Annotated in this window: 45 protein-coding genes and 5 pseudogenes; 23 read left to right on the top strand and 27 right to left on the bottom strand. The window is 73.3% G+C overall.

Annotation, left to right across the window (positions count from 1 at the left end; all coding sequences use genetic code 11):
• Positions 1 to 169 precede the first annotated feature (169 nt).
• Together ACFXDE_RS33595 and ACFXDE_RS33590 are read left to right on the top strand one after the other, a co-directional pair.
• Positions 170 to 1,594: a S1 RNA-binding domain-containing protein gene (locus ACFXDE_RS33595; protein WP_380498299.1), complete on the top strand. Its 1,425-nt coding sequence runs from the start codon at positions 170 to 172 to the stop codon at positions 1,592 to 1,594.
• A complete protein-coding gene (locus ACFXDE_RS33590) occupies positions 1,591 to 2,274 on the top strand; it encodes an HAD family hydrolase (RefSeq protein ID WP_380498298.1) in 684 nt (227 codons plus the stop codon). Before ACFXDE_RS33595 ends, ACFXDE_RS33590 begins: the two co-directional genes overlap by 4 nt.
• Here the strand turns inward: ACFXDE_RS33590 and ACFXDE_RS33585 are convergent.
• Positions 2,243 to 2,974 carry an SDR family oxidoreductase gene (locus ACFXDE_RS33585; protein ID WP_380498297.1) on the bottom strand — a complete coding sequence of 244 codons (732 nt, stop codon included), beginning with the start codon at positions 2,972 to 2,974 and terminating at the stop codon, positions 2,243 to 2,245. The genes ACFXDE_RS33590 and ACFXDE_RS33585 overlap by 32 nt on opposite strands.
• A gap of 104 nt (positions 2,975 to 3,078) precedes the next feature.
• On the opposite strand from ACFXDE_RS33585, the gene ACFXDE_RS33580 reads away from it, so the two are divergent.
• Positions 3,079 to 3,930 carry a helix-turn-helix transcriptional regulator gene (locus tag ACFXDE_RS33580; RefSeq protein ID WP_380498295.1) on the top strand — a complete coding sequence of 284 codons (852 nt, stop codon included), beginning with the start codon at positions 3,079 to 3,081 and terminating at the stop codon, positions 3,928 to 3,930.
• 125 nt (positions 3,931 to 4,055) lie between these two features.
• Here the strand turns inward: ACFXDE_RS33580 and ACFXDE_RS33575 are convergent, their stop codons facing one another.
• Positions 4,056 to 4,898 (bottom strand): hypothetical protein, encoded by an 843-nt coding sequence (locus tag ACFXDE_RS33575; RefSeq protein ID WP_380498294.1) that lies wholly within the window; start codon positions 4,896 to 4,898, stop codon positions 4,056 to 4,058.
• Between the two features lie 138 nt (positions 4,899 to 5,036).
• Here ACFXDE_RS33575 and ACFXDE_RS33570 point away from each other — a divergent pair, with 138 nt between their 5' ends.
• The gene (locus tag ACFXDE_RS33570; protein ID WP_380498293.1) at positions 5,037 to 5,357 is read left to right on the top strand and encodes a cupin domain-containing protein; all 321 of its coding nucleotides are present in this window, start codon (positions 5,037 to 5,039) and stop codon (positions 5,355 to 5,357) included.
• A gap of 257 nt (positions 5,358 to 5,614) precedes the next feature.
• Here ACFXDE_RS33570 and ACFXDE_RS33565 read toward each other — a convergent pair whose 3' ends face one another.
• The 6 genes from ACFXDE_RS33565 to ACFXDE_RS33540 form a co-directional block, all read right to left on the bottom strand.
• Complete coding sequence (locus ACFXDE_RS33565) at positions 5,615 to 6,196, bottom strand: RICIN domain-containing protein (protein WP_380498292.1); 582 nt, start codon at positions 6,194 to 6,196, stop codon at positions 5,615 to 5,617.
• A gap of 282 nt (positions 6,197 to 6,478) precedes the next feature.
• Complete coding sequence (locus ACFXDE_RS33560) at positions 6,479 to 6,670, bottom strand: DUF397 domain-containing protein (protein WP_380498291.1); 192 nt, start codon at positions 6,668 to 6,670, stop codon at positions 6,479 to 6,481.
• Between the two features lie 17 nt (positions 6,671 to 6,687).
• Positions 6,688 to 7,614 carry a DUF5753 domain-containing protein gene (locus ACFXDE_RS33555; protein ID WP_380498290.1) on the bottom strand — a complete coding sequence of 309 codons (927 nt, stop codon included), beginning with the start codon at positions 7,612 to 7,614 and terminating at the stop codon, positions 6,688 to 6,690.
• A gap of 105 nt (positions 7,615 to 7,719) precedes the next feature.
• A complete protein-coding gene (locus ACFXDE_RS33550) occupies positions 7,720 to 8,322 on the bottom strand; it encodes a class I SAM-dependent methyltransferase (protein ID WP_380498289.1) in 603 nt (200 codons plus the stop codon).
• A gap of 80 nt (positions 8,323 to 8,402) precedes the next feature.
• Positions 8,403 to 9,095, bottom strand: a complete 693-nt coding sequence (locus tag ACFXDE_RS33545) for an aspartate/glutamate racemase family protein (RefSeq protein WP_380498288.1) — start codon at positions 9,093 to 9,095, stop codon at positions 8,403 to 8,405.
• A 47-nt stretch (positions 9,096 to 9,142) separates the two neighbouring features.
• Positions 9,143 to 11,005 (bottom strand): CocE/NonD family hydrolase, encoded by a 1,863-nt coding sequence (locus ACFXDE_RS33540; protein ID WP_380498287.1) that lies wholly within the window; start codon positions 11,003 to 11,005, stop codon positions 9,143 to 9,145.
• A gap of 269 nt (positions 11,006 to 11,274) precedes the next feature.
• On the opposite strand from ACFXDE_RS33540, the gene ACFXDE_RS33535 reads away from it, so the two are divergent.
• Positions 11,275 to 12,396 (top strand): HoxN/HupN/NixA family nickel/cobalt transporter, encoded by a 1,122-nt coding sequence (locus ACFXDE_RS33535; protein ID WP_380443503.1) that lies wholly within the window; start codon positions 11,275 to 11,277, stop codon positions 12,394 to 12,396.
• A gap of 66 nt (positions 12,397 to 12,462) precedes the next feature.
• Here the strand turns inward: ACFXDE_RS33535 and ACFXDE_RS33530 are convergent, their stop codons facing one another.
• Complete coding sequence (locus ACFXDE_RS33530; protein WP_380498286.1) at positions 12,463 to 13,413, bottom strand: SGNH/GDSL hydrolase family protein; 951 nt, start codon at positions 13,411 to 13,413, stop codon at positions 12,463 to 12,465.
• Positions 13,414 to 13,536: 123 nt separating this feature from the next.
• Here ACFXDE_RS33530 and ACFXDE_RS33525 point away from each other — a divergent pair, with 123 nt between their 5' ends.
• Positions 13,537 to 15,405, top strand: coding sequence for an FAD-binding dehydrogenase (locus ACFXDE_RS33525; RefSeq protein WP_380498285.1), 1,869 nt, complete (start codon positions 13,537 to 13,539; stop codon positions 15,403 to 15,405).
• A gap of 7 nt (positions 15,406 to 15,412) precedes the next feature.
• Here the strand turns inward: ACFXDE_RS33525 and ACFXDE_RS33520 are convergent, their stop codons facing one another.
• Both ACFXDE_RS33520 and ACFXDE_RS33515 read right to left on the bottom strand, forming a co-directional pair.
• A complete protein-coding gene (locus tag ACFXDE_RS33520) occupies positions 15,413 to 15,976 on the bottom strand; it encodes a S26 family signal peptidase (RefSeq protein ID WP_380498284.1) in 564 nt (187 codons plus the stop codon).
• Positions 15,973 to 16,320: a metalloregulator ArsR/SmtB family transcription factor gene (locus ACFXDE_RS33515; RefSeq protein WP_359968280.1), complete on the bottom strand. Its 348-nt coding sequence runs from the start codon at positions 16,318 to 16,320 to the stop codon at positions 15,973 to 15,975. The genes ACFXDE_RS33520 and ACFXDE_RS33515 overlap by 4 nt, the downstream gene beginning before the upstream one ends.
• A 112-nt stretch (positions 16,321 to 16,432) precedes the next feature.
• On the opposite strand from ACFXDE_RS33515, the gene ACFXDE_RS33510 reads away from it, so the two are divergent.
• The 3 genes from ACFXDE_RS33510 (at position 16,433) to ACFXDE_RS33500 (ending at position 19,060) form a co-directional block, all read left to right on the top strand.
• Entirely contained in the window at positions 16,433 to 16,837 is a 405-nt protein-coding gene (locus tag ACFXDE_RS33510) for a (2Fe-2S) ferredoxin domain-containing protein (protein WP_359968283.1), read from the top strand.
• 115 nt (positions 16,838 to 16,952) lie between these two features.
• Positions 16,953 to 17,207, top strand: coding sequence for a hypothetical protein (locus ACFXDE_RS33505; RefSeq protein WP_380443493.1), 255 nt, complete (start codon positions 16,953 to 16,955; stop codon positions 17,205 to 17,207).
• Positions 17,208 to 17,392: 185 nt separating this feature from the next.
• Positions 17,393 to 19,060, top strand: coding sequence for a fibronectin type III domain-containing protein (locus ACFXDE_RS33500; RefSeq protein WP_380498283.1), 1,668 nt, complete (start codon positions 17,393 to 17,395; stop codon positions 19,058 to 19,060).
• Between the two features lie 58 nt (positions 19,061 to 19,118).
• On the opposite strand, the gene ACFXDE_RS33495 is transcribed toward ACFXDE_RS33500, so the two are convergent.
• Together ACFXDE_RS33495 and ACFXDE_RS33490 are read right to left on the bottom strand one after the other, a co-directional pair.
• Positions 19,119 to 19,451: a YnfA family protein gene (locus tag ACFXDE_RS33495; protein ID WP_380498282.1), complete on the bottom strand. Its 333-nt coding sequence runs from the start codon at positions 19,449 to 19,451 to the stop codon at positions 19,119 to 19,121.
• A 41-nt stretch (positions 19,452 to 19,492) separates the two neighbouring features.
• Positions 19,493 to 20,707 (bottom strand): pyridoxal phosphate-dependent aminotransferase, encoded by a 1,215-nt coding sequence (locus ACFXDE_RS33490; protein ID WP_380443487.1) that lies wholly within the window; start codon positions 20,705 to 20,707, stop codon positions 19,493 to 19,495.
• A gap of 103 nt (positions 20,708 to 20,810) precedes the next feature.
• Between ACFXDE_RS33490 and ACFXDE_RS33485 the strand changes: the two are divergent.
• Both ACFXDE_RS33485 and ACFXDE_RS33480 read left to right on the top strand, forming a co-directional pair.
• A pseudogene (locus tag ACFXDE_RS33485) lies at positions 20,811 to 21,161 on the top strand (winged helix-turn-helix transcriptional regulator); the annotation flags it as partial.
• 134 nt (positions 21,162 to 21,295) lie between these two features.
• A complete protein-coding gene (locus ACFXDE_RS33480; protein ID WP_380498281.1) occupies positions 21,296 to 22,084 on the top strand; it encodes an SGNH/GDSL hydrolase family protein in 789 nt (262 codons plus the stop codon).
• A 26-nt stretch (positions 22,085 to 22,110) separates the two neighbouring features.
• Here ACFXDE_RS33480 and ACFXDE_RS33475 read toward each other — a convergent pair whose 3' ends face one another.
• A complete protein-coding gene (locus tag ACFXDE_RS33475; protein WP_380498280.1) occupies positions 22,111 to 22,788 on the bottom strand; it encodes a GNAT family N-acetyltransferase in 678 nt (225 codons plus the stop codon).
• Between the two features lie 220 nt (positions 22,789 to 23,008).
• Here ACFXDE_RS33475 and ACFXDE_RS33470 point away from each other — a divergent pair, with 220 nt between their 5' ends.
• Positions 23,009 to 23,935, top strand: coding sequence for a pentapeptide repeat-containing protein (locus tag ACFXDE_RS33470; RefSeq protein ID WP_380498279.1), 927 nt, complete (start codon positions 23,009 to 23,011; stop codon positions 23,933 to 23,935).
• Here the strand turns inward: ACFXDE_RS33470 and ACFXDE_RS33465 are convergent.
• Positions 23,932 to 24,441, bottom strand: coding sequence for a DUF4240 domain-containing protein (locus tag ACFXDE_RS33465; protein WP_380498278.1), 510 nt, complete (start codon positions 24,439 to 24,441; stop codon positions 23,932 to 23,934). The genes ACFXDE_RS33470 and ACFXDE_RS33465 overlap by 4 nt on opposite strands.
• A gap of 142 nt (positions 24,442 to 24,583) precedes the next feature.
• Here ACFXDE_RS33465 and ACFXDE_RS33460 point away from each other — a divergent pair, with 142 nt between their 5' ends.
• Positions 24,584 to 26,638 carry a HelD family protein gene (locus tag ACFXDE_RS33460; protein ID WP_380498277.1) on the top strand — a complete coding sequence of 685 codons (2,055 nt, stop codon included), beginning with the start codon at positions 24,584 to 24,586 and terminating at the stop codon, positions 26,636 to 26,638.
• Here ACFXDE_RS33460 and ACFXDE_RS33455 read toward each other — a convergent pair.
• Together ACFXDE_RS33455 and ACFXDE_RS33450 are read right to left on the bottom strand one after the other, a co-directional pair.
• On the bottom strand, positions 26,635 to 27,291 hold the full coding sequence (locus ACFXDE_RS33455) for a TetR/AcrR family transcriptional regulator (protein ID WP_380498276.1): 657 nt from the start codon (positions 27,289 to 27,291) through the stop codon (positions 26,635 to 26,637). The two genes, ACFXDE_RS33460 and ACFXDE_RS33455, sit on opposite strands and share 4 nt — an antisense overlap.
• Positions 27,292 to 27,730: 439 nt before the next feature.
• On the bottom strand, positions 27,731 to 28,630 hold the full coding sequence (locus ACFXDE_RS33450; protein ID WP_380498275.1) for an aminoglycoside phosphotransferase family protein: 900 nt from the start codon (positions 28,628 to 28,630) through the stop codon (positions 27,731 to 27,733).
• 93 nt (positions 28,631 to 28,723) lie between these two features.
• Here ACFXDE_RS33450 and ACFXDE_RS33445 point away from each other — a divergent pair, with 93 nt between their 5' ends.
• Complete coding sequence (locus ACFXDE_RS33445; RefSeq protein WP_380498274.1) at positions 28,724 to 29,359, top strand: hypothetical protein; 636 nt, start codon at positions 28,724 to 28,726, stop codon at positions 29,357 to 29,359.
• A 26-nt stretch (positions 29,360 to 29,385) separates the two neighbouring features.
• Here ACFXDE_RS33445 and ACFXDE_RS33440 read toward each other — a convergent pair whose 3' ends face one another.
• A complete protein-coding gene (locus ACFXDE_RS33440; protein WP_380443469.1) occupies positions 29,386 to 29,793 on the bottom strand; it encodes a PPOX class F420-dependent oxidoreductase in 408 nt (135 codons plus the stop codon).
• A gap of 167 nt (positions 29,794 to 29,960) precedes the next feature.
• On the opposite strand from ACFXDE_RS33440, the gene ACFXDE_RS33435 reads away from it, so the two are divergent.
• Positions 29,961 to 32,459: a Tex family protein gene (locus ACFXDE_RS33435; RefSeq protein ID WP_380443467.1), complete on the top strand. Its 2,499-nt coding sequence runs from the start codon at positions 29,961 to 29,963 to the stop codon at positions 32,457 to 32,459.
• 128 nt (positions 32,460 to 32,587) lie between these two features.
• Here the strand turns inward: ACFXDE_RS33435 and ACFXDE_RS33430 are convergent, their stop codons facing one another.
• The 6 genes and pseudogenes from ACFXDE_RS33430 to ACFXDE_RS33405 form a co-directional block, all read right to left on the bottom strand.
• Positions 32,588 to 33,031: an SHOCT domain-containing protein gene (locus ACFXDE_RS33430; protein WP_380498273.1), complete on the bottom strand. Its 444-nt coding sequence runs from the start codon at positions 33,029 to 33,031 to the stop codon at positions 32,588 to 32,590.
• A gap of 98 nt (positions 33,032 to 33,129) precedes the next feature.
• Positions 33,130 to 33,720, bottom strand: coding sequence for an NUDIX domain-containing protein (locus tag ACFXDE_RS33425; protein WP_380498272.1), 591 nt, complete (start codon positions 33,718 to 33,720; stop codon positions 33,130 to 33,132).
• Positions 33,717 to 34,877 (bottom strand): type III polyketide synthase, encoded by a 1,161-nt coding sequence (locus tag ACFXDE_RS33420; protein WP_380437538.1) that lies wholly within the window; start codon positions 34,875 to 34,877, stop codon positions 33,717 to 33,719. The genes ACFXDE_RS33425 and ACFXDE_RS33420 overlap by 4 nt, the downstream gene beginning before the upstream one ends.
• A gap of 125 nt (positions 34,878 to 35,002) precedes the next feature.
• On the bottom strand, positions 35,003 to 36,208 hold the full coding sequence (locus tag ACFXDE_RS33415) for a cytochrome P450 (protein WP_380498271.1): 1,206 nt from the start codon (positions 36,206 to 36,208) through the stop codon (positions 35,003 to 35,005).
• A gap of 188 nt (positions 36,209 to 36,396) precedes the next feature.
• Positions 36,397 to 36,513, bottom strand: a pseudogene (locus tag ACFXDE_RS33410) (LuxR C-terminal-related transcriptional regulator); the annotation flags it as partial.
• A 1,078-nt stretch (positions 36,514 to 37,591) separates the two neighbouring features.
• A pseudogene (locus ACFXDE_RS33405) lies at positions 37,592 to 37,720 on the bottom strand (transposase); the annotation flags it as partial.
• Positions 37,721 to 38,439: 719 nt separating this feature from the next.
• On the opposite strand from ACFXDE_RS33405, the pseudogene ACFXDE_RS33400 reads away from it, so the two are divergent.
• From ACFXDE_RS33400 to ACFXDE_RS33370, 7 genes and pseudogenes are all read left to right on the top strand, one after another.
• Positions 38,440 to 38,733 (top strand): annotated as a pseudogene (locus ACFXDE_RS33400) (ATP-binding cassette domain-containing protein); the annotation flags it as partial.
• A pseudogene (locus ACFXDE_RS33395) lies at positions 38,730 to 39,776 on the top strand (ABC transporter permease); the annotation flags it as partial. The pseudogenes ACFXDE_RS33400 and ACFXDE_RS33395, both read left to right, overlap by 4 nt.
• Before the next feature lie 670 nt (positions 39,777 to 40,446).
• Positions 40,447 to 41,031, top strand: a complete 585-nt coding sequence (locus ACFXDE_RS33390; RefSeq protein WP_380498301.1) for an ABC transporter permease — start codon at positions 40,447 to 40,449, stop codon at positions 41,029 to 41,031.
• 122 nt (positions 41,032 to 41,153) lie between these two features.
• On the top strand, positions 41,154 to 42,089 hold the full coding sequence (hemC, locus tag ACFXDE_RS33385) for a hydroxymethylbilane synthase (RefSeq protein ID WP_380498300.1): 936 nt from the start codon (positions 41,154 to 41,156) through the stop codon (positions 42,087 to 42,089).
• Between the two features lie 148 nt (positions 42,090 to 42,237).
• Positions 42,238 to 44,085, top strand: coding sequence for a protein kinase (locus ACFXDE_RS33380; RefSeq protein WP_380437527.1), 1,848 nt, complete (start codon positions 42,238 to 42,240; stop codon positions 44,083 to 44,085).
• A gap of 102 nt (positions 44,086 to 44,187) precedes the next feature.
• Positions 44,188 to 44,832 (top strand): methyltransferase domain-containing protein, encoded by a 645-nt coding sequence (locus tag ACFXDE_RS33375; protein WP_380498270.1) that lies wholly within the window; start codon positions 44,188 to 44,190, stop codon positions 44,830 to 44,832.
• 79 nt (positions 44,833 to 44,911) lie between these two features.
• Entirely contained in the window at positions 44,912 to 45,442 is a 531-nt protein-coding gene (locus ACFXDE_RS33370; RefSeq protein ID WP_380498269.1) for a hypothetical protein, read from the top strand.
• Between the two features lie 114 nt (positions 45,443 to 45,556).
• Here ACFXDE_RS33370 and ACFXDE_RS33365 read toward each other — a convergent pair whose 3' ends face one another.
• On the bottom strand, positions 45,557 to 46,162 hold the full coding sequence (locus ACFXDE_RS33365; protein WP_380498268.1) for a TetR/AcrR family transcriptional regulator: 606 nt from the start codon (positions 46,160 to 46,162) through the stop codon (positions 45,557 to 45,559).
• A 128-nt stretch (positions 46,163 to 46,290) separates the two neighbouring features.
• On the opposite strand from ACFXDE_RS33365, the gene ACFXDE_RS33360 reads away from it, so the two are divergent.
• Positions 46,291 to 47,034, top strand: a complete 744-nt coding sequence (locus ACFXDE_RS33360; RefSeq protein WP_380498267.1) for an SDR family oxidoreductase — start codon at positions 46,291 to 46,293, stop codon at positions 47,032 to 47,034.
• Between the two features lie 139 nt (positions 47,035 to 47,173).
• Here ACFXDE_RS33360 and ACFXDE_RS33355 read toward each other — a convergent pair whose 3' ends face one another.
• A complete protein-coding gene (locus ACFXDE_RS33355; protein ID WP_380498266.1) occupies positions 47,174 to 47,806 on the bottom strand; it encodes a GNAT family N-acetyltransferase in 633 nt (210 codons plus the stop codon).
• Positions 47,807 to 47,854: 48 nt separating this feature from the next.
• Positions 47,855 to 49,324, bottom strand: a complete 1,470-nt coding sequence (locus tag ACFXDE_RS33350) for an SDR family oxidoreductase (RefSeq protein WP_380498265.1) — start codon at positions 49,322 to 49,324, stop codon at positions 47,855 to 47,857.
• Between the last annotated feature and the right edge of the window lie 175 nt (positions 49,325 to 49,499).

Here is a 49,499-nt window from a genome sequence, read left to right as displayed (position 1 = left end):
GCGTACGCGGGCAAGAGCGTCACGCTGAAGTTCACCGGCACCGAGGACGCCTCGCTGCAGACGAGCTTCGTGATCGACGACACCTCCATCCAGACGAGCTGACGGAGCGCTGACCGGCGGTGGCTCCTGCCGCGCGGTCCGGCCGGCCCGGCTGGCTAGACTGCGCGGCATGCCTCCCGTCCTCCGCCTGAAAGGCCCCCACGACCACCACTCCCGCGAGAGCCACGCGCAGGCCTGCACGGCCGCCGTCGCCGGCCTCGCGCTCGACGCCGGGGTGACCCGGCTGACGCTCGACAACCCGGCGCTGACCGGGTTCTTCTCGTTCTCCCAGCGCCGCGTGGGCATCAACGGTGACGGGCTGCACGGCCTCTTCGACTACCGACAGCGGGGCTACCACGACGGCGCCGAGGTGCCGTTGGCCACCGGACTGGCGCTGGTGCGCGCGATGGTGCTGCGGCACGGGGCGTGGTGCCGCCTCGACGACGACGGCGGGTTCTTCGTCCACGTCGACGACGAGGGGGAGATCTACGTCGGCGGGGTGCCGTGCTCCGGTGCCTCCGTGGAACGGGCGCGGGCGCTCGGACTCGACGTCGATGAGGTCGAACGGTCGCCGTACGCACGGGAGTTGGACGAGACGACCGATGCACGCCCGGCCGACGACGCGTTCTGGGCGGAGGCCGGCGCACTCGCCGCGGCCCGGGGAGCGGTGCTGCTGGAGGAGCAGTACGTCCGCAACGGCCGCCGCTGGCACGAGATTTCCTGCGCCGCTGACGCCGAGGCCGTGCGGGCGAAGCTGACGCCCCGCGCGCGGCTCGCCGTCTGGCCGGCCCTCTCGCCCGACACGGACGCCGTCCGGGCCGCGATCAAGCGGCGGAGGCCGGTCGCCCTGCTCGTCGAGGAACCGCAGCTCGCCGACTCCTTCCCGGCGCGCGTCGCCGAGCGGCACACGGACGTGCGCAAGGGCCGCGCCGCGCTGATCCCCGTCGATCCGGCCGACCGCCACCCGCTGCTCTCCGCCGAACTCCCGGACCCTGACGGCGTGTTGCGCACCCGTTGGCGTCTCCAGCCGACCCGTGCCGAGCGGCTGCGGACCTACCTCGGGACACTGTGGGTCGGTGACCGGGTGCGCGGTGTGGTGTCGACGGGCCTGCTCGACGTCGGCGTGCGCGTCCACCTGGAGGGCGATGTCGGGCGGCACGTCGGCTTCTTGCGCATCCCGGAGATGTCCTGGAGCCACTTCGACTCCGTGGACGACGTCGCGCCGCTCGGCCGGGAGTTCGAGGCGCTCGTGCTGAACGTCGAGTTCGAGCAGGAGCAGGTCAACTTGTCGATGAAGGGCCTCCTGCCGGACCCGTGGCGGCTGTTCGCCGATACCGAGCCGGTCGGGCGCACGTTCACCGGAGTGGTCAGCAAGCTCTTCGTGCCCGGCGCGCTCGTGGATTTCCGCACCGACGCCGGCGTGGAGCTGGGCGGCCTGATACCCGCCGAGGACGTTCCGTCCTGGGTCGAGGAGGGCTCAGAAATCGCCGTCGTCCTGGAGGAGTTGGACCTCGCCCGGCGTCGCATCCGGCTCCGGCCTATGCTGGCCGGATGATCAAGCCGATTGAGCTGGTGATATTCGACTGCGACGGCGTCCTCGTGGACAGCGAGGTCATCGCCGCCCGCGTCCAGCTGCGCCTCGGCGCGGAGCTGGGGTGGCCGCTGACCCTGCCCGACGTGGTCGAGCACTTCATCGGCCGCTCCGAGGCCGCCAACCACGCGGTGGTCGCCGAGCGGCTCGGCACGGTGACCGCCGACCGCTGGCGCGAGCGCTTCGTCGAGCTCCACGCCGAGGCCGTGGAGGCCGAGTTGGAGCCGGTGGCCGGGATCCCCGAGGCGCTCGCCGAGCTCACCCTGCCGACCTGCGTCGCGTCCAGCGGCTCGCATGACAAGATGCGCCACACCCTCGGCCGCACCGGCCTGTACGACCACTTCGCCGGGCGCATCTTCAGCGCCACCGAGGTCGGGCGCGGGAAGCCCGCGCCCGACCTCTTCCTGCACGCTGCGCGGAGCATGGGCGTGGACCCGGCCGCGTGCGTCGTCGTCGAGGACAGCCTGCCCGGCGTCCGGGCGGCCCGCGCCGCCGGGATGCGCGCCCTCGGCTACGCGGGCGGGCTCACCCAGGCGGAGCGGCTGGCGGGGCCGGACACGGTCGTCTTCGACGACATGCGGAAGCTGCCCGAGCTGATCCGGTCCTCGGCGTCTACCAGGGGAGGGTGGTGCCGTACTCGCTGAGGAAGCGGCCCGTCGGCCCCTCGGTGGCCGCCGCCACCTGGGCGGCGATCCGCCGGCCGCCCTCCTCGGCGGTGAGCGAGCCGGTGTGGTGGTTCAAGTCTGTTGCGCAGTAGCCGGGTTCGACAGAGCTGAACTTCACCCCGGCGTCCCGCAGGGCGCGGGCGTAGACGAGCGTGACGGCGTTGAGCGCGGCCTTGGAGGTGTTGTACGCCAGCAGGGTCGCGTGCTCCCACACCGGGGAGTCCGGGTCGGCGAGGAACGACGTGCTGGCGAGGCCGCTGGAGACGTTGCACACGCAGCCGGCGGACGACTTCCGCAGCAGCGGGAGCAGCGCGTTGGTGACGGCGACGACGCCGAACACGTTCGTCTCGTACACCTCCCGCATCGCGGCGACGGGCAGCCGGTCGGGCGTGTGCTGCCAGTCCCGGGTGATGCCGGCGTTGTTGACGAGGGTGTCGAGCCGGCCGTGCTCGGCCTCGACCTGCTCGACGGCGGCGCCGATCGACGCCTCGTCGGTCACGTCGAGCCGCACGAAGTGGGCGTCGAGCCCCTCGGCGGTGAGTTCGGCGGTGGCCGCGGTGCCGCGCTCGTGGTCGCGGGCGCCGATCAGCACGGTGTTGCCCGCCCGGCCCAGTTCGCGGGCGGCGGCGAATCCGACACCCTTGTTGGCGCCGGTGATGAGGATGATGCGCTCGGTCATGGCATCGAGCCTGGCCCGCCGCGGGCGGCGCCGGGAGGGCACTGCCGAGGGTGGTATCGCCAGTGCCATGGTCGCCGGGCGAGCGGACGGGCCACACTGGAGGCGTGGAACACGTCGACCGGGCGGAGCTCGCCGCCTTCCTGCGCCGCTGGCGGGCGCGCGTGCAGCCGTCGGACGTCGGCCTGCCGGCCGGCGGGCGCCGCCGCACCCCGGGCCTGCGCCGCCAGGAGGTCGCCCAGCTCGCGGGCATGTCGGTGGAGTACTACATCCGCCTCGAACAGGGCCGCGGCCCGCGGCCGTCCCGCCAGATGCTCGGGGCGATCGGCCGGGCCCTGCGCCTGTCCGACGACGAGCGCGCCCACCTCCACCACCTCGTCGGCGAGCAGCCCGGCCCGCCGCCGGGCCTCGACCGGGAGGTCAGGGCGGGCGTCCTGCACCTGCTCGACCGGCTCGACGACACCCCGGCGGTGGTGTGCAGCGCGGTCCGCGACCTGCTCGCCTGGAACGCCATGGCCGCCGCCCTGCTCGGCGACTACTCCGCCCTGCCGCCCGCCGAGCGCAACCTGATCTGGCGCTTCTTCACCGATCCGGAGAGCCGCTCCCGCCACGACCCGGCGGGCGTCGAGCAGTTCAGCCGCGGCGCGGTCGCCGACCTGCGGGCGGCGACGGCCCGCTACCCCACCGACGCGGGCGTGCGCGGCCTGGTCGACCGCCTGCTGTCGGCCAGCGCCGATTTCCGTGAGCTCTGGGCGCAGAAGGACGTCTCGGTCAGCCGCTCGAACCGCAAGCGCATCCTGCACCCGGTGGTGGGCCCGCTCGACCTCGACTGCGAGGCGCTGCACGACCCGAAGCGCGACCAGTGGATCATCCTGTACACGGCGGCGCCCGGCACGCCCTCGCACGAGGCGCTGCGGCTGCTCAAGGTGGTCGGGAACCAGGACCTGGCGGTGCGGTAACCGCTTGCGGGCCGCCCCGGGGCTCCGGCCCGGTGGTGCGTCGTGTTCACGTTCCCCGCCGGCCGTCCTGGGCTCGACGGCGTTCCGGTGGTCGGCGAGGTCGGTGACCGGACTCGGTCCGGACCTCAGTGTTCGCCGGCCGGGAGCCGCCACACGAACGGGAAGAAATCCCGCTTCCACTGCTCGGACCTCGCCAGGGCGTCGGCGGCCGCAGGGGCGCGCAGGAAGGTGCGGTGGCGCAGCAGTTCGCGGCGCTCGGCGGGGGTGAGCAGGCGGTCGTCCTCGTCGAGGTTCTCCGGGTGGTCGGCGGGCAGGTCCGGGTGGCCGTCGATCGGCACGCACTCGGTGACGTTGAGGTGGTCGCCGTCGGCCGTCCGGTAGTCGAGGCGCAGCTCGGTGCGCCACTGGGAGTTGCTACCCCAGCCCTGCGAGAGGTCGACGGTCGGGCGGTGGCGCCGGCGGAAGGTCCAGTAGATCGGCCAGGCGTCGGCGACCCCGCGCTCCGCGTGCGCGGCACCCGCCCGGACCCGTACGCCGGCGCGGCTGAACAGCAGCTCGCCGAGCATCAGTCCGGGCCAGCGCAGGCCGAGCACCTCGACGGGCGCGTCCCGGTCGTCGGCCTGGTCGACCTCGGCGATCTCGTGGTGGAAGGGGTCGAAGGCGCCGTCGTCGTCGATCGGGGTCATGCCGAGGGCGGCGAAGAAGCCGAGGTACTCCTGCCACGTTCGGGTGTCGTCCAGCAGGAGGTAGTCGCTCACGCGGCTCAACGCGTAGAGCTCCCAGTTGAGTTCGCGTCCGTCCGGATCCTCCCACCAGGGCTGGTGCCGGGCCGCGGTGGCGAGCTCCTCGCGGTAGCCGGCGTGCAGGGCCCGGTCGAGCCAGAGGGCGATGACCTCCTCGTACTGGCTCGCGCCCTCGTAGTCCAGCAGTGCCTCGTAGAGCGCCCGCGCGCCGACCTCGTCCGTCATGCCGGGAGCCTACTCGCAGGTTTTACCGAACGGTCGACCAATTATTCGAGCCGGTCGCGTAGCGTCCAGGGCATCCACCGAAACGCGACAGTGCGGGCGCTTGCCTTGATGGCCGGGCGTGCCGCCGGGAGGCATGCCATGAACCTGGTCCACACTGCGTCGTTGCTGCCCGAGGCCTGGCAGTCGGCAGTAGTCGCCGATGTCGGGACGGCGGCGGTGAAGCTGCTACGGATGGACGGCCGGCCGCTGCCACCCGAGGTCCATGCGACGGCCGAGGTGCTGGTAGTGGTCGAGGGGCGGCTGGAACTGCTGGTGGACGGCGTGGAGTTGAGTGTCGGGGCGGGCGAGCTGTACCGAGTGCCGGCCGGTGCGGTGCACGCGGTGCGGCAGGGTAGCTGCGGGACGCTTCTGATCGTCGAGGTACCGGAGCGGCCCTCGTCTGGGACGATCGATTCATGATCTCGGACGAACGTTTGGACCAAGCCGCGCGGCTCTACGATCGTGCCGTATTCGGCGCCGACGCCGACGCCATCCCCGCCGCCTGGCGGCGGAGACCGAGTCTCATGGAGTCCTGCGCTGGGTTGCGGACGCGAAGCTCAAGCTTCGCTCAACTTCCGTGTAAGACACGGGAGTTTGGCTAATCTCAGAGTCGGGGGGAGAGAGCCCCGGCAGGCCGAGCCTGCCGGGCGCTCCCGTGTCGACGGTACCGGAGCCCCTCAGTGCTGGAGGTCGATCAGCCACGTTTGATTGCCGTGTGCGGGGCTATTCGGATCGGTGAAGCAGGACCAAATCTGCAGGAGCGCGCCCACCGGCGGTGGATTCGGGAAGGCTGGGTTCCGGGCGTCGAGGCACTTGGTCCCGGTGCCCCTGTTCACCAAGGCGAATTCGTGGGACGAGGCAGGGGTCAGCGGGTTGAACCGGACTCCGATCCAGTTCTGGCTCGGGCTTCCGTTGCAGTCGTTGAGCACCACGGGGGTGCCGTTGGTCGTGTCGTGGCCAAGGAGGTCAAGGCACTTGCTCAGAGTCCAGTGGATCTGGAACACCCCGTCGTTCCCCCACGCCGCGAAGAAGACCGAGGAGTCAATCGGGGCCGCCAGGCGTAGGGGGGATCCGTTGAGACAGCCGAAGTCGTGGCATCCGGGCGGTGCTGCAACGAACGCAGCCAGGCCGGACTGTTCGTTCACTATGCGTGTCGAGACGCTGGTTGATTGTGCGCTGGCGACTTCCGGGAAGAGCGCGCTGGATGCCGTGAAGGACATGCTCAGGGCAGCCAGGAGAATGGTGCGTTTTCTGCTCATCGTATTACTCCCCCTGAAGGGAGGCGTCGTCCGAGTGTGACCGGGTAGGGCTCACCGAACCACCGGTCGTCCGCTGCTACCTGGGTAACTACTCTCATCCTGACACCGTGCCCACCGGGTGGCGAGCCGGCCGCAGGGGCCATGCTCTGTGACATGCAAGGAGGCAGTTGAGGCGGCGCAGCAGTAGGGATGCGTATCCGAAATCCCGAGATGGTGACTCATCGCGACGAGACGGGGGGAGAGAGCCCCGGCAGGCCCAGCCTGCCGGGCGCTCCCGTGGGTTCAGAGAAGCCCGAAGTCGAACTCGCCAGAGGCGACGGCGTTGACGAACGCGGAGTGCCCCTCCCGGTCGAAGACCAGCGCCGGGCCGGAAGGATTCTTCGAGTCGCGGATGTAGGTGACCGGCTCGCCCGTGACGCCGATCTCGACGCAGTTGTCGTCCCCTCCGCTGTAGCTGGACCTCCTGAAGGTCACCTCGGAATGGAAGCGGCTCACTTGATCTTGTCTCTCTGTGCGGTGATGAAATCGAGCGAGGAGTCGACGGGCAGGGCCTCCGCCGTGATCTCCTGAAACTTGGCCCGATAGAGCTCCACATCGGCGGGGTCTTCGACCCACAGGCTGCTGAGAAGCCCTTCGGCCAGTACGACGTCGAGGTCGTGCCGCTGCGGGAACCCCATCAGTGCGAACGCCCCGCTCATCCCGGGGTGGACTGCGGCGCCGATCGGCATCACCTGGATATTGACGTTGGACAGACGGCTGAGCGTCAACAGCCGGTCCAGCTGCGGCACCATGATGTCCGGGCGATTCGCGTTCGAGCAGAGGGCGGCCTCGTGGATGACGGCCCAGAGCTGCACGGGGTTCTGGCGCGTGAGGATGGATTGACGTGCCATCCGGACCTGGACGAGGTCCTCGACGGTTCCGCCTGATCGGATCCGGAGCCGGTCGATGACGATCCGGGCGTATTCGGGAGTCTGGAACAGCCCTGGGATGAAGGACGGTTCGTAGGTCTTGTAGGTGGATGCGTCGGCTTCCAGGAGGATCAGGTCGTTGGCGGTGGCATTGATGACATCGCGGTAGCTCAGCCACCAGCCACGCTTGCTTCCGTCCTTGGTGATGGCGATCAGGCCGGCGCGGAAGTCCTCGTCCTCGCACCCGTAGTAGTCGAGGAGCCTGTCAAAGATCTCCGGGGTGGCGAACGGCAGTTGGTGCCGCGCGATGTCCGCATAGACCTGGCGGGTCAGCGCGAGACCGGCCGGCGGCCGACCGCTCCACACCTTGGCGACCCGGCCATCGCCCAGCCCGTAGACGACGCCCTCGACACCGGCGCCGATACGGCGGGCACTTGGGAGTCCACGGTCGGCGAAGTACGCAGGCCACGGGTCGACGGCGAGTGGGTCCGCACTCGGGGTGATCTCCATCCATGTAGTGGACCAGCAAGCGCACTCGCCCGACCAGGCATAACTGAACGAGGAATTCTCCTACCCGCATGACCTGCCGCCCTGTTCGCCGTCGGTGCCTCGTGGCTAGTGAAGGGGCTTCGTCCACGTGAGCGAGTAGCGGCGCAGTACGTGTCGGCGCCACCGCACTCCTGGCAGGAGGCGCCGTGCAGCGGACCGTACCTCCGCGTAGGTCAGTGAGGCTTCCGCCACCGGCATGCCCTCCGGTGCGCTCGCCCGGCGCAGGAGCTTGATCGCTCGGACAAGCGGCGCCACCGCGAGGAGGCTGGCCCAGTCGGCCGGGCTCTTCTCCCTCGCCATGCCGACCACCACCAGGACGCCGCCGGGGCGCAGCAGTTCGCGCATCCTCGTGAGTGCCGCCTCGAAGTCCATGTGGTGGATCGTCGTCACCGTGCAGATGAAGTCGTAGTCGGTGTCGGGGAGTTCGAGGTCGAGGAAGTCCCCGGTGAGGAATTCGAGATCGGCCCGCGCTCGGGCGGCGGCGATCATCTCCGGCGACTTGTCGACACCGACGACCCGTTGCGCCCGCTCGGCGAGCTTCACCGCCAGCATGCCGTCCCCGCAGCCGACGTCCAGCGCCGTCCGGCATGCGGCGGGGACGGCGCGGAGGATGTCCGGGTGGCGGGCGACGTTCGTGTTCCAGTACGACTTCGGTTCAGGGCGTTCCACCGGGCCATTCTTGCGTTCTCGGGCCGAGGTCGGGCACCCCGGTGTCTGGATCTTCCTGACGCCCCTCACGGCTTGAGTCGTTACGCCAGCGCCGCCGCGATCGCCGCCTCGGCGTGGAGGCGGGCGGTGGGGAAGACGGGGACGGGGCTGTCCTCGGCGGCGACGAGGAGTTCGATCTCGGTGCAGCCGAGGATGATGCCCTCGGCGCCCGCGGCGACCAGCTCGGCGATCACCCGGCGGTACGCGGCGCGCGACTCCTCGCGGACGACGCCGACGCACAGCTCCTCGTAGATGACCCGGTGCACGAGTGCGCGGCCCTCCGGGTCCGGGACGAGGACGTCCAGGCCGCCGCTCGATGCGAGCCGGCCGCGGTAGAAGTCCTGTTCCATCGTGAATGCCGTGCCGAGCAGTCCGACCCGGCGCAGGCCGGCGGTGCGGACGGCGGCCGCGGTGGCGTCGGCGAGGTGGAGGAGGGGGATGGTGACGGCGGAGGCGACCTGGTCGGCGACCTTGTGCATGGTGTTGGTGCAGATCAGCAGCAGGTCGGCCCCGGCCGCCTCCAGGGAGCGTGCGGCGTCGGCGAGGAGTTCGCCGGCCTCGGTCCAGCGGCCTTCGGCCTGGAGGCGTTCGACGGTGGCGAAGTCGACCGAGTAGAGCACGAGTCGGGCGGAGTGCAGTCCGCCGAGCCGCTCCCGGGCGAGTTCGTTGAGGAGGCGGTAGTACTCGGCGGTGGATTCCCAGCTCATGCCGCCGATCAGGCCGAGAGTCTTCATGGGGCCAAATATAAAGACAGGGGCGAATTTCATGCAAATATATAAGGCTAGCTTTGAGGGGTGTCCCGCGGTACGCGGTGCTGCCATTCCCTCGTGAAGACGACCGAGCCGGCCTCCAGGGCGCGGAGCTGGACGATGCTGATGAAGTGGGTGGCGTCGCAGCGGAGTTGGGCGCGGGTCTGGAGGGTGACGTCCCAGCCGAGGTCGGGGCGTTCCAGGCGGGTGGTGTGGTCGGTGCGGGCCTGGGCGCTGAGGGGGGCGTCGGTGAGGACGCGGTAGGCGGTCACGGTGTGCTCGTCGCGGACGAGGCCGTCGGGCTGGGTGCGGGTGCCGTCGGCGGCGGGGGAGAGTTCGGTGCGCCACTCGTGGCGGCCGAGGTCGTGGACGGTGACGCGTTCGGGGCGGGCGGTGAGCGGCTCGGTGAGGTGGACGGCGAGCGGGTCGGGCAGCACCGGGGACTCCAGGACGACGGCTGTCGCGCCCACGTCGGCGGCGAGGTGGCGGACGGGCAGGGTGAGGGTGCTGTGCGACGGGTCGACGGCGTACCCGGAGCCATCGGGGGCGGGCCACACCCATGGCCAGTACACGGACGAGAGCGCGAGCCGCAGCCGGTGCCCGGCCGGGAGGGAGAACGCGCAGGCGGCCAGTTCGACGGTGACGTCGGTCGTGCCCGACGTCACCAGTACGCCCCGGGTGATCAGTTCCGACGTCCCGTCCGGCCGGACCGCGCACAGCCGCGCGACGATCAGGGCCGGCCGCCCGTCCTCGCGCAGCCGCAGCCGGACGGACGGGATGCCGAGGATCTCGACGGGCTCGGGCTGCGGCCGGGAGTCGAAGCAGACCGAGCGCCCGTCCTCCTCGCGCTGGTCCGGCGCCCGGTCGGCGGGCCGGCCGAGCGGGACGTAGGCGCCCGCGTTGAGGCCGGTGTGCTGGGGCGAGCGGACGTGGACGTAGCGGTCGTCGGAGGTGGTGCCGGCGGTCTGCAGCTGGCCGTCGAGGCCGTAGTGGATCTCGCGGACGTCGGGGGAGGGCCAGACCTCGTCGCCGACCCACCGGGTGCCGAGCAGGCTGCGCAGGGCCGGTTCCCTGCGGACGCCGGTGTCGATGTCGCGCAGCCAGTGGTCCCACCAGCGGAGGGTCTCGGGGAGGGTGTCCTCGGGCAGGCCGTGCGGCCAGGGGCCGACCAGGGCGCGGGCCTCGGGCGAGGTGGCGAGCAGGCGCAGGACGAACGAGCAGGACGGGTCGCCCCACCCGGCGATCGCGAGTGCGGGGACGGAGACCGGGACGGACGTCTCTCCGGCGGCGAGCCAGCGTTCGGCCGGCGGTTCCAGGGATTCGAGCCGGGCCAGCCACTGCGGGCGCCAGGCGTCGCCGACGTGGCGGGGGTCCGGCGGCCGGGCGGCGGAGGCGACGAGGGCGGTGAGCCGGGTGTGGAGGTCGGCGGCGAGGACGGCGCCGCCGAGCCGGTGGCCGCCCTCGGGGCAGGCGGTGACGACGGCGCGGACGGTCCCGGGGGAGCGCGCGGCGAGTTGCAGGGCCGTGGTGCCGGCCGCGCCGACGCCGAGCAGCCCGACCCGGCCGCTGCACCAGGGGCGGGCGGCGAGCCAGGCGATCACGGCGGTGCCGTCGGCGAGCTCCCGGTCGTCGCCGGGGGTGACGGGCAGGCCGCCGGAGTTGCCGTGACCGCGGGTGTCGACCCGGACGGCGGCGTAGCCGTGGCCGGCGTACCAGGGGTGGCGGCGGGCGTCGTCGGCGGCGGACCAGTCGGTGAGCCGTCCGGCGGAGTACTCCAGGAGGGCGGGGACGGGCTCGTCGCTGACCGGCCGCCACACCCGGGCGGACAGCTCGGTGCCGTCGGGCAGGGGGATGCGGACGTCCTCGCGGGTGGTGTGGAAGGGGTACGACGGCATTGCCGCTCCCATCGGGTCCCGGGCCGGTGAACGCCGACGGGGGGTGTGCGTGCCGGCATTCCGACCCTAGGGGAGGAGTCGGCCGATTTCCTGATGAATCGGGCGCGGTGGTGAAGGCCCGGATTTGCACCGCCTTCACCCGGCGCGTTCGGGGCTCACCAGCGCGTGTTTGTGTCCGCAGTGCTTCAGTATTTGCGAACGGCTTGCAACTGCCTCCCGGTCGAGGGAAGGATGTCCCCGCACTCCGCTCCCCCGAAAGGACCACAGCAATGGCCAGCCCCGCCGCAGGTGCCCCGTCCGTCAGATGGTGGCACCGGCTCACCCGCGAGGAGTGGATCCGCCTGGCCGGCATGGGCGGCTTCATCCTCGCGCTGCACGTGATCGGCTGGTTCACGCTGCTGGCGCTCGTCGCGCCCGAGCACTACGACGTCGGCGGCCAGGTCTTCGGGGCCGGCATGGGCCTCACCGCCTACACCCTCGGCATGCGGCACGCCTTCGACGCGGACCACATCGCGGCGATCGACAACACCACCCGCAAGCTGATGGGCCAGGGCAAGCGGCCGCTGTCGGTCGGCTTCTGGTTCTCGCTCGGCCACTCCTCGATCGTCTTCGGCCTCTGCGCCCTGCTGGCCTTCGGCATCCGCTCGCTCGCGGACCAGGTCGAGGCGGACGACTCGACGCTGCACCGGATGACGGGCCTGATCGGCACCACCGTCTCGGGGACGTTCCTGCTGCTGCTCGGCCTGATCAACCTGGGCGCCTTCAACGGCATCCTCAAGGTCTTCCGCAAGATGCGCGTCGGCGAGTACGACGAGGAGGAGCTGGAGCGCCAGCTGGAGAAGCGCGGGCTGATGAACCGCATCCTCGGCAAGGTCACCCGGGCGGTCACCAAGCCCTGGCACATGTACCCGGTGGGCCTGCTGTTCGGGCTCGGCTTCGACACCGCGACCGAGGTCTCGCTGCTGGTGCTGGCGGGCGGCGCGGCGGCCTTCTCGCTGCCCTGGTACGCGCTGCTGACGCTGCCGATCCTGTTCGCGGCCGGGATGAGCCTGCTGGACACGATCGACGGTTCGTTCATGAACTTCGCCTACGAGTGGGCGTTCTCCCGCCCGGTCCGCAAGATCTACTACAACCTGACCGTCACCGGCCTGTCGGTCCTGGTCGCGCTGGTGATCGGCCTGATCGAGCTGATCGGTCTGCTCGGGGAGAAGCTGGACATCACCAGCGGCCCGATCGGCTGGATCGGCTCCCTGGACCTCAACTTCGTCGGCTACGCGATCGTCGGCCTGTTCGTGGTCACCTGGGCCGGGGCGATCCTGTTCTGGAAGTTCGGCAAGGTCGAGGAGAAGTGGTCGGCGGGCCTGGTCTCGGCCGGCAGCGAGGCGGAGTAGTCCCCGGAGCGGTACGAAGGGGCGGCGGACCGGAGTGCGGTCCGCCGCCCCTTCGGCGTTCCGGGGTCAGCGCAGCGCGGCCAGCACGGCGTCGGCCATCACCTTCTCGCCCGTCGCGTTCGGGTGGAACGGCACGGCGGGCGAGCCGGGCAGCGCGCCCTCGACCCAGCGGTCGTCCGAGCAGGCGTCGTGCCCGGCGGTCGGCGTCTGCGTGTCGACGTAGACCGCGCCGCTGCTCGCGGCGGTGGCCTTGAGCATGGCGTTGAGGCTGCTCAGCGTCCGGTACAGGTACGGGATGTCGCGCGGCGCGATGGGCTGGCGCAGCACGCAGGACGAGCCGTCGGCGGGCAGCACGGACGGGTAGCCGACCAGCAGGAGCTTGGCCTTGGGGGCCTTGGCGCGGATCGTGGCGATCGCGGCGGCGAGCCTGGGCTGCGCCGCGGCGATGCGGTCGGCGAGGTCGTCCTCGCCGTACTGCCAGCTCCAGCTGCTCCAGTCCCAGTGGCCGTGGTTGTAGACGTCCTGGCAGGGCGTGCCGAGCGGGTTGACGACGGCGCCGGCGATGCAGGTGGCGATGACGTCGCCGATGCCGATGTCGCTGGTGCCGAGGTCGTTGCCGCCGATGCCGAGGGTGACGAGGTCGGCGTCGGGGGTCACGGCGTCCAGCTGCGGGTCGTTGACCTTCAGGAACAGGTCGTACTGGGACTCGGTGACGTTCTTGACCTTGGCCGCGGCGCAGGTGACGTCGGTGTAGGCGCCCGCGTGGAGGGCGGCGGCGACGAGGTGGCCGTAGTTGTGGTCGGAGCGCAGGCACAGGCCGGCGGACTGGCCGGGCACGCCCGCGCCGGCGGCGTAGGAGTCGCCGAGCGCCACGTAGTGCTTCGGGGCGGGGGTGGCCGCCTGGGCGGTCGTCGTGGTGAGCGCGAGCGCGGCGCCGAGGGCGACGGCGGCGAGCGCGGAATTGCGGGCGCGGCGGACGCGCGAGCGGTGGGGCTGATTCCGGGCAGGGCGGAACACGGTTCCTCCTGGGGGAGAGAAACGACGAGGTGGGGGTCGTGCCAGCCGGGCGCCACAGCTACTCACAGGTAAGTTACTGCCAGGTTTCGTGCCCGTCCATCCTCGGCGGGGAATTTCTCGAAAATGCGTCAGATGGGGCCGCAGGTTATTTCGAATTACGCTCCGGTGTGTATCGAAGGTATTTCCGAAACGCCCCGGAGCGGAATTGGTGCCACTGCTTGTCACCTGCGGCCGCCGCCGGTTGACCGGACGTCACCGCAGGCCGCAGTATCGGGCGCACAGCGACGGCGCCCGTCCCCCCGCGCCGTCCGCACCCCCGCGACGGAGGACTGCGCAATGGCCCTGGACGCCGACGTCATCGTCATCGGAGCGGGACTCGCCGGTCTCACCGCCACCGCCGAACTCGCCGACGCCGGACGGAAGGTGATCCTGCTCGACCAGGAGCCCGCGGCCTCCTTCGGCGGCCAGGCGCACTGGTCCTTCGGCGGCCTCTTCCTCGTCGACTCCCCCGAGCAGCGCCGGATGCGGATCCGCGACTCGCACGCCCTCGCCGTGCAGGACTGGTTCGGCACGGCGGGCTTCGACCGGCCCGAGGACACCTGGCCGCGCCGCTGGGCCGAGGCCTACGTCGACTTCGCGGCCGGCGAGAAGCGGGCCTGGCTGCACGGGATGGGCGTGCGGTTCTTCCCCGTGGTGGGCTGGGCCGAGCGCGGCGGCTTCCTCGCCGACGGGCCGGGCAACTCGGTGCCCCGTTTCCACATCACCTGGGGCACCGGGCCGGGGCTGCTCGAACCCTTCGTCCGCCGGGTGCGCGCCGCGGCCGCCCGCGGGCTCGTCGACCTCCGGTTCCGCCACCGCGTCACCGGGCTCGCGGCCACCGCGGGCGTCACCGACACCGTCACCGGGGAGGTGCTGGAGCCCAGCGCGGCCGCCCGCGGCGAGGCCAGCTCACGGGACGTCGCCGGACGGTTCGAACTGCGCGCCCAGGCCGTGATCGTGACCTCCGGCGGCATCGGCGGCAACCACGAACTCGTCCGCAGGGCCTGGCCCGCCCGGCTCGGCACCCCGCCCGCGCGGCTGCTCTCCGGCGTGCCCGCGCACGTCGACGGCCTGATGCTCGGCATCGCCGGCGCGGCCGGCGGGAACCTGATCAACGGCGACCGGATGTGGCACTACACCGAGGGCATCGAGAACTGGGACCCGGTCTGGGCCCGGCACGGCATCCGGATCCTGCCCGGCCCGTCCTCGCTCTGGCTCGACGCGACCGGCCGCCGGCTGCCCGTGCCGCTGTTCCCCGGCTTCGACACCCTCGGGACGCTCGAACACATCATGGCCACCGGGCACGAGCACACCTGGTTCGTGCTCAACCAGCGCATCATCGAGAAGGAGTTCACCCTCTCCGGCTCCGAGCAGAACCCGGACCTGACCGGGCGGTCGGTGCGCGGCGTGCTCGGCCGCGCCCTGCCCGGCGCCCCCGGCCCGGTCAAGGGCCACCTGCGGCACGGGCCCGACTTCGTCGTCGCGGGCAACCTCCCCGACCTCGCCCGCGGCATGAACGCCAGGACCCGCCGGCCGCTGATCGACCCGGACGAGCTGCGCCGCACCGTCGAGGACCGCGACCGGCAGCTGGCCAACCCCTTCGCCAAGGACCTCCAGGTCACCGCGATCCACGGCGCCCGCCGCTACCTCGGCGACCGCCTGGTGCGCACCGCCGCCCCGCACCGCATCCTCGACCCGTCCGCGGCCCCGCTGATCGCCGTGCGCCTCACCGTCCTGACCCGCAAGTCCCTCGGGGGCCTGGAGACCGACCTCGCCTCGCGCGTCCTGCGCCCGGACGGCGAGGTGCTCCCGGGCCTGTACGCGGCGGGCGAGGCGGCGGGCTTCGGCGGCGGAGGCGTGCACGGCTACCGCTCGCTGGAGGGGACGTTCCTCGGGGGCTGCCTGTTCTCGGGCCGCGCCGCAGGCCGCGCGGCGGCCGAGGCGACGGTCTGACGATCCGTCAGTTCGCGCCGATCGGAGCCTTCCCGGCCCGGCCGGAGCCGACGGCGGCGACGAGGGCGGCGATCCCGTCGGCGAAGAACAGGAGCGGGCCGAGGACGAGCAGGACGATCGCGCCGGTCAACTTGCCCGGCAGGGGAGGCGGTTCGACATCGGTGCCGGTGTGCCAGACCACCCGCTCGCCGAGCTGCGCCAGGTCCACCGTCGCCGTGCCCTGCCGGTCCTGGACGAAGGCCTGGCCCGGCAGGACGGTGACGTCGACGTCGCGCGGGCACGAGCCGTCCACCGGCTTCCCGTTGAGCGTGAACCGCCCGGCCCGGCAGGTGATCCGGTCGCCGGCGAGGGCCATGACCCGTTCGAGGAAGGCGTGGTCCGTGGCCGGCGGGGTGCCGAGGTAGTGGACCTCGCCGCGCTGCACGTCTTCGGCCCGGACCCGGTCGGTGAGCAGCAGGTCGTCGTCCAGGGTCTTCGTCGCGTAGCCGGTGAGGAGCACGGCGAAGCCGAGGCCCACCGCGAGCAGTCCCGCCGCCCGGAGCGCGATCCTCCGCAGCCGCCTCCCGTTCACCGGTCGGCCAGGCCCAGGCGCAGGTGGTCGACGTGGTAGACGGCCTGGTCGAGCAGCGCGGCCACGTGGTCGTCGTGCAGCGAGTAGACGACCGAGCGGCCGCGGCGCTCGCCGACGACCAGGCCGAGGTTGCGCAGCAGCCGCAGCTGGTGCGAGCACGCGGACTGTTCCAGGCCGACGGCCTCGGCGAGTTCGGTGGCGGCCATCGGGCCCTCCCGCAGCCGGCCGAGGATCAGCAGGCGGGACGGGGTGGCCAGGGCCTGGAGGGTGGTGGCCACCTTGGCCGCGTTGGACGCGTCCAGGCGCATCCGCGGTACGGCGCTGTCGGCGGTCGCATGTCCCATGGGGGCATCCTACGGACCGCCCGCGGGCGGACGGCACCCGCCGGTGGGCCGGAACCGTGCGGGTACGCTGCGGAGGCCGAACGGGCCGCCGACCAGAGGAGAAGCCGAACCCATGAGCCGCCGAGACCGCGACCGCCCGCGTGCCGCCGCCTCCCCGGTGACCGTCACGGTCTGCCGCGGGTGCTGCTGCGGCACCGAGCAGAAGCACCCGGGTGTGGACCACGCCGGGCAGTACGAGCGGCTGCGGGCGGCGGTCGGGTCGGCGGGCCGGGTGCGGGCGGTCAAGTGCCTGGACGCCTGCACGCATTCGAACGTGGTCGTGGTGGGCCCCTCCGGCGAGGGGCGCGCGGCCGGGGGCCGGCCGGTCTGGCTGGGCTGGGTGCTGGCCGACGACATGATCGACGAGATCGCCGCGTGGGTGCACGCGGGCGGCCCCGGCCTGGCCGATCCGCCGGGCCTGCTCGACCTGCAGGAGGTCGCGGTCTCGCGCCGGATCCGCGAGGGCCTGCCGGAGTGAGGCCCCCGTCGTGACGGGGTCGCCCCGGTCATGCGTACACAAGTCTCACGCGGGGTCAACTGGCCCGACTAGCATGACCGGTGGCTCCGAGCGGATCCGCCCAGGGAGGAAGACGATGACCACGGTCTGCCGCATCTGCGCGGGCACCGGCCGCACCGCCGGCCTCAACTGCCGCACCTGCCAGGGCACCGGGACGACGGAGGTCGGCGGCGGGGGCGGCAACTGCTTCCTGTGCGACGGCACCGGGGTGTACGTCCGCTACCGGGTGGACGCGACCGGCGCCAAGCACGCCTACCGCGACGAGATCTGCCGCACCTGCGACGGCACGGGCAACCGCGCCACCACGAGCTGGGACGAGCCGTCCGGCTGAGGCCCGACGTCCGACGGCCGGTCATGTCCGCCACCACGGGGAGGCCATGATCCGGTGTCGGAATGGTCGTGGACATGATCTTTACCTGGACTTGACCGGGTATTGGCGTCCGAGTGGTGTTCGCGCACCTGTCCGTTCACCGCGCGTCCGTGCACGGGCCACGCGCCGCTGGAAGAGTCCCGCGCATGGATATCCCTCACATGGGCGTACCGGCCAAGCTCGCCGACCGCATGAGCATGGCCGAGCAGCACGAGTACCTGCGGGCCCGCTTCTCCCGTCGCCGGATGCTCCGCGCCGGTGCCGTCACGGTCGGTGCGGTCGCGGTGGGCGGTGCCCTGGGCAGCGGCACCGCCTTCGCGGCGCCGGCCACCCCGCAGCTGCTGACGGGCGGCACGGCGGACGGGATCGACGGTGCGGTGGTCGCGCCGACCGGCCGTCACCTCCAGTTCGGCGCCGAGCCGGACACCCAGTTCCGCATCTCGTGGCAGGTGCCGGTGCCGGTCAAGAAGCCGTTCCTGCGCTTCGGCAAGCACCCGTGGGACCTCGGCCACAAGGTCGAGGCCGAGGTCCGTGCCCTGCACACCCCGGCGCTGACCCCGACCGGCCAGCCGGTGGACCAGTACTACCTGCACGTGGCGCTGGAGGACCTGGAGCCGGACACCACGTACTACTACGGCGTCGGCCACCAGGGCTTCGACCCGGCCTCGCAGCAGCAGATCTCCACGCTGCACACCTTCCGCACCGCGCCCTCCCGCGACCACCGCTGGGGCAGGGTGTACGAGCCGTTCACCTTCACCGCGTTCGGCGACCAGGGCGTCAGCGCGCACGCGGCGGGCAACGACAACATCATCAAGGCCCAGAAGCCGGCCTTCCACCTGCACGCCGGCGACATCTGCTACGCCGACCCGGCCGGCTCCGGCACCGACCCGGACAAGGCCGTCTACAACGCGAAGACCTGGGACGCCTTCCTGGTCCAGACCGAGACGGTCGCCGCCGACATCCCGTGGATGGTCGCCTACGGCAACCACGACATCGAGGCCTGGTACTCGCCCAACGGCTACGGCGGCGAGAACACCCGCTTCTTCCTGCCGGACAACGGGCCGGACCCGCGCAACGTCCCCGGCGTCTACACCTTCCGCTACAAGAACGTCGGCGTCATCTCCCTGGACGCCAACGACGTCTCCTACGAGATCCCGGCCAACCTCGGCCTCTCCGCGGGCAAGCAGACCCGGTGGCTGGAGCGCACCCTCAAGGACCTGCGCGGCGACGAGACCGTCGACTTCATTGTGGTCTTCTTCCACCACTGCGCCTTCTCCACCACGGTCGCGCACGCCTCCGAGGGCGGCGTCCGCGAGGCCTGGGTGCCGCTGTTCGAGAAGTACCGGGTGGACCTGGTCATCAACGGCCACAACCACATCTACGAGCGCACCGACGCCATCCTGGGCAACAAGGTCTCCAAGCAGGTGCCGAGCGGCGCCACCATCGAGCCCGAGAAGGACGGCGTGGTCTACGTGACCGCCGGTGCCGCCGGGCGCAGCCTGTACAACTTCGCGACCCCGGACACCTACGAGGGCCACGAGAACCACCAGGACGAGGTCCAGAGCTACTACTGGAGCAAGGGGCGGGTGAAGACCCCCGAGACCATCCAGTGGTCGCGGGTGCGCTACACCGGCTACTCCTTCATCAAGGTCGACGTGACCCCGGCCCACCTGGGCCAGAAGTCGGTCATGAAGGTCACCGCGCTGGCCGAGAACGGCACGCAGATCGACAACTACACGATCCTGCGCAAGGTCGGCGAGGGCTGGGACTCCGGCCGCGACGACGACGGCGAGGGCGGCGGCTGGGGCTGGTAGTCCCGTGCGGTCGTGACGGTGCCCCGGTGTCGAGGACCGACACCGGGGCACCGGTGCGTCAGCGCCGGGGCCCGTACATGATCACGCCGACCCCGGCGAGGCAGACCAGAGCGCCGATCACGTCGTAACGGGTCGGCCGGAAGCCGTCCACGGCCACGCCCCACAGCAGGGAGCCGGCCACGAACACCCCGCCGTACGCGGCCAGGACGCGGCCGAAGGTGCCGTCCGGCTGGAGCGCGGCGACGAACCCGTACGCGCCGAGCGCCACGACGCCCACGCCCGCCAGCCACCACGGCCGTTGCTCCCGGACGCTCTGCCACACGAGCCAGCAGCCGCCGATCTCGGCGAGCGCGGCGAGGGCGAACAGGGCGACGGAGCGCAGGACGGTCATGACGTGCCAGGGTATGCGTTCCGACGTGCCGGGGTGTGCGCTCAGACCTGCCGGTACGTCGCCAGGAAGCGCCCGATGCGGTTGATCGCCGTCTCCAGGTCGTCGGCCCGGGGGAGGGTGACGAAGCGGAAGTGGTCCGGGCGGGGCCAGTTGAAGCCGGTGCCCTGGACGACGTGGATCTTCTCGCGGAGCAGCAGGTCCAGCACGAACTGCTCGTCGTCGACGATCTTGTGCACCGCCGGGTCCAGCCGGGCGAACGCGTACAGCGCGCCCTTGGGCTTGACGCAGCTGACGCCCGGGATCTCGTTGAGCGCCTTGAACGCGACGTCCCGCTGCTCGGTGAGCCGGCCGCCGGGCAGCACGAGGTCGTTGATGGACTGGTGGCCGCCGAGCGCGGCCTGGACGGCGAACTGCGCGGGCACGTTGGGGCACAGCCGCATGCCGGAGAGCATCGTCAGGCCCTCCAGGTAGTCCGTGGCGTGCTGCTTGGGCCCGGAGACGACCAGCCAGCCGCTGCGGAAGCCGGCCACCCGGTAGGCCTTGGACAGGCCGTTGAACGTCAGGGTGAGGACGTCGTCGGCGAGCGCGGCCAGGCAGTGGTGCTCGGTGTCGTCGTAGAGGATCTTGTCGTAGATCTCGTCGGCCAGGACCATCAGCTGGTGGCGCCGGGCGAGGTCGAGGATGCCCTCCAGGAGCTCCTTCGGGTACACCGCGCCGGTCGGGTTGTTGGGGTTGATGACCACGATGGCCTTGGTGCGGGCGGTGATCTTGGCGGCGATGTCCTCCAGGCTCGGGTACCAGTCGGCCCCCTCGTCGCACAGGTAGTGGACGGCCTTGCCGCCGGCCAGCCGCACCACGGCCGTCCACAGCGGGTAGTCCGGCATCGGGACGAGCACCTCGTCGCCGTCGTCGACGAGCGCCGTGACGGCCATCTGGATCAGCTCGGAGACGCCGTTGCCGAGGTAGACGTCGTTGACGTCGACGCCCTGCACCCCGCGCTGCTGGTAGTACTGCACCACCGCGCGGCGGGCGGGCAGGATGCCGCGCGAGTCGCTGTACCCGTGCGCCTTCGGGAGGTTGCGGATGATGTCCTGGATGATCTCCTCGGGCGCCTCGAAGCCGAACGGCGCCGGGTTGCCGGTGTTCAGCCGCAGGACGCTGTGTCCGGCCTCCTCCAGCGCGTTGGCCTGGTCGACCACCGGACCGCGGATCTCGTAACACACGTCATTCAGCTTGCTGGACTGCCGAAACTCCACTGCGGCCTCCCGACCGTTACGGTCACACCCCGTTCGCGCTCTGCAGCTTTGTTCTACCAAGTAAGCACTTGGAAAGTCCAACCTTTTGGCTATGCTGATCCACATGTCACGCCGAAGCTACGACCAGTACTGCGCCGTCGCCCGCGCCCTGGACGCGGTGGGGGAGCGCTGGAGTCTCCTGATCGTCCGTGAACTCCTCCGCGGCCCGCGTCGCTACACCGACCTGCACGCCGACCTGCCCGGCGTCTCCACCGACATCCTCGCCGCCCGGCTCAAGCAACTGGAGGGCGAGGGCCTCGTGCTGCGCCGCCGGCTCGAACCGCCCGCCAGCGCCACGGTCTACGAGCTCACCGGGCGCGGCCGCGAACTGCGCCGCGTCATCGAGGCGTTGGGCGAGTGGGGCCTGCCGGCCCTCGGCGAGCAGCGGCCGACGGACGCGGTGCGGGAGCACTGGGTCACGGGGGCGCCGGAGGCCGTCGACGCGGTCGCGGACGGCGCCGGCTGACGGGGGGCGGCGGACGGCGCCGCTCCGGTCCATGCGTACGATCGTCGGACCACGGAGCAGTCGGAGGAGAGCGGAGAGCGCCCGTGCCCACCACGTACCGCAGTTACGTCGCCGTCGGGGACTCCTTCACCGAAGGCATGTGCGACGACCTCATGCCCGACGGCCACTACCGCGGCTGGGCCGACCGGGTCGCCGCCGCGCTCGCGGACGAACTGGCCGAAGCGCCCGGCGCCGACGCCTTCCGCTACGCCAACCTCGCCGTCCGCGGCAAGCTCATCGGCCAGATCCACGACGAACAGCTCGCCGTCGCGGCCGGGATGGGCGCCGACCTCGTCACCCTCGCCGGCGGCCTCAACGACGTGCTGCGCCCCGGCTGCGACATCGCCGAGGTCGAGCGGCTGCTCGGCCGCTGCGCCGCCGGGCTGCGGGCCGGCGGCGCCACCGTCGTCATGTTCACCAGCACCGACCCCAGCCGCAGGATGGCCGGCGGCGCCCGGCTGCTGCCCGCGATCCTGCGGATGAAGGCCTTCGTGCACGAGCTCGGCCAGGACGACGGCATCGCCGTGGTCGACCTCTTCTCCGCGCCCTGCTTCGACGACCGCCGGCTCTGGGCCGAGGACCGCCTGCACCTCTCGCCCGAGGGGCACCGCCGGGTCGCCGCCGCCGTCCTGGAGGCGCTCGGCCGCCCCGCCGGCTTCGACTGGCGCGCCCCGCTGCCGCCCGCCGCCCCGCGCGGCCGTGCCGAGAAGCTCGGCGCCGACGCCCGCTGGATCGGCTCCCACCTCGGCCCGTGGATCGGCCGCCGCCTCACCGGCCGCTCCTCCGGCGACGGCCGCCCGCCGAAGCGGCCGGAGCTGCTGCCCTACCGCTGAGTGCCGCCCTACTGCTGACCGCTGCCCTACCGCTGCGCGCCGCCATCCCGTGCCTCCGGCTCCAGGACGAGGCTCGCCATCGGGGAGTGGACCGTCCAGCCGAGCGCCGAGTACAGCGCGCGGCCGTCGGTGGTGCCGACCAGGACGGCCTGTTCGGCACCGGCCTCGCGGGCGGCGTGCTGGAGCGTGCCCATCACGACGCTGCCGAGGCCCCGGCGGCGGTGGTCGGGGGACGTGACGATCTGGTCCGGCACGGCGACCGGGCCCGCCAGGCCCGCCTGCCCCCGGGCGGCGAGGTGGCCGGCCGAGGTGCGGACCAGTGTGCGGACGACGCCGCCGCGGATCCACGTGGTGACGGTGTAGCCGGCCGGCGGCGCGGGGCGCCCGGCGCCGCCGAGCGGCAGGCTCATCAGGAAGCCCGGCACGTCCAGCCGCCACTCGGGCCCCAGCCAGGGGCGGACGGTGTCGTCCTCCGCGAACAGCTTGAGCCAGGTGCCCGGGGCCGTCGTCGCCCCGGCGATCTCGCGGACGTCGTCCTCGGCGGGGTGCGGCAGCACGCGCCGCGCGACCTCTCCGGTCGGGGCCCCGACGTCGATGCTCCAGCCCCACGGCGCGGGGGCGGGTTCGGCGGCGCCCCGGGAGACGACCCAGCCGGAGATCCAGCGGCGGACGAGTTCCGTGGTGTCCGGGTCCTGGTTCCGCATCGGTGTACCCCCGTTGGTAATAGGTGAATGTATGCTGCATACCTTACGCCTGGGGGGAGGGGTGAGGCCAGGGGCGCAGTAGGCTTGGCGGGTTCGACGCACCGGAACGATTCGGTGCGCCCAGGCCGGAAGGACGACGACACGTGAGCGAGCGCAGCGAGCGAACCATTGAGAGGTGCGTGTTGCGCGAAGCGGCTGCCGAGCGCAGCGAGGTGGGCGCATGAGCGAGCTCAGTGAGGTGGGCGGCAACGGCGGATCGCTGCCGGTCGAACTCCGGTCCGACTGCACCAGCTGCTTCGGGCTCTGCTGCGTCGCCCTCCCGTTCGCCGCGGGCGCCGACTTCGCGGTCGACAAGGCCGCCGGCACCCCGTGCCGCAACCTCCAGACCGACTTCACCTGCGGGATCCACGCGCGCCTGCGCGACACCGGTTTCCAGGGCTGCACCGTCTACGACTGCTTCGGCGCCGGCCAGCGCGTCTCGCAGGTCACGTACGGCGGGCGCAGCTGGCGGGAGGAGCCGGCGAGCGCGCGGGAGATGTTCGACGTCTTCCCGGTCGTGCGGCAGATGCACGAGCTCATGGCGTACCTCGGCGAGGCGCTCGGCTTCGACGCCGCCCGCGCCGTCCACCCCGAGCTGCGGGAGGCACTGGAGGCCACCGACCGGCTCGCCGGCGGCACTCCGCAGGAGGTCCTCGCCGTCGACGTGAACGCGCACCGGCAGCGCGTCAGCGAACTGCTGCTGCGGGCGAGCGAGCACGTCCGCGCCGCCGTCCCGCGCCGCCGCGAGCACCGCGGCGCCGACCTCTTCGGCGCCCGGCTGCGCGGCGCCGACCTGCGCGGCGCGAACCTCCGCGGGGCGCTGCTGGTCGCCGCCGACCTGGGCGGGGCCGACCTGCGGCTCGCCGACCTGATCGGCGCCGACCTGCGCGACGCCAACCTGGCGGGCGCCGACCTCACCGAGGCCCTCTTCCTCACCCAGGCCCAGCTCAATGCCGCCCGCGGCGACGCGACCACCCGCCTCCCCACCGGCCTGACCCGCCCGGCCCACTGGCCCGACACGGCCCCGGCGGAGGCCGCCCGGCAGGGTGCCCCGCGCAAGCCGCGCAGCGGCGGCCGGGCCGGTGGCGGCCGCCCGCGTCGGCGCTAGCTTCGGAGGTCCGGCCAGCCCTCGGCGTTGGAGCACGACTCGTAGTCGTAGCGGGTCGGGAAGTCCCACTCCTCGCCGGTGGCCGCCTCGTACGCCTCCTCGTGGACGTACAGCAGCTCCTCCGCCTGGAGCGCGGTGTACGGCGCGAACCGCTCGGGGTGGCCGAAGACTCCCTCGTAGACCTCTCGCCCGGCCGTCACCACGGCGGCGCGGGTGTAGAGGAAGTGGTCGTCGGTCTGCCAGTCGTGCGGCGCCTCGGCGTCCTGGACCGGCAGCCGCCCGAACTCCGCGCGGTCCAAGCGGTACAGCGCCTCGGCCAGCCGCTCCCCGAAGCCGGTGATCTCCTCGACCGGCCCGAGCGCGAGCCGCTGCGCAAGGCCCTCGCACGCCTCCTCCAGGTGGTCGCACCTCTCCAGGACGGCCGGCCCGCCCAGCGTGCCGACCAGCTCCCAGAACCGGTCCCAGGTCATGACCGGCAGTTCGTCGTGCGCGTTCTCGTTCCGCATGCGACCCACCTTGTCGCATGCCACTGACACGCGATTCCCTCACAGTGCAACCGGGGCATGATTCTTACCCGAGTAGATTCTTTACCGAGTTCAGTTATGCTGGTGGTCCAGTGTGCGGGAACGACGGTCGGGAGGTCGCGGCATGGTGGCGGGAATCGACGGCGAGCTGGCGCGGGAGCGGGCCCACGTCGCCCGGTGCCGGGAGGCGCTCGCGCGGCAGGTGGACGACGCCGGGTACCAGGTGATCGCGGGCGAGGACGTGTCCGGCGACGGCGCGAGCGCCGAAGCGCTCGGCCGCTACCTGCGCACCCGGGCCCGGCGGATGGCGGACCTGCCGGACAGCCTGGCGTTCTTCGGCCGGCTGGACTTCGGCGACACCCCCGAGGCCGGTGAGCACCGGCGGCAGCGCTACTACGTGGGCCGCCGCCGGATCTCCGAGGACCCGACCGTGCCGCCCCTGGTGGTCGACTGGCGGGCCCCGGTCTCCCGGGTCTTCTACCAGGCCGGCCCGCACGACCCGCTCGGCCTGGCCGGGCGCCGCCGGTTCGGCTGGGCGCCGACGAGCCCCGGGGCGCCGGAGGACCTGACCGGCCTGGAGGACGAGCGGCTCGGCGGGCCGCCCGCCGATGCCCCCGGCGGCATCCTGGCCGCGGAGATCGAGCGCCCCCGGACCGGGCCGATGCGGGACATCGTCGCAACCATCCAGCCCGAGCAGGACGCACTGGTGCGCGGCGGGCTGGCCGAGTCGGTGTGCGTGCAGGGTGCGCCCGGCAGCGGCAAGACCGCCGTCGGCCTGCACCGCGCCGCGTACCTGCTCTACACCCACCCGCAGCGCATCCGGCGCTCGGGCCTGCTGGTGATCGGGCCCAACCGGGCGTTCCTGCGCTACATCGCCGAAGTCCTGCCCGCGCTCGGCGAGATCGACGTCGCCCAGTGCACCGCGGAGGACCTGGTCGCCACCCACCCGGTGCGCGGCGAGGACGACTCGCGCGCCGCGGCCGTCAAGCAGGACGCCCGGATGGCCGCCGTCCTGGAGCGCGCCCTGTACGCCAGGGTCCGGGCGGCGGGCGCCGAGCCGGTGGTCGTCACGGAGGGCTCGTACCGCTGGCGGATCCCGGGGGAGGCGCTGGAATCGATGGTCGCGGAGGTGCGCGGGCAGGGCGTGCCGTACGCGATCGGGCGCGAGCACCTGCGCACCCGGGTGGTGGCGGCGCTGCGGGACCGGGCCGAGCGGCGCACGGGCGTCCGCAGCGGGACGTGGGAGGCGCGGATCGGGCGCTGTCGTCCGGTGAAGGAGTTCCTGGACGCGGCGTGGCCGGCCGTCCGCCCGGAGCTCGTGGTGGCCGAACTGCTCGGCGATCCGGTGGTGTTGGCGGCGGCCGCGGCGGGCCTGCTGGACGCGGACGAGCAGGCGGCGATCCGGTGGCGGCGCCCGCCGCGTTCGGAGCGGAGTGCGGCCTGGTCGGTGCAGGACCTGTTCCTGCTGGACGAGGTCGCGGGCCTGATCGAGCGGCCGGACGGGTTCGGGCACGTCGTCGTCGACGAGGCGCAGGACCTCTCGCCCATGCAGTGCAGGGCGATCGCCCGGCGCAGCGGCTTCGGCTCGCTCACCGTGCTCGGCGACCTCGCGCAGTCCACCACGCCCGGGGCGGCGCGGAGTTGGCCCGAGCAGCTGGCCCACCTCGGCAAGCCGCGGGCGGCGGTGGTGCCGCTGACGACGGGATTCCGCGTTCCGGCGGCGGTGATGGAACTCGCCAACCGGGTCCTGGGTGCGCTCGGCGTGGACGTGCCGCCGGCGGTTTCGCTGCGGGCGGGTGGAGAAGTGACTGTCCGTCACGTGGGTGACGTGGAAGAGGAAGTGGCCGACATCGTCCGCGAGGCGCTCGGTCGCGAGGGCTCGGTGGCAGTGATCGCGGCGGATGCCGCAGTGGCACGGACGGCGGAGGCGCTGGCGGCGGCCGGGCTGCCGGCGGCGACCGCGGACGGGGTCGGCGGGGCGGCCCGGCTCACCGTACTGCCGGCCTCGCTGGCCAAGGGACTCGAGTACGACCACGTGATCGTCCTGGAGCCCGCCGCGATCGTCGACGCCGAACCGCGCGGCCTGCACCGCCTCTACGTGGCGCTCACCCGGGCCGTCTCCCGCCTCGACGTGCTGCACGCCCGCCCGCTGCCGGAGGCCATGCGGGCGGGCGGTTAGCGGGTCGGGCGCCCGGGGCCGGCGGCCCGGGCCCAGCCGTGTTCCAGGAGTTCGAAGGCGCGGTCGGCGTCGCCGACGGCCTCGAAGTGGAGCTCGTCGGCGCTCTGGCCGTCCACGGCGATGCGGTGGTGGTTGTGCTCGGCGAGGACGCGCCGGGTCGCGGTGAGCTGGGCGGCCAGGAGCCGGGCCGAGAGCACGCGGGGCGGGGTGGCGTCCGAGTCCTCGCGCAGGGCCTCGGCCAGGGACTCCTCGGCCCGCGCGAGGTACTGGGCGCCGCGGGCCACCAGGCCCGGGGTCGAGCGGACGAGCCGGTTGAACGCCAGCACGGCGGGGTGGTCGTTGAGTCCGGTGATCGGGTCGCGCCGGTCCAGCCCGGCCACGAAGTCCCGGTGCAGCGCACCGATCGCCGTCTCGCCCGGAGCCCGGCCGCGGACCACGTCGGCGGCCTGGTCCTGGTGGTCGGCGAAGCGGTGGACGACCAGGTCCTCCTTGGACGGGAAGTAGCTGAACAGCGTCGGCTTCGACACCTCGGCCGCCGCGGCCACGTCGGCCACCGACACCCGGTCGAACCCGTGCTCCAGGAACAGTGCGATCGCCGCCTCCGAGATCGCCCGCCGCGTCCGTTCCTTCTTCAGCTCCCGCAGTCCGCTCATGCGCCCACCTCGCTGCGCTCGGCGGTCGCTTCGCGGAACACGCACCTCTTGACTGTTCGCTCGCATCGCTCGCTCATGCCAACCAGGCTAGCAGCCAAGCTTGACCGGGGAAGGTTTCTGACCCGGTCTGGAGTGTCAGGAGCTCTGGGACTCCAGGATCCGGCGCGCGGACTCGACTTCCACCGCTGGCGCCGGGTCTCGATCCGCCGGGCGCCGGCGATGTTGTGCAGGGGGTAGGCGTCCGCGTCCACCCACAGCACGCGCTTGCCGACTCTGACCTGGATGACGTCCCTGAACAGCGCCACGGTGCGCTCCCCCCTACGGCAGGCAGGCGCCAACTCCGCTTTCCGTAAAGCGGGTTGGCGGCAGCACGCCATGGCAACGGCGTCCTGTGCGGGCAGTAGGAGCGACAGAACCGCTACCGCGTGGAGGGGCCGGATCAGGCGGTGCGGTCGGCGAGGACCTCGCGGACGACGTGGCGGGCGGCGGCGGTCAGGGTGGGGTTGGTGTGCCGGTAGTACGGGATCGCGATGAGGGCGATGGACAGGGCCCAGGCGCGGGCGCGGGCCCACATGGCGTCGTCGGCGCCGAGGGCGGTGCGGAAGGTGCCGCGGGCCTGGGCGGGCAGGACGGTCCACGCGGCGATGACGTCGACGGTCGGGTCGCCGACGCCCATCAGGCCGAAGTCGATGACCGCGCCGAGCCCTCCGGCGGGGGCGAGCAGGAGGTTGCCGGGGGAGAGGTCGCCGTGCATCCAGGTGGCCGGGCCGGTGTGGTCGGGCAGGCGCAGGGCCTTGTCCCACAGGGCCGTCGCGCTCGCGGTGTCGATCGTGCCGGTGAGCCGGGCGAGCGCCGCGCGGGTCGCGCCGTCACGGGCGGCGAGCGGGACCCCGCGGGCCGCGGGCGGTCCGCCGGCCGGGTCGGCGGATCTCAGGCCGGTGATGAACGCGGCCAGGTCGCGGGCGAGTCGGAGCGGTGCGGCGAGGGCGCCGACGGCCGGGTTCACGCCGTCGAGCCAGCGGACCACCGACCACTCCCACGGGTAGCCGGCGGCGGGCCGGCCGAGGGCTATCGGCGCGGGGATCGGCTGCGGCAGGTGCGGGGCGAGCCGCGGCAGCCAGTACTGTTCGCGGCCGACGCCGTCGGCGGCCCAGCCGACCCGGGGGAGGCGGACGGCGAGGTCCGGGCCGAGCCGGAACATCGCGTTGTCCGTCCCGGCGGAGACGACCGGGCGGATGGGCAGGCCGGCCCACTGCGGGAACTGGGCGGAGAGCAGCCGCCGCACCAGGGCTGTGGTGATGTCCGGTTCGTCGGGGTGCATCCTGACGGCAGCGCACATGCCCGGCAGCGTACAGCGCGGCCCGTGCGGCCAGCAGCCGGATCATCGAACTGCTGTGACAAATTCGGATCATCAGATCACTACGCTGGCGCGATGATCACCACACGGGGGCAGACGGACGGCCGGCCCGCCCGGCCTACGGGCAGACGCAGCATCGAGTGGACGGCTTTCGAGCGCTGGGCGTTCCGGGCCGCGTTCGCCGTCCTGGCCGTCCTGCTGCTCCTGGGCGTGACCGGGCACTACAACAGCCGCTCGGGCGGCTACCTCGTGCTGCAGCAGTGGTTCGACCGGCCGTTGCTGCTCTGGACCCTGGCGATCCCGGCCCTGTTCGTCGCGGTGCTCAACGTTCCTTGGTGGATGTGGCTGCGGATCCTGCTCACCACCGCCGTCACACTGCTGGCGGCCGGGACGATGATGCTCTGGCTCTTCCTCGCGACCTCCACGGTCGTGAAGGGCACCCAGGAGGCGCCGGGCCGCACCGACCGGAAGATCGTGCAGGAGGAGACGGGCTGGGCGCTCGACTCCACCACGGCGTACTACGTCGACGAGGGGACCGGGCTGACCACCCGCCGGTGGCTGGTCCTCGCCCAGGGCCCCCACGACCCGTACGACCGCGCCGTCCGCTGGTCGGGCCCGGACCGGATCCAGGTCGACACCGACACCGGGACCGTCACGATCGACCTCGCCGCCGACGGCCGGCCGAGCCGGGAGCTCCACCTCGACGGCTGACGTGCGCCGGCCGCCGCCGGCCGGCCTCAGCCGAGCGTCACCCGCACCCCGACCGTGCCGCCCCGGCCGAACCGGACCACGTTGGCCGCCAGCGCGACCGCGCACAGCGGGCCGTACTTGCGGCGCAGCAGCTTCCGGTACGCGGGCGCCCGGGCGGCGTCGAGCACGGCGGTGGCCGGGACCTGCTCGCCGAGCAGGGTGCCGCGGATGTCGCACGGCCCGACCAGGACGTCGGTGCGCCGGCGCAGCCGCTTGACCTTGCCGGTGCGGGTGACGGTGGTGAAGACGAGCGCGTCGCCGTCCCGGGCGACCCACACCGGCGTCGGCACGCCGGTGCCGTCCCGCCGGAAGGTCGTGAACAGCAGGTACTTGGCGGAGGCGAGCCGGTCGAGCCGCGCGGCACGCCCCGCCTCCAGCGAAGGGGAGGTGTCCATGCCCGCCACCGTAGGGGCGCGCAACGGAGCACCGCTCAAGCCCGGTTGGGGCCGGGCGGCGCACCCGCCACGCCCGGCCGCCCCGGGTGCGGCCGGGAGCCGTCCGCGGCACCTGCCAGAATGCAGGGCGTACGGCGAACGCACTGAAGGAGAAGGTGACCGGCTTCGTGACCACGCCAGTCGATGAGCAGTCCCGGCGGGCCCAGCGGGCGATCGAGCGGAAGATCGCCGAGGAACTGGGCGTGCGCGACGGGCAGGTGACGGCCGCCGTCGACCTGCTCGACGGCGGCGCGACCGTCCCGTTCGTCGCCCGATACCGCAAGGAGGCCACCGGCTCCCTCGACGACGCGCAGCTGCGCACGCTGGAGGAGCGGCTGCGCTACCTGCGCGAACTGGAGGAGCGCCGCACCGCCGTCCTGGAGTCGATCGAGGCCCAGGGCAAGCTGGACGACGCGCTGCGCGCGCAGGTCCTCGCGGCCGACTCCAAGGCCCGCCTGGAGGACATCTACCTGCCGTTCAAGCCGAAGCGGCGCACCAAGGCGCAGATCGCCCGCGAGGCCGGCCTGGAGCCGCTCGCCGACACCCTGCTCGCCGACCCCTCCCAGGACCCGGCCGCGCTGGCCGCCGGCTACCTCAACGAGGCCGTGGCGGACGGGAGCGCGGCCCTGGAGGGCGCCCGCGCGATCCTGGTCGAGCGCTTCGGCGAGGACGCCGACCTGGTCGGCTCGCTGCGCGAGCGGATGTGGACCCGCGGCCGGCTGGTCGCCCGGGTGCGGGACGGCAAGGAGCAGGACGGCGCCAAGTTCGCCGACTACTTCGACTTCGCCGAGCCCTACACCAGGCTCCCCTCGCACCGCATCCTCGCGATGCTGCGCGGCGAGAAGGAGGAGGTGCTCGACCTCGAACTGTCCCCGCTGGACGGCGACGAGACCGGCGACACCAGGGGCGACCTGCCCGGCGCGGCCGACTACGAGCAGCGCATCGCCGCCCGCTTCGGCATCGCCGACCACGGCCGCCCGGCCGACAAGTGGCTCGGCGACACCGTCCGCTGGGCCTGGCGCACCCGCGTCCTGGTGCGGCTCGGCATCGACCTGCGGTCCCGGCTGCGCGCCGAGGCCGAGGAGGAGGCGGTGCGGGTGTTCGCGGCGAACCTCCGCGACCTCCTGCTCGCCGCCCCGGCCGGCACCCGCGCCACCATGGGCCTGGACCCGGGCTTCCGCACCGGCGTGAAGGTCGCCGTCGTGGACGCCACCGGCAAGGTCGTGGCGCACGACACGATCTACCCGCACCAGCCCGCCAACAAGTGGGACGCCTCGCTGGCCACCCTGGCGGCGCTGGCGAAGAAGCACGGCGTGGACCTGATCGCGATCGGCAACGGCACCGCCTCCCGCGAGACCGACAAGCTCGCCGAGGACCTGCTGGGGCGCCACCCCGAACTGGGGCTCACCAAGGCGATGGTGAGCGAGGCCGGCGCCTCGGTGTACTCGGCCTCCGCGTTCGCCTCGCAGGAGCTGCCCGAGCTGGACGTGTCCATCCGCGGCGCGGTCTCCATCGCCCGCCGCCTCCAGGACCCGCTCGCCGAACTCGTGAAGATCGACCCCAAGTCGATCGGCGTCGGCCAGTACCAGCACGACCTGAGCGAAGTGAAGCTCTCGCGCTCGCTGGACGCCGTCGTCGAGGACTGCGTGAACGCCGTCGGCGTGGACGTCAACACCGCCTCCGCGCCGCTGCTGACCCGCGTCTCCGGCATCACCGGCACGCTCGCCGACAACATCGTGGCCCACCGCGACGCCAACGGGCCGTTCCGCACCCGCAGGCAGCTCAAGGACGTCGCCCGGCTCGGCCCGAAGGCGTTCGAGCAGTGCGCGGGCTTCCTGCGCATCCCCGGCGGCGACGACCCGCTGGACGCCTCCAGCGTGCACCCCGAGGCCTACCCGGTGGTGCGCCGCATCCTCGCCGCGACCGGCGGCGAGCTGCGCGAGCTGATCGGCAACGGCGAGCGGCTGCGCGCGCTGCGCCCGGCGGACTTCGCCGACGACACCTTCGGCATCCCGACCGTCACCGACATCCTCGGCGAGCTGGACAAGCCGGGCCGCGACCCGCGCCCGGCGTTCCGCACCGCCGTATTCAAGGAGGGCGTCGACAAGATCGGCGACCTGGAGGTCGGCATGGTGCTGGAGGGCGTGGTCACCAACGTCGCCGCGTTCGGCGCCTTCGTGGACGTGGGCGTCCACCAGGACGGCCTGGTGCACGTCTCCGCGCTGTCGAGGAACTTCGTGAAGGACCCGCGCGAGGTGGTCAAGCCGGGCGACATCGTGAAGGTCCGGGTCACTTCGGTGGACGTCCCGCGCAAGCGGATCGGACTGACGCTGCGGCTGGACGACGAGCCCGGCCGCGGCGGGGATCGGGGTGGGGATCGGGGTGGCGAGCGCGGCCGAGGCGGCGGCGACCGGCAGGCCCGCCCGCCGCGCCAGGACCGTCGCGGGGACGAGCGCCGCGACGACCGCCGCGGTCAGGACCGGCGCGGCCAGGGCGGCCAGGGCGGCTCCGGCGGCAGCACCCCGCCGGCGAACAGCGCCATGGCGGACGCGCTGCGCCGGGCGGGCCTGACCGGCGGCTCGGGCGGTCAGGGCGGGCGCGACGACCGTCGCTCCGGGCGGCGCTGAGCGGTACCCGGCACCCAGGGCCCGGAACGCAGCACGCAGTACGCAGAACACGGAACGGCCGGGGTCGGCGGGCACATCGCCCGCCGGCCCCGGCCGTTCCGCCGTTTCCGCTCACGCCGGTCACACGCTCACACCAGGAGCTTGTCCTTGGCCCGCTGGTACTCCTCGGCGGAGATGAGGCCCTTGTCCTTCAGGTCCGCCAGCGTCGCCAGGTCGTCGACGTGGCTGCGCCCGGCGCCGTCCCCCGTGGCCCCGGAGGTCCCGGCCGCGTCCCGGATGTACGCCTGGACGGCTGCCTCGGCCTGCTGTGCCTGGGCGACGTCCCGTTTCCCCATGCCCTCGCCGCGCGCGATCAGGTAGGCGAGCACGCCGATCAGCGGCAGGATGATCACCAGGACCAGCCAGCCGGCCTTGCCCCAGCCGCTCAGGTCGTGGCTGCGGAAGATGTCCGTGATGATCTTGAACAGCAGGAAGAACCAGAGCACCCAGAGGAACAGCTCCAGCATCGTCCAGAAGATGTTGAGCACCGGGTAGTCCACGGCCAGCGAGGCGGCCAACGAAGAGGTGTCCATGGCCGAGTCATATCATCGCAAAACGGACGGTGCGCACTGCTGCTGGGCCGTTCCGGTGATCTTCGCCCGGGGTGGGAATACCGCTGCGGGACGCGGTCTCAGCCGAGCCCCGCCCGCCGCCGCAGCTCCACCGCGAGCCCGATCAGCTCGCCCCACCAGGCCTCGTGCGAGTCCACCAGGAGCCGCTGCGCCTCGGCCGCCGGCAGTGCGCGGACCTCGACGACCTGCTCGCCGTCCGAGGGGTTGGTCGGCGCGGAGTCCAGCGCGACCTCCGCCCAGCCCCACAGCCACGCCTTCTCCGGGTGCGGCTGCCAGGGCCGGTAGGGCGTCGGGTCGTCCGTGCGGCAGCGGTGCGCGCCGAGCCAGGCGGGCTCGCCGAGCAGCCGGGCGCCCGCCTCCTCCCTGAGCTCGCGCCGCAGGCAGTCGGCGACGGTCTCGTCCTGTTCGCGCGTGCCGCCGGGCAGGAACCAGTGGTCCCGGTCGTCCCGGCAGAGCACCACGCCGCCGTCCGCGAAGCCCACCAGGTGGATGTTGGTCACCAGGCCGTCCGGCGGCAGCTCGGTCGAGAACTGCGCGTCGTACCTCCCCCAGGCCCAGTACTGCGGCGCGTGCAACGCGGGGAAGAGCGCGGCGAGTTCGGCGGCTCTGGCGGAGGGGGCGGTGTCGGTGCGGTCCGTGGTATCGGTCATTCGGTGATCGTAGTGCCGGCCGGGAAACGGCGGGGGACACCGGGGTGGACGCGAGAGAGGTCGGCGGTGGCGATGGCGCGCGGCCGCCGGGGCTGCGCGACGCCGCGCGGCGCGGACACCCAACTCCCCAGCGAGATCTCGGCGGTGATGCCGGGCCCGAAGCCGGCGATCAGCCCGTGGGTGCCGTCGGCCGCGCCGCCGTCGGCGAACAGCCGGGCGAGGGCGTCGAAGACGACGGCGCTCGCGATGTTGCCGCGCTCGGTCAGCGTGGCCCGGCTGTAACGGAACATCGCCGGTTCGAGGTTGAGGAAGTGGCACAGGTCGTCGAGGATGCGCGGGCCCCCGGCGTGGACGATGTAGAAGCCGAGCCCCGACACGTCCCAGCCGTGCTCGCCGGCCAGGCCGCGCAGGGCGGGTGCGAGCATCTCCATCGTGCCGGGCACGCGCCGGTCGAGCTGGAAGTGGAAGCCGGTGTCCCTGACCCCGTAGGAGATCCAGTTCTCGGTGTCCGGGACGAGGTGCGAGCCGTTGCGCTCGACCGACACCCCGGTGCCGCCGTGCCCGCGCATCACCACGGCGGCGACGGCGTCCCCGAAGAGGCCGTTGGAGAGAAGCGAGCCGACGCCGAGGTCGGTCGGCTGGTAGCACAGCGAGCAGAACTCGCAGGCGACGATGAGCACGTTGGCGCCCGGGTAGGCGCGGCAGAAGTCGTGCGCGCGGTTGACGGCGGCGCCGCCGGCCGCGCAGCCGAGCTGGGCGATCGGCATCTGGCGGGTGTCCGGGCGCAGGCCCATCGTGTTGATGAGCCAGGCGGTCATCGACGGCATCATGAAGCCGGTGCACGACACGTAGATCAGGAGGTCGATGTCCTGGGCGCCCAACTGGGCGTTGCGCAGGGCCGCTTCGACCACCTCGGGGACGCGGCGCTTGGCCTCCCGCTCGTAGACGGCGTTGCGGGCGGTGAAGCCGGGGTGGCGCAGGGTCTGCTCGATGGGCTGGACCAGGTGCCGGGTCCGCACGCCGGTGTTCTCGATCAGCCGTAGCGCGAGGCCGAGTTGGGGGTGGCCGGCGTGCATCGCGCGGGCCAGGTCGAGGGTCTCGTCGAGGGTGATGACGTGCTCGGGCACGGCGATGGCGGGGCGGCAGAGTGTTGCCATGGGTACGCGGTCTCCCCTGGGTGGCCCGTGGGTGGGCCGACGGGCGGCCGGGCCCGGCGCGCGGGGCGGCCGGTGCCCGGTGGTGGTGGCGGTGGACGGACGGGCGCGCGCGGTGGCGCGGCGGGTCACCAGGCGAGCGGCAGGACCCGCGGGTAGCGCCAGATGGAGCCCGTCCGCCAGTCGAGCTCGGCCGGCGGCACGGCCAGGCGCAGCCCGGGGAACCGCCGCAGCAGCGTGCCGATGGCGACCTGGAGCTCCATCCGGGCCAGGTGGGCGCCGAGGCAGTGGTGCTGGCCGTACCCGAAGGTCATGTGGGTGGGCGCGCCGCGGTCGAGGTCGAGCTCGTCGGGCCGCTCGTAGAACGCCGGGTCGCGGTTGGCGGCCAGGTAGGAGACGTGCACCGGCTCGCCGGCCCGGACGAGCACCCCGCCCAGTTCGACGTCCTCGGTGGCGACCCGGGCGATGCCGACGCCCTGGCGGAACGGGATGAAGCGCAGCAGCTCCTCCAGGGCGCGGGGCAGGAGGTCGGGCTGGGCGCGGAGCTTGGCGAGCTGCTCGGGGTGGGTGAGCAGGGTGTAGGTGATGTTGCTGAGCTGGTAGGTGCTGGTGTCGTGGCCGGTGACCAGGAGCACCATCGCCATGACGGCGAGCTCGTCGTCGTCCAGCAGTTCGTCGCCGTCGCGGGCGGTGGCGAGGGCACTGATCAGGTCCTCGCCGGGGGCGCGGCGGCGGGCGCCGGTCAGCTCGGTGAAGTAGGCGCGCAGCGCGGCCTTGGCGCGCTCCTGGCCCTCGCGGCCGTCCGGGCTCATGGCCATCATCGCGACGGCGTGGCCGCGCAGTTCGGCGCGGTCCTGCTCGGGGATGTCGAGCATCTCGCAGATGGTGGTGAGCGGGAGCCGGGAGGAGAGGAAGTGCACGAGGTCGGCGGGGGCGCCGTGTTCGGCCATCTCGTCGAGGTACCCGTCGACGATCCGCTGGGTGTGCGCCCGCATCCGCTCGACCTGGCGGTTGGTGAAGCCCTGGGCGACGAGGCGGCGCAGCCGGTTGTGGGCGGGCGGGTCCATCAGGTTGATCGCCTCGGCCTGGGCGATCGGGGCGGGCGTCATGCGGGGGAGGTCCCGCCCGATGCCGGCGGCGCGGCTGAAGCGGCGGTCGGTGGTGACGGTCCGGACGTCCTCGTAGCGGGTGGCCAGCCAGGCCTCGCCCTCGCCGTGCGGCAGCCGGATCCGGGCGACCGGGGCCTCGGTGAGCAGCCGCTTGAGGAGGGGGTCGAACTCCAGGCCTTCGGTGTGGTTGAAGGGGCAGTCCCACACGGGGGCGGAGGTAGTCACGGGCCGATCCAAAGGCTGAGGGTGATGCCGCCCGGAGGGGGATGACCCGTCCGGGCGCGGACATGCAGATGTTCCCCCATGGGCTGGCAAAAATGTGGTGGAGGAGGCCAGTTACCTCGAACGAGTTAGATAGATGATTTTCGTGCGAATCACGGGAGTTGAGCGCGACGGTTCGCAACCCGGCCCGCTCACCGCCCCCTTGGGGTGACCAGGCCGGTCTCGTACGCGAGGACCACGGCCTGGGCCCGGTCGCGCAGGTCGAGTTTGGCGAAGATCCGGGCCACGTGCGTCTTCACCGTCGATTTGCGAGCGGACCACGGCCAAACAGGCGCGCAGTCGCGTCCGGGAACTGCTCGACGAACTCGGCGCCACCCACCGCAAGGACACCTACCGTTCTTAGCGTTGTCGGCCGGTGTTGGCCGAACTGCCGCGTGCCGGGCCGGTGATTGCCCGGTGACCTCGCGAACGGTCTTCGAGGTCGGGGAACAGCGCGAGTTGGTCACCGTGGCGCGGTCGAGTCTTGTCGCCCCGGTGGGGTGTGCTCGCTGTCCTGGGTGGGCTCGCGGTCCCGCGCGCTCTCGGGGCGGATGCGGCCTGGCCGGTAGCTCTCCCGACACGATCCTCCGGTCGTGTGCGGGGCACACCTGGCCGACGCCGGATCCGGTGTCCGAGGGCGCGTCGTGCGATGGCCACCGCGGCACCGTGGTGCCGGGTGACGGTGCGGGGGGCGGTCTGGTGCTGGAGCGGGGCCCTCCAGTACTTCTCGCCCCAGCGGGAGGTGTAGGCGGGGTCCACGGCGATCACGACGAGACCGGCGTGGAAGGCCATGCCGCGCAGGCGCTCGCGGAAGCGGGCGGTGGGGATGCCCGCGACCGTCCTACGGAACTTCCGGCCGTGCAGTCCTCGGCCCATCGTCTCGCGGCCGGTGGCGCGGGCGTCGTCGAAGCCCAGGTTCTCGATCGCGATCCCGGCGCAGTGGTGTTCGCGGGCGATCCGGATCAGCTCGGTGATCGCGGCGCGCAGCCGGCCGTCGCGCAGGCTTGCCGGTCCGGTGAGGTCGAGTCGCACGGTGACCGGCTCGCCGGTCGGGTTGCCGTGCGGGTCGAGGGCGCAGGCGGCCAGGTGGTCGGCGTTCAGGTCGACTCCCAGGAGGCGTTGCCCGGACGCCCGGATGTCGTTCGGAGTCGGGAGAGCGGCCTTCTGGGTGGACCAGGAGGCGTCCAGGTACCACCTGTTGCGGTCGGGGTCGTGGACGATGTCGTAGCGCACGGCCCGGTTCTCGCTCACGCGGTCCAGCCACTCTCCCCGGCGGTGCGAGAACGCGACGGAGCAGGAGAGCCGGTACCGTCCCCGGGGCGCGTTGGCGAGGTGGCGCAGCGGCTCGGGCAGCACGAGAGTGACCTCGCCGGTCGCGGGGTCGACGGTGATGGTGTAGTTCCCGTGCGGGGCACCGGACTCGCCGTCGGCGGTCAGGAACAGCCGGGCCGCCTCCCACCGGGTGCGCCACTGCTCGGGTGTACGTCGGGCCGCCTCCAGGCTGTGCCGGGCCTTGAGCAGCCGACGGCCACCGACCGTGATCGCGGGCCGTCCGGCGTCGATACGCTCCTGGACGGCCGCGAGGCGGGCGGCGAGGTGGTGCAGTCGGCGTTGTTTCTGGAACCGCTCGTCCTGGTCGGCGTAGCCGCGGATCTTGCCCTCACGCTTCCCGCACGGCACGGCCAGGCGGCTCTCGATCGCGCGGATCGCCCTGCGCAGGCCCGCGCGCTCGTCGTACAGGCAGCGCAGCCCGAGCTGATACTGGTCCTCGCTCACACGGGTCATCGCACCGGCCCACCGCGAGGAGGAGACGGCTGTGAGCCGCTTCTTCCGGCCCGCCCGCCGGGCGTCCTTCCCGGCGACCTGCCCGATACGGACCCGCTCCGCCAGATCCACCCGCTGGTAGCGGCTCAGATGGCGGCCGACAAGCCACAGCACCTCGGCGTCCCCGGCCGTCACCCGCAGCCGATCCCGGATCCGCGCACCCGCAGGCGCCGCGACGGTGAAAGGCGCAGCGATCGTCCGCAACTCACCCCTCTTCGCACGGCGCCCACCCACCGTTGCAGCCCTCCCCTCAACAGCCCGTCAACCACCGACCCTCACACGGCAAGCCGTCTGCCAGGTCCGATCGCCCGCCTCATCACCAAAACGGGGGACACGATGGCCTGCCCTGGCCAACAACCGAACCAACGGTTGCCTACCCCGCCACCCTGAGCGGCGGCGGCGAGCGCCAGCGGGTCGCCGTCGCCCGGGCCCTGATGAACCGCCCGGCACTCCTGCTCGCGGACGAGCCGACCGGCGCCCTGGACAGCCGCTCCGGCGAGCAGGTGATGGACCTGCTGATCGACCTCAACCAGATCGGGCAGACCCTGCTGATCGTCATCCACGACCCCAACCCGGCCGCCCGCTGCGCCGGCCGGCTGGTCGAGGTGGCGGACGGCCGGGTGGCGCGGGAGCGCGCGCTGGAGCCCGTGGAGCCGACGTCATGACCGGCGCGGTGTGGCGCGCCTCGCGCGCGGCGGTGAAGCGCCGGCGGGTGCAGACCGTCGTGATCGGCCTGGTCGTCTTCTGCTCCACGGCGACCGTGCTGCTCGCCCTCGCGGTGATCAGCGCCGCCCGGGCACCGTTCGACACGGCCTTCGACGGCCAGCGCGGGGCGCACGTGGTCGCCGCGTTCGACCCGGCCGGGGCCTCGGCCGAGCAACTGGCCGCCACCGCCCACCGGCCGGGCGTCGAGGCGGCCGCCGGGCCCTTCGACCAGGCCGTGGTGGAGATCCCCGCCGACTGGCTCGGCCGCCCGCCCGGGCCGCTGACCCTGGTGGGCCGGGCCGACCCGGCCGGGCCGGTGGACCAGGTGAAGCTGCTGTCGGGCCGGTGGGCCGCCAGGCCCGGCGAGGTGGTCGTCAACGAGGAGTTCGGGGCCGCGGGGACCAGGTTCCTGAACACCCCGCTCGCCACCAGCGGCGGGACCTTCACCATCGTCGGATTCGCCACCAGCATGAGCCAGTCCGCCGGCGGCTGGGTCACCCCCGAGCAGGCGGCCGCCCTGCACCCCACCGGGCGGCAGATGCTCTACCGCTTCACCGACGCCTCCGACCCGGACGCGCTCACCTCCGCGCTGGACACCGCCACCGGGGGCCTGCCCAAGGACGCGCTCGTCAGCGCGCAGTCGTACCTGACGCTCAAGCGGGCCTTCTCGGCGGGCGCCGACGCCCACCTGCCGCTGATGACGGTCTTCGGCGTGCTCGGCCTGGTCGTCTCGGCGCTGATCGTCGGGAACGTGGTGAGCGGTGCCGTCGTCTCCGGCTACCGGCACATCGGCGTGCTGAAGTCGATCGGCTTCACCCCGCGCCAGGTGGTCACCGTCTACCTGACGATGGTCTCGGTGCCCGCCGTCGCCGGCACGGTCCTCGGCACGGCGGCGGGCTGGGCGGCGTCGTACCCGATCCTCCGGGCCGCCTTCAGCGGGATCTCGACCGGCACCGCAGTGATCGAGCCGGCCGGGTGGCTGCCCGCCGCCTCGCTGGCCGGCGTTCCGCTGCTGGTCGTCCTCGCCGCGCTGGTCCCGGCCTCGCGCGCCCGCCGGCTCTCCGCCGCCCAGGCCATCTCGGCCGGCAGCGCGCCGCGCAACGGCCGCGGGCTCGGGATCCAGCGGTGGCTGAGCGGCACCCGGCTGCCGCGCGCCGTCAGCCTCGGCCTCGGCCAGCCCTTCGCCCGCCCCGCCCGCACGGCGCTGACCATGTCGGCGATCGCGCTCGGCGTGCTCACCGTGACGGTGACGGCCGGTCTGAGCAGCTCACTCGGCAGGTCGATGGACCACAGCGACGGCCAGACCCACATCGCCGTGCAGACCGCCCACTTCGCCGGCAACACGACCGCGCCCAGGCTCACCCCCGCCCAGACCGAGGCGATGCTGCGCGCCACGCCCGGCGCCGAGCGGGTCTCCGTCCGCGGACTGGTCCAGGTCGGGCTGGTCGGTCACGCCCAGCAGTCCTTCGCCAACTTCTACGGCGGCGACGACATCGCGAACTCCAAGCGCCTGGCCGTGGTGAAGGGCCGCCCGGCGACCGGGCCGAACGAGATCGAGGCCGGGCTTCCTCAGGCAGCACGGGCTCAGGATCGGCGACCGGCTCACCCTCGACCTGGACGGCCGGCAGCTGGTCGTCACCCTCGTCGGGGAGGAGTCCGAGGGCAACCCCCGGGTGTTCTCCTCCAACGACGCCACCAGGGCCGCGCTCACGGACGACCCGCACGTGGTCGAGTACGACGTGAGGCTCGCCGACGGCACCGACGCCGAGGCGTACCTGAAGGCGGTCGCGGCCGCCGACCCGAGCCTCTCGCCCTCGGTCTACGCGGCGGGATCGGACGGGGGCATCGTCGCGATCCGGACCTTCAGCACGACGTTCACTGTTCTGCTGTCCGTCGTCGCCGCGCTCGGCGTCTTCAACACCCTGCTGCTCACCATCCGCGAACGCCGCCGCGACCTCGGCATGCTGAAGTCGATCGGCATGACGCCCCGGCAGGTCGTCGCCATGACGGTCACCTCGGTGGCCTGGCAGGGCGTGGCCAGCGGAATCATCGGCATCCCGGTCGGGATCCTGGTGCACCGGCTGATCGTGGAGAACGTCCGGCTCATCGACTTCCCCGAGCGGACGATCGACGTCTGGGGCGCCCCGCTGCTGGCCGGCCTCGCCGTGGCGGGCGTCGCGATCGCCGTCCTCGGCGCGCTCGTCCCGGCCCGTGCGGCGGCCCGGCTGCCGATCGCCGAGGTGCTCCACAACGAGTAGGGACATCGCCGAGGTGCTCCACAACGAGTAGGGGCGGGGACCGGGCGCCCGCGGGCTTCCTCCGGATTGCGGCACTTGAGACGCCGTCACCGAGGTCGCGCGCGGGCGCCTATCATCGCGCCATGGCCACCACTGAGCTGATCCGCATCGTCTCCCGCTCCTCGCCCATGGCACTCGCCCAGGTCGAGCGCGTCCGCGCCGAACTCGCCGTCGCGCACCCGGGGTTGCGCACCGAGGTGGTGCCGGTGACCACCTCCGGCGACCGGTGGACGGGCGACCTCGCCCGGCTCGGCGGCAAGGGCGCGTTCACCAAGGAGGTGGACGCCGCGCTGCTCGCCGGGGAGGCCGACGTCGCCGTGCACTGCCTCAAGGACGTGCCCGCCGACCGCCCGCTGCCCGCCGGCACCGTCTTCGCCGCCTACCTTCGCCGCGACGACATCCGCGACGCCCTCGTCCACCCCGGCGGCCTGACCCTCGACGAGCTGCCGCCCGGCACCCGGATCGGCACCTCCTCCGTCCGCCGGGTCGCCCAGCTCGCCGCCTCCCACCCGCACCTGGTGTGCGTGCCGATCCGCGGCAACGCCAACAGCCGGCTCGCCAAGCTCGCCGCGGGCGAGGCGGACGCGCTGCTGCTGGCCGTCTCCGGGCTGGAGCGGATCGGCGAGTCGGCGCGCGTCACCGAGGTCCTCGGCGTCGACGCGATGTGCCCGCCGATCGGCGCGGGCATCCTCGTCCTGCAGTGCCGAGAGGACGACGAGGCCACGATCGCCGCGGTTGCCGCGCTCGGCCATCACGACACCTGGCGCGAGGCCACCGCCGAGCGGATGTTCCTGCACGTCCTCCAGGGCCACTGCAACAGCCCGATCGCCGGCTACGCGCACGCCGAGCCGGACGGCCGCCTGTCGATGCGCGGACGGGTCTTCAGTCCGGACGGCAAGCAGGTGCTGGACGCCCACGAGTGGGCCGGTGCGCTCACCCCCGAGGACCTCGGCACCTCGACGGCCCTGGCCCTCAAGCGGCAGGGCGCCCACGAGCTGATCGCGGCGATCCCGCACTGAGGCCCCCGCGCCGCCCGGCCGATCTTCTTCACGGAACGGTGACAGCTTTTCCATACGAGTGACACCTGCCATGATGCGGGTGCACCGTAGGGGAGTTGACGATCAATCGGACGAACGTGCGGACACGCCGGGGGTGGACGTGGAGGCCTTGAGACCCACCGATCCGACGACGGTCGGCGGCCGGTACCGGCTGCTGGCCCGGCTCGGCAGTGGCGGGATGGGGGTCGTCTACCTGGGGCGGTCCCCGGGCGGGCGGCTGGTCGCGGTGAAGTGCGTCCACTGGGACCTGGCGACGGATCCGGAGTTCCGCCGCCGCTTCACCCGCGAACTGGAAGCCGTCCGGCGGGTCGGCGGCTTCCACACCGCGCAGGTCGTCGACGCCGACCCGGACGGCGACCCGCCGTGGCTGGTCACCGCGCACATCGCCGGGCCCTCCCTGGAGGCGGCCGTCGCCGCGCACGGACCACTGCCCGAACCGGCCCTGCGGGTGCTCGGCGCCGGCCTGGCCGAGGCGCTGGAGGCGATCCACCGGGCCGGCCTGGTGCACCGGGACCTCAAGCCCTCCAACGTCCTGCTGAGCGAGGACGGCCCGCGGGTCATCGACTTCGGCATCGCCCGGGCCCTGGACGGCGCCTCCATCACCCGCACCCAGGTCGTGCTCGGCACGCCCGGCTACATGGCCCCCGAGCAGATCGCGGGCGGCGTGGTCGGCCCCGCCGCCGACGTGTTCGCGCTCGGCCGGGTGCTCTGCCACGCGGCCGGCTGCTCGCCCTGGGGCACCGGGGACCCGCAGGTCCTGCTCTACCGGATCATGCACAGCGAGCCCGACCTGTCCGGCGTGCCCGAGCAGCTGCGGCCCGTCGTCGCCTCCTGCCTGGCCCGCCACCCGGTCGGTCGGCCGGCCCCCGCCCAGCTCGTCGCCGTACTCGGGCCGCCCGAGTACGGCGGGGCGAGCGGTTCGTGGCTGCCGGAACCGCTGCGGGCGCGGCCCGCCGTCCCGGACACGCCGTGGGTGGAGCCGGCGGCCGCCCCGCCGCCGCCCGCGGCTCCGCCGCTCGCCGCACCGCCCGTCACCGCCCCGCCCGTGCCGCCGCCCGCGGTCGGCCGGACGCCGACCGTGTTCTCCAACGTGCCACCGCCCGGCGGGGGTCGGCGCCGGGCCAGGCCGTGGCTGCTGCTCCCCGCGGTCCTCGCGCTCGTCGCCGCGGCCGTCGCCGTGCCGCTGTACCTCCAGCGCGACACCCCCGACACGCGCGACACGCACGACCTCGGCAACGGCTTCGTCGTCGCGACCGACGACGGCAGGCCGCCCGACTGCGTCAACGGCGGAGTCAACGGCAACGCGGGAGGCCCGGGCCCGGCCGAGACGACGGGCCCCCCGAGCCCGCCGGCCGACCTGCCGGGCATCCCGGCCCTCGCCGCCCCGGCCGACAACGCCACCGTCGAACAAGGCGCCCCGGTCACCCTCAGCTGGACCAAGACCGGCGCGGTGACCAGGGTCCTCACCAAGGCCGGCGACGGCCAGTGGCGCGTCTCCGGCTCGTTGACCTCCGCCGACTGCACCTTCACGCCGACCACTCCGGGCCTCTACCAGTGGGCCGTGGACAGCGCGACCAGCGCGTCCCAGAAGGCCGCCAGCGGCATGAGCGGCGTCCGCTACCTGTACGTCAAGCCCCCGGGCGGCAGCTCGGTGAACCAGCTGGCGCACGTCCCCTCCGCGCCGATCCTGGTGTTCCCCGCCTCCCGGGCGGTGGTCCGTGCCGGACAGCCCGTCCAGCTGTCCTGGGCGGCGTCCGGCACCAGCTCCCAGGTGGACCTGCTCCTCCCGAACGGCACGTGGCAGAACCTCCCGTGGCAGGCCGCGACGTCGTACACCTGGGTCCCGACGAGCCCGGGCACGTACCTGTGGAGCGTCTTCACCTCGAACGGATCCAACTGCGGCGCGTTGGTGTGCATCAGCGGATCGAGCGAGCAGCGGTACCTGACCGTGCAGTGAGCGCCCGTCAGCCGGCCGTCCGGCCTCGGCACGCTCGAACCGAAACGGTCCGGCCGGGACTTGTGCTTCCTCCTGTCGCTGTCGCGCGGCAGGATCGGGCGCATGACCGAACCCGCCCACCTCGCCGCCGTCCGCGCGTCCTACAACGCCGTCGCCACCGATTACGTCCGACTCGTCATCCCGCCCGAGGAGTTGGACCCGGTCTCGCGCGCGATGCTGGCCGCCTTCGCCGAGCTCGTCCGGTCCTCGGGCGGTGGGCCGGTGGCGGATCTGGGGTGCGGGCCCGGGCGGGTGGCAGCGTACCTGGCCGGGCTCGGGCTCGACGTGTTCGGGGTGGACGTGTCGGACGAGATGGTCCGGCTCGCCCGGCTCGCGCACCCCGGACTCCGGTTCGTGCGGGGCTCGATGGGAGCGCTGGAGGCCGCGGACGGCGGTCTCGGCGGCATCCTGGCCTGGTACTCCGTCCACCACACGCCGCCCGCACAACTGCCGGCGCTGTTCCGCGAGTTCCGGCGCGTGCTCCGCCCCGGGGGTCGGCTGCTGCTCGGCGGCCACGTGGGGGACGTCCATCTGCGGCCGGCCGAGGGGTACGGGCACCCGGTGTCGTACGAGTCCCATCTGGTGCCCGTCCCGCGGCTCGTCGAGCTGCTCACGCTCGCCGGATTCACCGTCACCACGCGCGTGGAGCAGCCGCATCCGTCGCGCGCGGATCGTTCGTACGTCTGCCTCCTGGCGGATGCCGGATAGCTCTCGTGGGGGAGGGGGTCCGGCCGGGTTCGGCCGGGTGGACGACGTCCGGGCCCGGGGGCGCCGCGAGAGTGGAGCCATGGCGATCACGATTCCCCTGGGCGACACCGAACGACCCGTGCAGCGTTGGGCCTTGTGGCTGGCGAAGGCCCTCCCGTTCGTCGTGCTGCCGCACTGTCTGTGGCGGCTCCCCTTCGCGGCCGGCTTCGAGATGGGAACGATCGACCCGAGACGGCCGCCGATGCCCTGGTGGGCGCCGGGCTACGTGGTCGGGCTGAGCGTGCTCACCGAGGCGCTCTGCCTGCTGACCCTCGGTCTGGTCGCGGGGTGGGGCGAGGTCTTCCCGCGCTGGGTGCCGTTCCTCGCGGGCCGCCGGGTGCCGCCGCTCGCGGCCGCCGGGCCCGCGGTGGTGGGCGGGCTGGTCCTGGTGGGGCTGTTCGACCTCCAGCCGCTCGCGTGGACCGGTGTGGTCGACGAGGTCGGCTACCGGAACGGCTGGTGGCTGGCGCTGGCCCGGGTGTGCGTCGGCCCGGCGATGCTGTGGGGCCCGATCGTGCTGGCCCTGGCCTTCGCGTACTACCACCGCCGCCGGCCCGTGGGCGTCCGGTAACCGCCGGGGCGCCGGCCACCGGGGTACCGGCCGCCGGAGTACTGGCCGCCGGGGTGCTGTGCGCAGGACGTCGGATCGGCCGACTTCCTGCGCACGCGTCGTTCGCCGGGGTCGCTACTGCGCCGCCCCGGCGACCAGCGATGCGGCGAGCCGGTCGGCGGCGTCGGCGTCCAGGGGGGCGTGGCCGAGCAGGAACCGGTACCAGAAGACGCCGTAGACCTGGTCGACGATCAGGTCGAGGTCGGCGTCCCCGCGGAGCTGGCCGCGCTCGCGCCCGCGGGCGAGGAGCTCGCGCAGGGCCGTCCGGCGGGTCGCGGTGAAGGACTGCATCAGGTCGGCCAGGTGGGGGTCGCGGGCGGCCTCGCGGACGAGGGTGCGCAGGGCGGAGGCGGTGGTGTCCTGCTGGGCGGCGTCGAAGGTGGTGGCGACGAAGGCGCGCAGGTCGGCGCGGAGGTCCCCGGTGTCGGGGCCCGCGACGTCCTGGTCGGCGCGGTCGGAGAGGGCGTCGAGGAGGACGGCGCCCTTGGAGGGCCACCAGCGGTAGACGGTCTGCTTGCCGACGCCGGCGCTGCGGGCGATGGCGTCGATGGTCACGGGCGTGCCGTCGGACTCGGCGAGGAGGCGCAGGGCCGCGTCGAGGATGGCCCGGTGGGCGGCCTCGTTGCGGCGGCGTCCGGTGTGCGGGCGGGCGGCGCCCGGCTGGGGGTCCGTCGCGTTCATCGGTCGTCCTCTCGTCCTGCGGTCGCCCCGGCTCCAGCTGTCTGGGTTCTCCATTGACAAGACTAACAGTCTCGACAATCATCATTACCGGAACGGATAGTCTCGACAAGCCGGAAGGAAGCACCACCATGAACACCACGTCGGACCTCTTCGCCGGACAGCGCGTCGTCGTGATGGGCGGCAGCTCGGGCATCGGCGAGGCCGCGGCCACCGCGTTCGCCGCCGACGGCGCTGAGGTCGTGATCACCGGACGGGACCGCGGGCGCCTCGACGCCGCCGTCGCGCGGATCGGCGGCAAGGCCACCGGCGCGTCGGTCGACGCGACGGACACCGCCGCCGTCGCGGCCTTCTTCGCCGGGGGCGGCACCGTCGACCACCTGGTCCTCGCCGTCAGCGGCGCGGCCGGCTCCGGATCGTTCGCCCGGCTCGACCTGGCCGACCTCGCGCACGGGTTCGACGCCAAGTTCTGGCCGCAGGTCCGGGTCCTCCAGGCGGCCCTGCCGCACCTGCGGGCGGACGGCTCCGTCACGCTGATCACCGCCGCCTCGGCGCGCGCCGCGATCCCGGGCACCGCCGGACTGGCCGCCATCAACGGCGCGCTGGAGGCGATGGTGCCGCCGCTGGCGGTCGAGCTCGCGCCGCTGCGGGTCAACGCGGTGTCGCCCGGCGTGGTCGACACCCCGTGGTGGGAGCGCGTGCCCGAGGAGCAGCGCAAGGCGCTGTTCGACGGCCTCGCCGCCACCACGCCGGTCGGGCGGGTCGGCCGTCCGGAGGACGTGGCCCGCGCGATCCACATGCTCGCGGCCAACACCTTCGTGACGGGCGTGGTCCTCGACTGCACCGGCGGCGCCAACCTGGCCACCGGCCGCTGAGACGGCGGCTCGGGTGTGGCGCGCGGGTGCGTCGCTCAGGTGTGGCTCGTGGGGGTGTTCGTCGAGTGTGCCGGTCGGGTGCGGAGGCCGGGTGCGGAGGCCGGGTGTGCCGGTCGGGTGCGGAGGCCGGGTGCGCCGGTCAGGTGCGGCGGACGAACCCGGCCATGAGGCCCCGCAGTTCCCAGCCGAGCGAGGCGTACAGCGCCCGCCCCTCCTCCGTCGCGCCGAGGGCGGCCGTCTCCGCGCCCGCGTCGAGGGCGGCGTCGGTCAGCAGCCGCATCACCGCGCTGCCGAGCCCGCGGCGCCGGTGGGCCCCGTCGGTCTCGATGCGGTCGAACACCGCGAGCGCGCCGTGCACCCCGGTGTGGCCGCCGGCCGCGAACTCGCCGTCCGGGGTGAGGAGTCGGGCGTACGCCACGCCGTTGCCGCGCTCGACCTCCGCCGTGTAGCCGGCGGGCAGGCGGACCTCCTCCCGGCGCAGCACGGTCGTCATCATCAGCTCGTCGGCGTTGCGCTCCCAGGCCGGGCCGAGCAGGCCGAGGGCCGCCTCCGGCTCGACGAACCCCTTGATCCGCGCGTACGGCCGGTCGGCGGCGGCCGCGGCGGCCCGGACGCTCCGCTCGTCGGTCCGCAGCAGGACGTGCCGCACGGACTCCCTGCCGCGTCCGACGTCGACCCGCAGCCCCCACGGCACCTCGACCGGCGTCGGGCAGCGGCGGGCCGCGGCCAGCCCGTGCACCCAGGCGTGCGTCAGTTCGTTGTCCGGCGCCATGCGTTCCCCCCGATGCGGCGATCCTGATCGCCGCAGCCTATCCCGGGGTCACCACGCGGCCTCCCGGTAGTCCTTGAGGAACACCCCCGACACCGGGGAGCCGGACTCGCCCCGGACGATCGGGTCGTAGACGCGGGCGGCGCCGTCGACGATGTCGAGGGGTGTGCGGAAGCCCCGGCCGGCGATCCGGGCCTTCTTCGGGGCCGGGTTCTCGTCGGTGATCCAGCCGGTGTCGACGGCGCACATGTGCACGCCCTGGCGGGCGAGTTCGGCGGCGCTCGTGCGGGTGAGCATGTTGAGGGCGGCCTTGGCCATGTTGGTGTGCGGGTGGCCGCCGGTCTTGTTGGCGACGGCGAAGCGGCCCTCGACGGCGGTCACGTTGACGACGTAGCGGCGCGGGTGCGGGGAGGCGAGCAGGAGGGGGAGCAGGCGGTCGCAGAGCAGGGCCGGGGCCAGCGCGTTGACCAGCTGCGTCTCCAGCACCTCCGCCGGGTCGAGCTCGCCGAGCCGGGCGGACCACGAGTTGCCGGGGGCGAGGTCGGGCAGCAGGCCGGCCTCGTCGGGCAGGGCGAGCAGCCCGTGCGCCGCGGCCGGGGCGGGGTCGAGCTCCGCGGCGGGCCAGGCGGCGGTGAGCGCGGGCATCGGCCGGAAGCCCGGGGCGTGCGCGACGGCGCGGCGGTCGGCGGCGGGCAGGGCGTCGCGCTCCCCGGCGGCGAGCAGCGCGTACGACTCGGGCGGGCGGCGCAGGGTCTGCGCGGCGTTGTTGATCAGGATGTCCAACGGCCGTCCGTCGGAGCGCAGTTGCTCGGTGAGCCCGAGGACCTGGCGCGGGTCGCGCAGGTCTATCCCGACGACGGTGAGCCGCTCCCACCACTGCGCGCTGCCCTCGGCGGCGCGGAAGCGGCGGACGGTGTCGTGCGGGAAGCGGGTGGTGACCGTCAGCTCGGCGCCGTCGCGCAGCAGCATGAGCGCGAGCTGGAAGCCGATCTTGACCCGGCCACCGGTGAGCAGCGCGCGGCGCCCGCGCAGGTCGGTGCGGAGGCCGCGCCGGGCGGTGTTGTCGGCGGCGCAGTCCGGGCAGAGCATGTGGTAGAAGCCGTCGACCTCGCGGTACTGCTGTTTGCAGACGTAGCACCGGCGCGGTGTGCGCAGCTCCCCGACGGGTCGGCCGGTCGGCTCCCCGCAGGCCGGGGCGAGCGGGGCGTCCTCGCGCCGGTCGAGGGCGCCGGTCGCGGTGGTGGCGAGCAGCGCGGCGTCGGCGTCCCGGACGGCCTGCTTGGCCTCCTGGCGGCGGCGCTTGCGGCTCTCCATCACGAAGGAGCTGAGCTGTCGCTCGGCGTGCAGGCGGGTGCGGTCGTGGGGCGGCAGGTCGCGCAGGCGGCGCAGGGTGCGGCCGAGGGCGGCGAGTTCCTCGGCGGTGACGGTCTCCGCGGCGCTGCCGGCACCGGCGCCCGCGGCGCCGCGGCCGGTGGCCCGGTCGTGCTGGTGGTCTTCCGTTCGAATCGTCCGGACCGTCATGTCCGCCCCCTTGTGGTCGTGCCGTGGGTCGGACTGTAACGGAGGGTCGCATGTGATGTGACCTCAATAAACCGGGGTGCGAGCCGGCCGGGTGCGAACGGTGGGGTGCGAACGGCGGGGGGGCGGGGGCGGCTGGGGCCCCCCCCCCCCCCCCCCACCCGCACACCCCGGAGGG

Origin of the sequence: Kitasatospora sp. NPDC059408 (genome assembly GCF_042751525.1) — a bacterium.
Taxonomy (GTDB): Bacteria; Actinomycetota; Actinomycetes; order Streptomycetales; family Streptomycetaceae; genus Kitasatospora.
Note: the sequence above shows the minus strand (reverse complement) of the source record. Positions and strands in the feature narration are given on the sequence as shown.

Coding starts and splice junctions, on each gene's coding strand:
- ACFXDE_RS33510 (WP_359968283.1), top strand. CDS start 16,433: ATGAGCCGCCGAGACCGCGACCGCCCGCGTGCCGCCGCCTCCCCGGTG.
- ACFXDE_RS33585 (WP_380498297.1), bottom strand. CDS start 2,974: ATGACCGAGCGCATCATCCTCATCACCGGCGCCAACAAGGGTGTCGGA.
- ACFXDE_RS33460 (WP_380498277.1), top strand. CDS start 24,584: ATGGTGGCGGGAATCGACGGCGAGCTGGCGCGGGAGCGGGCCCACGTC.
- ACFXDE_RS33455 (WP_380498276.1), bottom strand. CDS start 27,291: ATGAGCGGACTGCGGGAGCTGAAGAAGGAACGGACGCGGCGGGCGATC.
- ACFXDE_RS33555 (WP_380498290.1), bottom strand. CDS start 7,614: ATGGAGATCACCCCGAGTGCGGACCCACTCGCCGTCGACCCGTGGCCT.
- ACFXDE_RS33525 (WP_380498285.1), top strand. CDS start 13,537: ATGCGTCAGATGGGGCCGCAGGTTATTTCGAATTACGCTCCGGTGTGT.
- ACFXDE_RS33430 (WP_380498273.1), bottom strand. CDS start 33,031: ATGGACACCTCTTCGTTGGCCGCCTCGCTGGCCGTGGACTACCCGGTG.
- ACFXDE_RS33535 (WP_380443503.1), top strand. CDS start 11,275: ATGGCCAGCCCCGCCGCAGGTGCCCCGTCCGTCAGATGGTGGCACCGG.
- ACFXDE_RS33355 (WP_380498266.1), bottom strand. CDS start 47,806: ATGGCGCCGGACAACGAACTGACGCACGCCTGGGTGCACGGGCTGGCC.
- ACFXDE_RS33445 (WP_380498274.1), top strand. CDS start 28,724: ATGATCACCACACGGGGGCAGACGGACGGCCGGCCCGCCCGGCCTACG.
- ACFXDE_RS33370 (WP_380498269.1), top strand. CDS start 44,912: ATGGCGATCACGATTCCCCTGGGCGACACCGAACGACCCGTGCAGCGT.
- ACFXDE_RS33575 (WP_380498294.1), bottom strand. CDS start 4,898: ATGACGGACGAGGTCGGCGCGCGGGCGCTCTACGAGGCACTGCTGGAC.
- ACFXDE_RS33360 (WP_380498267.1), top strand. CDS start 46,291: ATGAACACCACGTCGGACCTCTTCGCCGGACAGCGCGTCGTCGTGATG.
- ACFXDE_RS33505 (WP_380443493.1), top strand. CDS start 16,953: ATGACCACGGTCTGCCGCATCTGCGCGGGCACCGGCCGCACCGCCGGC.
- ACFXDE_RS33440 (WP_380443469.1), bottom strand. CDS start 29,793: ATGGACACCTCCCCTTCGCTGGAGGCGGGGCGTGCCGCGCGGCTCGAC.
- ACFXDE_RS33375 (WP_380498270.1), top strand. CDS start 44,188: ATGACCGAACCCGCCCACCTCGCCGCCGTCCGCGCGTCCTACAACGCC.
- ACFXDE_RS33350 (WP_380498265.1), bottom strand. CDS start 49,324: ATGACGGTCCGGACGATTCGAACGGAAGACCACCAGCACGACCGGGCC.
- ACFXDE_RS33450 (WP_380498275.1), bottom strand. CDS start 28,630: ATGTGCGCTGCCGTCAGGATGCACCCCGACGAACCGGACATCACCACA.
- ACFXDE_RS33425 (WP_380498272.1), bottom strand. CDS start 33,720: ATGACCGATACCACGGACCGCACCGACACCGCCCCCTCCGCCAGAGCC.
- ACFXDE_RS33590 (WP_380498298.1), top strand. CDS start 1,591: ATGATCAAGCCGATTGAGCTGGTGATATTCGACTGCGACGGCGTCCTC.
- ACFXDE_RS33465 (WP_380498278.1), bottom strand. CDS start 24,441: ATGCGGAACGAGAACGCGCACGACGAACTGCCGGTCATGACCTGGGAC.
- ACFXDE_RS33545 (WP_380498288.1), bottom strand. CDS start 9,095: ATGAAGACTCTCGGCCTGATCGGCGGCATGAGCTGGGAATCCACCGCC.
- ACFXDE_RS33540 (WP_380498287.1), bottom strand. CDS start 11,005: ATGCCGTCGTACCCCTTCCACACCACCCGCGAGGACGTCCGCATCCCC.
- ACFXDE_RS33470 (WP_380498279.1), top strand. CDS start 23,009: ATGAGCGAGCTCAGTGAGGTGGGCGGCAACGGCGGATCGCTGCCGGTC.
- ACFXDE_RS33570 (WP_380498293.1), top strand. CDS start 5,037: ATGAACCTGGTCCACACTGCGTCGTTGCTGCCCGAGGCCTGGCAGTCG.
- ACFXDE_RS33495 (WP_380498282.1), bottom strand. CDS start 19,451: ATGACCGTCCTGCGCTCCGTCGCCCTGTTCGCCCTCGCCGCGCTCGCC.
- ACFXDE_RS33500 (WP_380498283.1), top strand. CDS start 17,393: ATGGATATCCCTCACATGGGCGTACCGGCCAAGCTCGCCGACCGCATG.
- ACFXDE_RS33565 (WP_380498292.1), bottom strand. CDS start 6,196: ATGAGCAGAAAACGCACCATTCTCCTGGCTGCCCTGAGCATGTCCTTC.
- ACFXDE_RS33595 (WP_380498299.1), top strand. CDS start 170: ATGCCTCCCGTCCTCCGCCTGAAAGGCCCCCACGACCACCACTCCCGC.
- ACFXDE_RS33420 (WP_380437538.1), bottom strand. CDS start 34,877: ATGGCAACACTCTGCCGCCCCGCCATCGCCGTGCCCGAGCACGTCATC.
- ACFXDE_RS33365 (WP_380498268.1), bottom strand. CDS start 46,162: ATGAACGCGACGGACCCCCAGCCGGGCGCCGCCCGCCCGCACACCGGA.
- ACFXDE_RS33475 (WP_380498280.1), bottom strand. CDS start 22,788: ATGCGGAACCAGGACCCGGACACCACGGAACTCGTCCGCCGCTGGATC.
- hemC (WP_380498300.1), top strand. CDS start 41,154: ATGGCCACCACTGAGCTGATCCGCATCGTCTCCCGCTCCTCGCCCATG.
- ACFXDE_RS33515 (WP_359968280.1), bottom strand. CDS start 16,320: ATGGGACATGCGACCGCCGACAGCGCCGTACCGCGGATGCGCCTGGAC.